This is a genomic window from Rhizobium sophoriradicis, assembly GCF_025200795.1.
In the GTDB taxonomy this organism is placed as follows: domain Bacteria; phylum Pseudomonadota; class Alphaproteobacteria; order Rhizobiales; family Rhizobiaceae; genus Rhizobium; species Rhizobium sophoriradicis.
In genome coordinates, this window is sequence record NZ_CP104152.1 from 845,016 (window position 1) to 899,261 (window position 54,246).

General features: G+C 61.1%; 61 protein-coding genes (1 of these 61 cut by a window edge). 40 read left to right on the forward strand and 21 right to left on the reverse strand.

The genetic code is table 11. The features are described from left to right. The first annotated feature begins 124 nt into the window (after positions 1-124). Positions 125-1,132 (forward strand): asparaginase, encoded by a 1,008-nt coding sequence (locus tag N2597_RS04135; protein WP_096764013.1) that lies wholly within the window; start codon positions 125-127, stop codon positions 1,130-1,132. Here the strand turns inward: N2597_RS04135 and N2597_RS04140 are convergent, their stop codons facing one another. Next, positions 1,133-1,888: a DeoR/GlpR family DNA-binding transcription regulator gene (locus N2597_RS04140; protein ID WP_096770858.1), complete on the reverse strand. Its 756-nt coding sequence runs from the start codon at positions 1,886-1,888 to the stop codon at positions 1,133-1,135. A gap of 128 nt (positions 1,889-2,016) precedes the next feature. On the opposite strand from N2597_RS04140, the gene N2597_RS04145 reads away from it, so the two are divergent. Both N2597_RS04145 and N2597_RS04150 read left to right on the forward strand, forming a co-directional pair. Then, positions 2,017-2,373 carry a DUF4406 domain-containing protein gene (locus N2597_RS04145; RefSeq protein WP_096764040.1) on the forward strand — a complete coding sequence of 119 codons (357 nt, stop codon included), beginning with the start codon at positions 2,017-2,019 and terminating at the stop codon, positions 2,371-2,373. A gap of 290 nt (positions 2,374-2,663) precedes the next feature. After that, positions 2,664-3,284, forward strand: a complete 621-nt coding sequence (locus N2597_RS04150; RefSeq protein ID WP_009996648.1) for a glutathione S-transferase family protein — start codon at positions 2,664-2,666, stop codon at positions 3,282-3,284. Positions 3,285-3,495: 211 nt separating this feature from the next. Here N2597_RS04150 and N2597_RS04155 read toward each other — a convergent pair whose 3' ends face one another. The 4 genes from N2597_RS04155 to N2597_RS04170 all read right to left on the reverse strand — a co-directional run bounded on the left by N2597_RS04155 (position 3,496) and on the right by N2597_RS04170 (position 5,922). Further along, positions 3,496-4,050, reverse strand: a complete 555-nt coding sequence (locus N2597_RS04155) for a DUF2087 domain-containing protein (RefSeq protein ID WP_106797256.1) — start codon at positions 4,048-4,050, stop codon at positions 3,496-3,498. Positions 4,051-4,276: 226 nt separating this feature from the next. After that, complete coding sequence (locus N2597_RS04160) at positions 4,277-5,116, reverse strand: SDR family NAD(P)-dependent oxidoreductase (protein ID WP_009994138.1); 840 nt, start codon at positions 5,114-5,116, stop codon at positions 4,277-4,279. 203 nt (positions 5,117-5,319) lie between these two features. After that, positions 5,320-5,685, reverse strand: a complete 366-nt coding sequence (locus N2597_RS04165) for an MmcQ/YjbR family DNA-binding protein (protein WP_096764017.1) — start codon at positions 5,683-5,685, stop codon at positions 5,320-5,322. A 39-nt stretch (positions 5,686-5,724) separates the two neighbouring features. Beyond that, positions 5,725-5,922 (reverse strand): hypothetical protein, encoded by a 198-nt coding sequence (locus tag N2597_RS04170; RefSeq protein ID WP_096764018.1) that lies wholly within the window; start codon positions 5,920-5,922, stop codon positions 5,725-5,727. 112 nt (positions 5,923-6,034) lie between these two features. Here N2597_RS04170 and N2597_RS04175 point away from each other — a divergent pair, with 112 nt between their 5' ends. Continuing rightward, positions 6,035-6,931 (forward strand): LysR substrate-binding domain-containing protein, encoded by an 897-nt coding sequence (locus N2597_RS04175; protein ID WP_096764019.1) that lies wholly within the window; start codon positions 6,035-6,037, stop codon positions 6,929-6,931. A gap of 19 nt (positions 6,932-6,950) precedes the next feature. Here the strand turns inward: N2597_RS04175 and N2597_RS04180 are convergent, their stop codons facing one another. Beyond that, positions 6,951-7,502: an NUDIX hydrolase gene (locus tag N2597_RS04180; RefSeq protein ID WP_077994747.1), complete on the reverse strand. Its 552-nt coding sequence runs from the start codon at positions 7,500-7,502 to the stop codon at positions 6,951-6,953. 96 nt (positions 7,503-7,598) lie between these two features. Between N2597_RS04180 and N2597_RS04185 the strand changes: the two genes are divergently transcribed. Together N2597_RS04185 and N2597_RS04190 are read left to right on the forward strand one after the other, a co-directional pair. Next, positions 7,599-8,243, forward strand: a complete 645-nt coding sequence (locus N2597_RS04185) for a DUF47 domain-containing protein (RefSeq protein ID WP_077994748.1) — start codon at positions 7,599-7,601, stop codon at positions 8,241-8,243. After that, the gene (locus N2597_RS04190) at positions 8,243-9,247 is read left to right on the forward strand and encodes an inorganic phosphate transporter (protein WP_096764022.1); all 1,005 of its coding nucleotides are present in this window, start codon (positions 8,243-8,245) and stop codon (positions 9,245-9,247) included. Before N2597_RS04185 ends, N2597_RS04190 begins: the two co-directional genes overlap by 1 nt. Before the next feature lie 80 nt (positions 9,248-9,327). Here N2597_RS04190 and N2597_RS04195 read toward each other — a convergent pair whose 3' ends face one another. Then, complete coding sequence (locus tag N2597_RS04195) at positions 9,328-9,993, reverse strand: glutathione S-transferase family protein (protein ID WP_183598960.1); 666 nt, start codon at positions 9,991-9,993, stop codon at positions 9,328-9,330. A 202-nt stretch (positions 9,994-10,195) separates the two neighbouring features. On the opposite strand from N2597_RS04195, the gene N2597_RS04200 reads away from it, so the two are divergent. Both N2597_RS04200 and N2597_RS04205 read left to right on the forward strand, forming a co-directional pair. Then, entirely contained in the window at positions 10,196-10,435 is a 240-nt protein-coding gene (locus N2597_RS04200; protein WP_106797254.1) for a hypothetical protein, read from the forward strand. Between the two features lie 19 nt (positions 10,436-10,454). Further along, a complete protein-coding gene (locus tag N2597_RS04205) occupies positions 10,455-10,919 on the forward strand; it encodes a YbhB/YbcL family Raf kinase inhibitor-like protein (protein ID WP_039618572.1) in 465 nt (154 codons plus the stop codon). A gap of 73 nt (positions 10,920-10,992) precedes the next feature. Here the strand turns inward: N2597_RS04205 and N2597_RS04210 are convergent, their stop codons facing one another. After that, the gene (locus tag N2597_RS04210; protein WP_183598962.1) at positions 10,993-12,360 is read right to left on the reverse strand and encodes a TIGR03808 family TAT-translocated repetitive protein; all 1,368 of its coding nucleotides are present in this window, start codon (positions 12,358-12,360) and stop codon (positions 10,993-10,995) included. Positions 12,361-12,591: 231 nt separating this feature from the next. Here N2597_RS04210 and N2597_RS04215 point away from each other — a divergent pair, with 231 nt between their 5' ends. Further along, on the forward strand, positions 12,592-14,889 hold the full coding sequence (locus tag N2597_RS04215) for a sensor domain-containing protein (RefSeq protein ID WP_106797251.1): 2,298 nt from the start codon (positions 12,592-12,594) through the stop codon (positions 14,887-14,889). A gap of 33 nt (positions 14,890-14,922) precedes the next feature. On the opposite strand, the gene N2597_RS04220 is transcribed toward N2597_RS04215, so the two are convergent. Beyond that, a complete protein-coding gene (locus N2597_RS04220; protein WP_183598964.1) occupies positions 14,923-15,645 on the reverse strand; it encodes a helix-turn-helix transcriptional regulator in 723 nt (240 codons plus the stop codon). Further along, positions 15,642-15,929 carry a hypothetical protein gene (locus N2597_RS04225; RefSeq protein ID WP_183598966.1) on the reverse strand — a complete coding sequence of 96 codons (288 nt, stop codon included), beginning with the start codon at positions 15,927-15,929 and terminating at the stop codon, positions 15,642-15,644. The genes N2597_RS04220 and N2597_RS04225 overlap by 4 nt, the downstream gene beginning before the upstream one ends. 183 nt (positions 15,930-16,112) lie before the next feature. Here N2597_RS04225 and N2597_RS04230 point away from each other — a divergent pair, with 183 nt between their 5' ends. Beyond that, on the forward strand, positions 16,113-17,903 hold the full coding sequence (locus tag N2597_RS04230; RefSeq protein WP_183598968.1) for a methyl-accepting chemotaxis protein: 1,791 nt from the start codon (positions 16,113-16,115) through the stop codon (positions 17,901-17,903). 18 nt (positions 17,904-17,921) lie between these two features. Here N2597_RS04230 and N2597_RS04235 read toward each other — a convergent pair whose 3' ends face one another. Then, positions 17,922-18,887, reverse strand: coding sequence for a glycerophosphodiester phosphodiesterase family protein (locus N2597_RS04235; RefSeq protein ID WP_183598970.1), 966 nt, complete (start codon positions 18,885-18,887; stop codon positions 17,922-17,924). A gap of 116 nt (positions 18,888-19,003) precedes the next feature. On the opposite strand from N2597_RS04235, the gene N2597_RS04240 reads away from it, so the two are divergent. The 10 genes from N2597_RS04240 to N2597_RS04285 all read left to right on the forward strand — a co-directional run bounded on the left by N2597_RS04240 (position 19,004) and on the right by N2597_RS04285 (position 27,156). Continuing rightward, entirely contained in the window at positions 19,004-19,807 is an 804-nt protein-coding gene (locus N2597_RS04240; RefSeq protein WP_183598972.1) for an alpha/beta fold hydrolase, read from the forward strand. A 49-nt stretch (positions 19,808-19,856) separates the two neighbouring features. Beyond that, positions 19,857-20,867: a ligase-associated DNA damage response exonuclease gene (locus N2597_RS04245; protein ID WP_183598974.1), complete on the forward strand. Its 1,011-nt coding sequence runs from the start codon at positions 19,857-19,859 to the stop codon at positions 20,865-20,867. 201 nt (positions 20,868-21,068) lie between these two features. Further along, positions 21,069-22,694: a cisplatin damage response ATP-dependent DNA ligase gene (locus N2597_RS04250; RefSeq protein ID WP_183598976.1), complete on the forward strand. Its 1,626-nt coding sequence runs from the start codon at positions 21,069-21,071 to the stop codon at positions 22,692-22,694. Between the two features lie 122 nt (positions 22,695-22,816). Further along, complete coding sequence (locus tag N2597_RS04255) at positions 22,817-23,740, forward strand: alpha/beta hydrolase family protein (RefSeq protein WP_106797245.1); 924 nt, start codon at positions 22,817-22,819, stop codon at positions 23,738-23,740. Positions 23,741-23,887: 147 nt separating this feature from the next. Continuing rightward, entirely contained in the window at positions 23,888-24,694 is an 807-nt protein-coding gene (locus N2597_RS04260; RefSeq protein WP_077994756.1) for a L,D-transpeptidase, read from the forward strand. 137 nt (positions 24,695-24,831) lie between these two features. Beyond that, positions 24,832-25,566 carry a L,D-transpeptidase family protein gene (locus N2597_RS04265; RefSeq protein ID WP_009996687.1) on the forward strand — a complete coding sequence of 245 codons (735 nt, stop codon included), beginning with the start codon at positions 24,832-24,834 and terminating at the stop codon, positions 25,564-25,566. Between the two features lie 238 nt (positions 25,567-25,804). Further along, positions 25,805-26,014, forward strand: coding sequence for a cold-shock protein (locus N2597_RS04270; RefSeq protein ID WP_004676036.1), 210 nt, complete (start codon positions 25,805-25,807; stop codon positions 26,012-26,014). 236 nt (positions 26,015-26,250) lie between these two features. Further along, the gene (locus tag N2597_RS04275) at positions 26,251-26,535 is read left to right on the forward strand and encodes a cold-shock protein (RefSeq protein WP_183598985.1); all 285 of its coding nucleotides are present in this window, start codon (positions 26,251-26,253) and stop codon (positions 26,533-26,535) included. Between the two features lie 53 nt (positions 26,536-26,588). Continuing rightward, positions 26,589-26,825 carry a 30S ribosomal protein S21 gene (gene rpsU, locus N2597_RS04280; protein WP_009996690.1) on the forward strand — a complete coding sequence of 79 codons (237 nt, stop codon included), beginning with the start codon at positions 26,589-26,591 and terminating at the stop codon, positions 26,823-26,825. A gap of 97 nt (positions 26,826-26,922) precedes the next feature. After that, the gene (locus tag N2597_RS04285; RefSeq protein WP_009996691.1) at positions 26,923-27,156 is read left to right on the forward strand and encodes a hypothetical protein; all 234 of its coding nucleotides are present in this window, start codon (positions 26,923-26,925) and stop codon (positions 27,154-27,156) included. A gap of 26 nt (positions 27,157-27,182) precedes the next feature. Here N2597_RS04285 and N2597_RS04290 read toward each other — a convergent pair whose 3' ends face one another. Next, complete coding sequence (locus N2597_RS04290; RefSeq protein WP_077994757.1) at positions 27,183-27,671, reverse strand: MarR family winged helix-turn-helix transcriptional regulator; 489 nt, start codon at positions 27,669-27,671, stop codon at positions 27,183-27,185. 236 nt (positions 27,672-27,907) lie between these two features. Between N2597_RS04290 and N2597_RS04295 the strand changes: the two genes are divergently transcribed. Next, complete coding sequence (locus tag N2597_RS04295) at positions 27,908-28,330, forward strand: organic hydroperoxide resistance protein (protein ID WP_009996695.1); 423 nt, start codon at positions 27,908-27,910, stop codon at positions 28,328-28,330. Between the two features lie 275 nt (positions 28,331-28,605). Here the strand turns inward: N2597_RS04295 and N2597_RS04300 are convergent, their stop codons facing one another. Continuing rightward, a complete protein-coding gene (locus tag N2597_RS04300; RefSeq protein WP_077994853.1) occupies positions 28,606-29,118 on the reverse strand; it encodes a MarR family winged helix-turn-helix transcriptional regulator in 513 nt (170 codons plus the stop codon). A gap of 89 nt (positions 29,119-29,207) precedes the next feature. Between N2597_RS04300 and N2597_RS04305 the strand changes: the two genes are divergently transcribed. From N2597_RS04305 to N2597_RS04320, 4 genes are all read left to right on the forward strand, one after another. Continuing rightward, on the forward strand, positions 29,208-29,936 hold the full coding sequence (locus N2597_RS04305; RefSeq protein WP_183598979.1) for a DUF899 domain-containing protein: 729 nt from the start codon (positions 29,208-29,210) through the stop codon (positions 29,934-29,936). A 91-nt stretch (positions 29,937-30,027) separates the two neighbouring features. Further along, positions 30,028-30,495 (forward strand): DUF1579 domain-containing protein, encoded by a 468-nt coding sequence (locus N2597_RS04310; protein WP_009985829.1) that lies wholly within the window; start codon positions 30,028-30,030, stop codon positions 30,493-30,495. Between the two features lie 50 nt (positions 30,496-30,545). Then, positions 30,546-31,325 (forward strand): VOC family protein, encoded by a 780-nt coding sequence (locus N2597_RS04315; RefSeq protein ID WP_077994759.1) that lies wholly within the window; start codon positions 30,546-30,548, stop codon positions 31,323-31,325. Positions 31,326-31,530: 205 nt separating this feature from the next. Beyond that, complete coding sequence (locus N2597_RS04320) at positions 31,531-32,805, forward strand: IS4 family transposase (RefSeq protein WP_341356226.1); 1,275 nt, start codon at positions 31,531-31,533, stop codon at positions 32,803-32,805. 142 nt (positions 32,806-32,947) lie between these two features. Here the strand turns inward: N2597_RS04320 and N2597_RS04325 are convergent, their stop codons facing one another. Beyond that, entirely contained in the window at positions 32,948-34,474 is a 1,527-nt protein-coding gene (locus N2597_RS04325) for an ABC-F family ATP-binding cassette domain-containing protein (RefSeq protein ID WP_183599779.1), read from the reverse strand. A gap of 481 nt (positions 34,475-34,955) precedes the next feature. Between N2597_RS04325 and N2597_RS04330 the strand changes: the two genes are divergently transcribed. From N2597_RS04330 to N2597_RS04370, 9 genes are all read left to right on the forward strand, one after another. Beyond that, positions 34,956-36,101 carry a site-specific integrase gene (locus tag N2597_RS04330; protein ID WP_183599781.1) on the forward strand — a complete coding sequence of 382 codons (1,146 nt, stop codon included), beginning with the start codon at positions 34,956-34,958 and terminating at the stop codon, positions 36,099-36,101. Between the two features lie 327 nt (positions 36,102-36,428). Next, entirely contained in the window at positions 36,429-36,620 is a 192-nt protein-coding gene (locus N2597_RS04335) for a helix-turn-helix transcriptional regulator (protein ID WP_183599783.1), read from the forward strand. 118 nt (positions 36,621-36,738) lie between these two features. Further along, a complete protein-coding gene (locus N2597_RS04340; RefSeq protein WP_183599785.1) occupies positions 36,739-37,182 on the forward strand; it encodes a hypothetical protein in 444 nt (147 codons plus the stop codon). Further along, the gene (locus N2597_RS04345) at positions 37,179-39,614 is read left to right on the forward strand and encodes a phage/plasmid primase, P4 family (protein ID WP_183599787.1); all 2,436 of its coding nucleotides are present in this window, start codon (positions 37,179-37,181) and stop codon (positions 39,612-39,614) included. The genes N2597_RS04340 and N2597_RS04345 overlap by 4 nt, the downstream gene beginning before the upstream one ends. A 656-nt stretch (positions 39,615-40,270) precedes the next feature. Further along, positions 40,271-40,606, forward strand: a complete 336-nt coding sequence (locus tag N2597_RS04350) for a hypothetical protein (RefSeq protein WP_183599789.1) — start codon at positions 40,271-40,273, stop codon at positions 40,604-40,606. Next, on the forward strand, positions 40,603-42,057 hold the full coding sequence (locus tag N2597_RS04355; protein WP_183599791.1) for a terminase large subunit domain-containing protein: 1,455 nt from the start codon (positions 40,603-40,605) through the stop codon (positions 42,055-42,057). The genes N2597_RS04350 and N2597_RS04355 overlap by 4 nt, the downstream gene beginning before the upstream one ends. Positions 42,058-42,168: 111 nt before the next feature. Next, positions 42,169-42,633, forward strand: a complete 465-nt coding sequence (locus N2597_RS04360) for a hypothetical protein (RefSeq protein WP_183599792.1) — start codon at positions 42,169-42,171, stop codon at positions 42,631-42,633. Next, on the forward strand, positions 42,630-43,154 hold the full coding sequence (locus N2597_RS04365) for a hypothetical protein (protein WP_225881486.1): 525 nt from the start codon (positions 42,630-42,632) through the stop codon (positions 43,152-43,154). Before N2597_RS04360 ends, N2597_RS04365 begins: the two co-directional genes overlap by 4 nt. A gap of 193 nt (positions 43,155-43,347) precedes the next feature. Then, positions 43,348-43,593 (forward strand): hypothetical protein, encoded by a 246-nt coding sequence (locus tag N2597_RS04370; protein ID WP_183599794.1) that lies wholly within the window; start codon positions 43,348-43,350, stop codon positions 43,591-43,593. Between the two features lies 1 nt (position 43,594). Here the strand turns inward: N2597_RS04370 and N2597_RS04375 are convergent, their stop codons facing one another. Further along, entirely contained in the window at positions 43,595-43,861 is a 267-nt protein-coding gene (locus tag N2597_RS04375) for a spike base protein, RCAP_Rcc01079 family (RefSeq protein WP_183599796.1), read from the reverse strand. Positions 43,862-44,196: 335 nt separating this feature from the next. On the opposite strand from N2597_RS04375, the gene N2597_RS04380 reads away from it, so the two are divergent. The 3 genes from N2597_RS04380 (at position 44,197) to N2597_RS04390 (ending at position 45,791) form a co-directional block, all read left to right on the forward strand. After that, complete coding sequence (locus tag N2597_RS04380; RefSeq protein ID WP_183599798.1) at positions 44,197-44,367, forward strand: hypothetical protein; 171 nt, start codon at positions 44,197-44,199, stop codon at positions 44,365-44,367. 6 nt (positions 44,368-44,373) lie between these two features. Then, positions 44,374-44,913, forward strand: coding sequence for a GNAT family N-acetyltransferase (locus tag N2597_RS04385; protein ID WP_183599800.1), 540 nt, complete (start codon positions 44,374-44,376; stop codon positions 44,911-44,913). A 611-nt stretch (positions 44,914-45,524) separates the two neighbouring features. Continuing rightward, positions 45,525-45,791 (forward strand): hypothetical protein, encoded by a 267-nt coding sequence (locus tag N2597_RS04390; RefSeq protein ID WP_164519009.1) that lies wholly within the window; start codon positions 45,525-45,527, stop codon positions 45,789-45,791. A gap of 699 nt (positions 45,792-46,490) precedes the next feature. On the opposite strand, the gene N2597_RS04395 is transcribed toward N2597_RS04390, so the two are convergent. Then, entirely contained in the window at positions 46,491-48,086 is a 1,596-nt protein-coding gene (locus N2597_RS04395) for an ABC-F family ATP-binding cassette domain-containing protein (RefSeq protein ID WP_183599802.1), read from the reverse strand. 387 nt (positions 48,087-48,473) lie between these two features. After that, entirely contained in the window at positions 48,474-50,027 is a 1,554-nt protein-coding gene (locus N2597_RS04400; protein ID WP_077994763.1) for a helicase HerA-like C-terminal domain-containing protein, read from the reverse strand. A 209-nt stretch (positions 50,028-50,236) separates the two neighbouring features. On the opposite strand from N2597_RS04400, the gene N2597_RS04405 reads away from it, so the two are divergent. Next, on the forward strand, positions 50,237-50,629 hold the full coding sequence (locus N2597_RS04405; protein ID WP_004679798.1) for a hypothetical protein: 393 nt from the start codon (positions 50,237-50,239) through the stop codon (positions 50,627-50,629). Between the two features lie 44 nt (positions 50,630-50,673). Here N2597_RS04405 and N2597_RS04410 read toward each other — a convergent pair whose 3' ends face one another. Together N2597_RS04410 and N2597_RS04415 are read right to left on the reverse strand one after the other, a co-directional pair. Continuing rightward, positions 50,674-50,988, reverse strand: a complete 315-nt coding sequence (locus tag N2597_RS04410) for a type II toxin-antitoxin system RelE/ParE family toxin (protein WP_009993189.1) — start codon at positions 50,986-50,988, stop codon at positions 50,674-50,676. 2 nt (positions 50,989-50,990) lie between these two features. Then, complete coding sequence (locus N2597_RS04415; RefSeq protein WP_009993190.1) at positions 50,991-51,257, reverse strand: type II toxin-antitoxin system ParD family antitoxin; 267 nt, start codon at positions 51,255-51,257, stop codon at positions 50,991-50,993. A gap of 159 nt (positions 51,258-51,416) precedes the next feature. Between N2597_RS04415 and N2597_RS04420 the strand changes: the two genes are divergently transcribed. After that, positions 51,417-51,659, forward strand: a complete 243-nt coding sequence (locus N2597_RS04420) for a hypothetical protein (RefSeq protein WP_096765024.1) — start codon at positions 51,417-51,419, stop codon at positions 51,657-51,659. A 132-nt stretch (positions 51,660-51,791) separates the two neighbouring features. Further along, complete coding sequence (locus N2597_RS04425; RefSeq protein WP_096770883.1) at positions 51,792-52,109, forward strand: hypothetical protein; 318 nt, start codon at positions 51,792-51,794, stop codon at positions 52,107-52,109. A 12-nt stretch (positions 52,110-52,121) separates the two neighbouring features. Here N2597_RS04425 and zwf read toward each other — a convergent pair whose 3' ends face one another. Both zwf and N2597_RS04435 read right to left on the reverse strand, forming a co-directional pair. Beyond that, the gene (gene zwf, locus N2597_RS04430; RefSeq protein ID WP_183599804.1) at positions 52,122-53,639 is read right to left on the reverse strand and encodes a glucose-6-phosphate dehydrogenase; all 1,518 of its coding nucleotides are present in this window, start codon (positions 53,637-53,639) and stop codon (positions 52,122-52,124) included. A gap of 168 nt (positions 53,640-53,807) precedes the next feature. Then, a protein-coding gene (locus N2597_RS04435) for a LysR substrate-binding domain-containing protein (protein WP_183599846.1) crosses the window boundary here: on the reverse strand, positions 53,808-54,246 show its final stretch. It continues 440 nt past the right edge of the window; the window shows 439 of its 879 coding nt (coding positions 441-879); its start codon lies beyond the right edge, outside the window — the gene reads right to left on this strand; the stop codon is at positions 53,808-53,810.

Here is a 54,246-nt window from a genome sequence, read left to right on the forward strand (position 1 = left end):
GGTGGATGCGGTATGGATGCTCGGCTCAAGGCCGAGCATGACGGAGGGGTTGGCTAAACCCGTTGGCTTTCGCGCCCTGACGCGTTATGCCTGCCGCATCCCGCCAGCACCAGGATGAGAGCCCATGACCAATCCAGTCGTCGTCGAAGTCACCCGTGGCCTGCTCGTCGAAAGCCGCCATCGCGGCGCCGTGGCGGTTGTCGATGGCGATGGCAGCCTGGTCTTTTCACTCGGCGATATCGAAGCCGCCGTCTTCCCGCGTTCGGCCTGCAAGGCGATGCAGGCGTTGCCGCTCGTCGAAAGCGGTGCGGCCGACGCCTATGGTTTCGGCGACAAGGAACTGGCGCTCGCCTGCGCCTCCCATAATGGCGAGGACGAGCATGTGGCGCTTGCCGCTTCCATGCTGGCGCGCGCCGGCCGCAATGCCGACGCGCTGGAATGCGGCGCCCATTGGTCGATGAACCAGAAGGTCCTGATCCACCAGGCCCGCACGCTTGAGGCGCCGACCGCGCTGCACAACAATTGCTCCGGCAAACATGCCGGTTTCATCTGTACCTGCTGCCACCGGGGTATCGATCCGAAAGCCTATGTCGGCTATCAGCACCCGCTGCAGGTCGAGATCCGCGCAGCGATGGAAAGCCTGACCGGCGCCGTGCTTGGCGCCGAAAGCTGCGGCACCGACGGTTGCTCTATCCCGACCTATGCCGTGCCTTTGCGCAGCCTTGCTCACGGCTTTGCCAAAATGGCGACCGGCATCGGCCTGCAGCCTTTGCGCGCCAAGGCATCCCGCCGCCTGATCGCGGCCTGCATGGCCGAGCCCTTCTATGTCGCCGGCTCCGGCCGCGCCTGCACGAAACTGATGCAGATCGCTCCCGGCCGCATCTTCGTCAAAACCGGCGCCGAGGGCGTCTTCTGCGCCGCGATCCCGGAGAAGGGCATCGCCATCGCGCTGAAATGCGAGGACGGCGCCACCCGTGCTGCCGAAGCCATGGTGGCGGCGACACTCGCCCGCTTCTTCGAGACGGAAGAGACGGTGCATGCCGCCCTCACGGCCTTCGCGGCAACCTCGATGCGCAACTGGAACGGCATCCATGTCGGCGATATCAGCGTTACCGCGGCTTTGGCTGAGTGACTATGCCACGGTGATCGTGCCGTTGAGATCGCGATAGGGCTGCAGCCGTTCGGCCGTCATCTCCATGGGCACGATCAGCCCGGCCACCTCGGAAATGCCGAGCACCGGGCAGGGCGAGACGAGGTCGAATTTCTCCTCGGTCAGCAGCACATGCGTTTCGGCCGCGCAGCGGGCGATGTGCCGCTTGATCGCCGCTTCCTCGAAATCGCCGGTTGAAAGCCCGTGCACGGGATGGGCCGCGGTGACGCCGAGGAAGAACAGATCGGGGCGCAGCTGCGAGATCGCCGCCATCGCCGCTGCCCCCGTCGCCACCATCGAATGTTTGTAGAGCCGGCCGCCGGCAAGGATCACCTCCGCCGTCGGATGGTGCTCCAGCTCGGCGGCGATCGTCGGGCTGTGGGTCGCAACCGTCAGCGCCATGTCGCGCGGCAGATGCCGGGCGATCTCCGCCGTCGTCGTGCCGCCGTCGAGAAAGATCATCTGCCCCGGCTTGACCATCGCCGCCGCCGCCGCCCCGAGCCGCGCCTTGATCTCGGACGAGACACTGCGGCGCGCGGTGAAATCCGGCAGGTCAGGCGAAAGCGGCATCGCCCCACCATGCACGCGTTTCAGCAGCCCCTCCGCCGCCATTTCCCTCAAGTCGCGCCGGATCGTGTCCTCCGAAAGCGAAAAATCCTCGGCGACGCGCTTGGCGATCACCTGGCCGTCACGGCGCAATATGTCGAGGATCAGGGCTTTACGTTGCGTGGTCAGCATCGTCTCTCCGCACGAAATTGAACGAGATAGCGTGATCTTGCACGAAATGACTCGACATTCAAGAATTATCGTGCATTTTCGGGAAGTCCCGTGCATGAGGCCGGGAGTGCTCAGCGATGGAGTGGAAGATGCTGATTTTGATTGCCGGACCCTACCGGTCTGGAACCGGCGACGACCCGGAAAAGATGGCCGCCAACCTGAGGCGGCTGGAGGAACCCTCGCACAAGCTGTTTGCCGCAGGCCATGTGCCGATGATCGGTGAATGGGTGGCGCTGCCGGTCTGGCATGCCGCCGGCGGCAAATCGGTCGGCGACGCGCTCTACGAGGAAATCTTCCACCCGGTCGCCGGCCGGCTGCTGCAGCTCTGCGAAGGCGTGCTGCGCCTGCCGGGCGATTCCAAGGGCGCCGACAACGACGTGCGCATCGCGAGGGAACGCGGCATCCCGGTCTGGCACAGGCTGGAGGATGTGCCGGGCTGCGGCTGAGGGGCGAGAGTTCGTGACTGTGGACTGCCCCTCACCCTAACCCTTGCCGGGGTCGAGCCACTGGTCTCGACCCGTCCTTCGGACCCCCGCGGAAACGGGGAGAGGGGACGTGCCCTGCGAGGGGTTTGTGGGGGGTGAGAGGGTGCGGCATGTTCCCTTCTCCCCGTCAGAACGGGGAGAAGGTGCCGGCAGGCGGATGAGGGGCGGCTCGACGCAAAGCAAAACGCCATCCCCGGTTCCGGCGCACTCATCCCTGCGCTATACCACTTCCCGAAAGGGAGACGAGAACCATGCTGACATTGTATTACGCCTCGGGAACCTGCGCGCTTGCAAGCCTGATCGCCCTGGAAGAATCCGGCCTTGCCTTCGAAACGAAGAAGCTCAGCTTCGCCAATGGCGAGCAGCGTTCGCCGGATTATCTGAAGATCAACCCCAAAGGACGCGTGCCGGCGCTGGTGACCGAGCGCGGCGTGCTGACCGAAACGCCGGCGATCCTCGGCTTCATCGCTGAAAGCGCGCCGGCCGCCAAACTGGCGCCGCTCGGCGATGTCTTCGAGATGGCGCGGCTGCAGTCCTTCAACAGCTATCTCTGCTCGACCGTGCATGTGAACCATGCCCATCGCCGACGCGGGCCCCGCTGGGCCGACGATCCCTCAGCAATCGAGGCGATGAAGGCAAAGGTACCCGGGAATATGGCCGATTGCTTCACCCTGATCGAAGAGACGATGTTCAACGGCCCCTGGGTGATGGGCGAGACTTATTCGCTCGCCGATCCCTATCTCTTCGTCATGACCGAATGGCTGCCGGGTGACGGCGTCGACCCCGCCCGCTTCGCAAAAATCACCGACCACCACGCCCGCATGCTGCAGCGCCCTGCCGTTCAGCGCGCGCTCGTCTACGATCGCGGCTGACGGATGCCTAGCACTATATGCGCTTCGGCAATCGCCCTTCGCTTGGCCAGTGGCAGGCTGGCAGCGGCGCAGAATGAGGCGCCCGATGCATGTCACGCAAAACTGCAGCTGGTGACGGGCAAAAAACTAGACTTAAAGCGCGGCGAATCTAAAGATCGAGACGCGCTTTAGACGACGGTGAGCTCCCGAAAAGGCGCCTCAGCAATGGCGATCAATCTGCCTGGCGTGAGGAATGCTGACGCAGGATCGTCGCCGCCTGTATCGGCATCGGCCGCTCGACCCGCCTGTAGATGCTGCCGTCGCGCGTCCGGCTCATCAGGCCGAGTTCGCAGAGCTCCCGGCGCAGCAAAGCGTGATCTCCAAACAGGTGCCTGTCGCGGAGAAGAGCGTTGACCTCCCTTTCTGACATTTCCCTTGCGGAGGGAATGCGCGACCAAAGAAGCCAAAGCGCCGTGACCTGGTCCATGCGCCGCGAGGGCCAGCGCATGAGCCGAAGCTCCTCGTCAAAACTGCGTTGAACGCGCTCGATATGCTTGCGATCGATCGCCGCATCGGCAACACGTGCCGGTGTGGGTGGTTCTTTCTCGCTCCCGGAGCCGGTTTTTGCACGCAGGCTCTGGAAGTTGCCGTGACCGGCGGCCCTCGCCATCATGTTCAAGAACTGGAGGTGAGAGGGAAGCCCCTCATGTGCGGCGAGCTGCAGGCGCAGCGACTTGGCAAATGCCGACGTGTCGCCCACCGTGAGCGGAATGGGTTTTCTGGACATGACCTATCCTTTGGTCGTGCCGTTCCGGGATGGATTATCGGTGATCGCCCTTCCGACATGGCACGGGATCGGTGTCCATATCTTCGTCATTGTCAGGTTTAGCGTGTTCCGGAGAACGGCGATGCCTGGGTGAACTGCTGACCCGATGCAGCGATATCATTGCGATCCCGATATTTCAACGGCTTTCAGCTTCGGCAGCTCCGCCTGATGGCCAGCCGAAGCAAACTCAGTCCCGGGCAAAGTCTCCGGCGGAGAGGGGAACCGGCCGGTAGCCGTCGACGTCGGCGATGCCATATTCCCGCGCCAACGCGGCCGCAACCGAGACCGTCCCGGATTTCAACATCAGCGCCGGGTCTCGCCACAATCCTGCTATGACATGGCCGATGAACTGAGGCGATTCCGAATTGCTCATGTCGAAATATTCGGCATTCTCAAGAACGGCTTCGGTACGGACCAGCCCCGGATAGAGAGCGATCGCCGCGACATTGTGAGAACGCAGCTCATGCGCGAAATCCGCGGCCATTTTGTCGGCGGCAGCCTTGGCGATGCCGTAGATCGCATTGCCCTCGTAGAGCTGGGCTGCCCAGAAGGAGATGTTGACGATCATGCCACGTCGCGCCGAGATCATCAGCGGAGCCACCGTCCGCGACATCATGAAAGCGCCTCTCAGCGCAGTGCCGATCATCGCCTCCCATCGCCAGGCCGGCTGCTGCCAGAACGGCTGGGGCCAGGTGAAATCCCCGTCTTCGACCATGTTCTCGTAACCCGGCCAGGCATTGTTCACCAGAATATCGAGCCTGCCGCCCGCCCGTATAGCGTCAGCCACACGCTCGGTGTCGGCGTCTTTGCCATGATCGCATCGGTGGACGACGATGCGTCCCGGCAGTTTTGCCGCTTCGAGCTCGAGCCCCTCGAGTGAGCCCGCCGCTCCGGCTTGCTGTGCCTCTGCCTCGAAACGCGTCCTGGCGGTCACATGCACCGTGAAGCCTTCGGCAAGCAAAGCAAGGGCGATGCCGCGGCCAATGCCGCGACTTGCGCCGGTGACTAAGGCGACGTCGGCGTTCATGCTGGGCCTCCTGGATGGACTGTCGATCGATGCGGAGATGCGTATATTGACAGAGAGGATTACCCTGCGCGATCGCTTTTTTCGAGTCGCCGTTGCCTGAAGCAAGGCGCGATCTTTCAGATTCGCGCTGCCTGCATTTTTTGCTTAAAAAGATCAGCGCCCCCACGCCCGCGGTTGCGGCGCCCGCCATTCGGCGCGCTCGCCTATGACTGCGGCGGACGCCCGAAGCGATCGGCCAACTTCTTCGGCGCCCGGAACAGCCAGGCGCCGATCAGCCGCAGCCGCAATTCCTCGTCGCCGATCAGGGCGGCGCGCAGCGGCAGATACGGCCAACCGACATAATGATCGGTCTGGAAGTAGATCTCCGGTGCCATTTCCAGGAGGTGATCCTTGTCGTCGAGCGAAATCGAAATGACGATCGTCTCGGGGCTTTTCACCGCCACAAAACTTTTGCCGGCAACTTTCAGCGCCGGATTGCCATAGGAGGTGCTCTCCTCGACCTCGGGCAGGCCGGCTTCCGCCGCCAGCCGCTTCAAGCGCTCGAAGATAAGGTCAACTTCGTCCGCCATTGTCCCGCCCTTTTTCCTCGGGCGGAGCCTAGCATATTTTCACGCGCATTTCGCCAGCACGGTCTCCTCCGGGTGAAAGCGGATCTCCGCGCCGAGCGGCAAATCGGCGATTTCGCGCAGCGACATGCGTTGGATCTCTGGATGGCGCAGCGGATCCTCCTGCCAGGTCGGGGTATTGGCAGGCCGCGTTCCGCTGATAGCAGCAATAGGCTTCAAGAAAAACTTCAGCAAAGACACGGCAGGCCTCGCTTTCTCCAGCGCTGCTGGGTCATGATCGTATGCTGTAATCTCGGCTTACTTGGGCGGATTTTCAATTGAGTTTACCGCGGCGCTGCTATAGAAAAACTATATGAAGAACCTCAACGCGGTCCATCTCAACGGCCTCAGGGCGCTGGAGGCTGTCGGCCGTCTCGGCTCGCTGCAGGCGGCCGCCGAAGAGCTTGGCGTCTCGGTGGGCGCCGTCAGCCAGCAGGTGATCAAGGCCGAAGCGCAACTGGGGCAAGTGATCTTCGAGCGCACGGCCCGCGGCATGGTCGTCACCGAAGCCGGCCGGCCGGTGCTTTCAGCACTCGACGAGGGTTTCGCCCGACTTTCGGCGGCGGTGTCGATCGCCAGCCGCAAGGACGATACGATCCTGACCATCTCGGTCGCCCCGGTCTTTGCCGCCCGCTGGCTCGTCTGCCGGCTCGACCGCTTCGCCGAGCGCCATCCCGACATTAAGCTGCGGCTGGATGCGACGACCAATCTCGTCAAACCCGCTCTCGGCGATGTCGATATCGGCATCCGCGTCGGTACTGGCAGATGGCCTGACGTGAAGGCCGAGCTGCTGCTGCAACAGGAGGTCTTTCCGGTCTGCTCGCCCGAGATGGCGGCGACATTGAAAGAGCCCGCCGATATCCTGACATTGCCTGCCATCATCGATGGCCGCGCCATGTTCAGCTGGGAAGTCTGGATGCGGGAAGCGGGACTGTCGGGCGCGACGCTTGCGACGCGCCATGTCTTCAACGACGCCTCGCTCTGCCTCGATGCGGCGATCGCCGGCCAGGGCGTCATGCTTGCCTGGCAGACCCTCGCCCACTTTGCGCTTGCCGAAGGTCGGCTGGCGGCCCCGTTCGGCATCCGCGCAAAGACCGGCTTCGGCCATTATTTCATCACCGCCGAGGGTGCGCGTGAGCCCAAGAAGGTCAGGGATTTCAAGGCCTGGATCCGTCAGGAAATGGCCGGCACGCTGACGCTGTTCCGATAGCCTGTAATCGGCCTTTGCCTCATCCTTCCGGGTTTAATTTGTTACGGGCGGCCTTCTTGCGACCGCGAACCTTGAAGTCCACGAGCAGCGATTTGAGTTCGATCTCGCGAACACGTCTTGCCGCCTCATCGGGGCTGACCCATGCCAGAACCCGCTGGCCGTGCTCCTTGAAGCCGTCGCTGATCTCGGTGACCTCAACCTGGAACACGTCGACGATGCAGGGGACGACGTCGCCATCGTCCAATTCTTTTAGATAGGTATAGTGGCCGACCGGTTTCTTCCTCACCGCTCCGCTCACGCCGGCCTCCTCCCAGGCTTCGATTGCCGCCGCTTCGAAAGGCTTTTTGCCTTTCATCGGCCATCCCTTCGGAATAACCCAGCGCGCGCTTTCGCGCGATGTAATCACCAGAATCTCAATCCCGGCACCACCTTTGGCGTGGCGGAAGCAGAGCGCGCCGTACTGTTGGCGAAAGGCGCCGGAGAACAACTTGGCCGGGACGGCGGCAAGCTGCCGTAGCAATGGCTGAGACTTGTCCGGTCGGGGCTTGCTGCGTTTTTTTGCGGACTTCATGGCGATGAGTGTGCCGAATTTGCCTGTTGCTTCACCAGTCCGGGCGTGTTTATGACAGATTTATGACAATCAGCCGCACGAGGAAGGTCCGCTGGCATGATGAGCATTTTTCGCAGGCTGATGCCACGGGAAGATAAGTTCTTCGAAATGTTTTCCACCCACTCGAGAACCGTCGTTGCTGCGGCGCACGCCTTGGACGAACTTTTGAAAGGCAATGACGTCGAGAAAAACTGCAAACGCATCGTTGTCTTGGAAAGCGAAGCCGACGACGTCACCCGCGAGGTTCTCCTCGCCGTCCGTCGAAGCTTCATCACACCTTTTGACCGTGGCGACATCAAGGACCTGATCCAGTCGATGGATGATGCAATCGACATGATGCATAAGACGGTCAAGACTATCCGCCTGTTCGAGCAGTCGAGCTTCGATCCGCTCATGCAGCAGATGGGCGGCGAAATCGTCAAGGCTGCGAAGTTGATCGCCGAAGCGATACCGCTTCTCAACAGGGTGGGCGCCAATGCGCAGCGTCTTTCCGCCATTGCGGAAGAGGTTACGCGGGTGGAAGGCCGTTCCGACGAACTCTATGACCAAGGACTGAAGGAGCTGTTCTTGCATCATGGCGCCGCCGGCAATGCGATGGCCTACCTGATCGGCAGCGAAATCTACGCGGAGCTGGAGAAAGTCGTCGACCGCTTCGAGGATGTCGCCAATGAGATCAGCGGCATCCTCATCGAGAACGTCTGATGGATGCGTCTCTCGCTTTCCCGCTGCTCGCCGGCCTGGTTCTTGTCGCCCTTTTCTTCGACTTTCTCAACGGCCTCCACGATGCCGCCAATTCCATCGCCACCATCGTGTCGACCCGCGTGCTTAGACCACAATATGCAGTCGCCTGGGCGGCATTCTTCAACTTCATCGCCTTCCTGTTTTTCGGCTTGCATGTGGCCGAGACGCTGGGGACCGGCATCATCGACCCAGCGATCGTATCGCCGCAAGTGATCTTCTCCGCGCTGATGGGGGCGATCATCTGGAACATCCTCACCTGGATCTTCGGAATTCCGTCCAGCTCGTCGCATGCGCTTATCGGCGGACTGGTGGGCGCCGGTTTGGCCAAGGTGGGCTTCAGCGCGATTGTCTGGAGCGGGCTTCTCAAGACGGTCGGCGCGATTTTCCTTTCCCCGGCCATCGGCTTCTTCCTGGCGCTGCTGCTGGTGCTCACCGTCTCGTGGTCGTTCATTCGGCAGACGCCCTTTGCGGTCGACCGGACCTTTCGCGTGATGCAGTTCGTTTCAGCATCGCTCTATTCGCTCGGCCACGGCGGAAACGATGCGCAGAAGACGATGGGCATCATCGCAGTGCTCCTGTTCAGCCAGGGATATCTCGGCTCGACCTTCTACGTGCCGTTCTGGGTTGTCATTTCCTGCCAAGCGGCGATGGCGCTCGGAACGCTCTTTGGCGGTTGGCGGATCGTTCATACCATGGGGTCGAAGATCACGCGGCTCAATCCGATGCAGGGGTTCTGCGCCGAGACGGGCGGAGCATTGACGCTGTTCGGGGCGACTTGGCTCGGCATTCCCGTCTCGACCACGCACACCATCACCGGCGCAATCATCGGAGTGGGCGCTGCACGCCGTGTTTCAGCCGTGCGCTGGGGGTTGGCTGGCAACATCGTGATCGCCTGGATCGTCACGATGCCGGCGGCTGCAGCGGTGTCTGCAGCCTTCTACGGTCTGGCATCGCTGCTGCAATAGAAGGTGGTGATGTCAGCCCGTGCCGGCCTGAATTCCGGATCGTGCCCGAGCGCACGGTACGCTGAATTCTACCGTCGCCCTCAGACCTCGACCGGTTCCTTGCTGCGGGCCGCCTGCATTGCCTTGTAGGCGGGGCGGGACTGGCAGCGCTCGATCCACGCCTTGATGTTCGGATGCGCATCGAAAAGCTCCGCCTCGCTCTGGGCATAACGCAGCACCTCGGCGAGGTTGAGGTCAGCGACAGTGAAGCGGTCGCCGACGATCCATTGCCGGCCTGAAAGCTGGCCTTCGAGCGCCGCGAGCGGCCGGCGCAGGCCATAACATGCGGCCGCGATGGTTTCCTTGCCCTCGGCGCTGTTTTCGAGGCCGTTATCATAGGTCAGCACGATCCTGACCGAATGCGGCTCGACCTGGGAGGCCGCCCAGACCGTCCACATCGTCAGCAATCCGTCTTCCTCGACGGTTTGTCCGGAAAGCGGCCCGCCGTGTTTGCGAGCGAGGTAGAGAGTGATCGCCAGTGATTCGTGCATGACGAGGTCGCCGTCGCGAATGCTGGGGATCTGCGCCATTGGGTTGACGGCGGTGAAATCGGCCGAGTGCGTGTTGAGCGGCGTTTCCGCGGCGAGCGGATCGGCGAGCCGCCTGGCCTGCAGCACCGGCACCGAGCGGAACTCGAGCCCGAGCTCTTCCGCCACCCAGTAAACGCGCGAGGCGCGCGATCGATAGACCCCATAGATTGTCAGCATGACCATATCCCCTCAATGTGTCGGGAGAAATCGTAATCACTGGACCTGCCGCGGAAAAGCCTCCGCCACTGATGGGACGATGAAAGCTTTTGATACGCTCAGGGCTGGCGGAACAATGCGTAGGCCAGCGGGTTCGAGCCTCAGAGGCTGGCGCCGTCAAGGCGTCGAAAGCAGGAGTGCGTTCTCAGCAAGGAGGAATGTCATGACGGGGAAGAAGACGCATGAACAGCAGCTTCGCGTCATCGAAAAACGCGAGAAGACGGCAAATGCCGGTGAGGATTTCGATGCCGCAGCAGATCTGCAGCGCAATCCACAGGCGAGGCAGGCGTATCGGAAGGGAGGCGATCTGAAGCCGGATCCGGATACCGGAAACGACGATCGCGCGATCATGCGCGGCCGCAACCAGGAAAGCGAGCATAAGAAGGGAAGAGGCCGTCCCTGAGGAGACAAAGGAGAATGTCATGACTTTGACATTGATCAGCAAAGCCTTCGCGCAGGATCAGCCAATCCCTAAGAAATATGCGCGCGCGGGCGAGAATCTCTTTCCGCCGCTTGCCTGGAGCGGCGCCCCCGACGAGACCAGGAGCTTTGCTCTGGTGGTCGAGGATCCGGATGCCCCTCGTGGCACCTTCCGCCACTGCGGTATCGCCAATATCCCGGCGCAGTGGACTGAGCTCGCCGAAAGCGTCGACACCGCACCCGAACAGGCGCCGCGCTTCTACAAGAACGATTTCGGCAATGCCCGCTACGACGGCCCGCAACCGCCGGCCGGCGATCGCCCGCATCATTATATCTTCCGCCTCGCCGCCCTCGACGTGCCGAAGCTTCTGACACCCGATGCCGCCGGCATCAGCGCCATGTGGGCGGAGGCAAAGAAACATGCCTTGGCGGAGGCGACCATCACCGGCACCTATCAGACGCAGTGACGACGATATGAATTCAAGTGCGTGAGGTCTTACCGCCGGCAGAGGCGCCGGCGGTTGAAAGCCGCCCCGTCCGTCAGGACATGCGGTTTCGCTCGACGGTGAGCTGCGCATAGGGCGAGCCGCCGTTCGCCAGCTCGCCGGAGACTTTTTTCTCCCACTCGAAGCCGAGAACCGCGCCGTCGGTGATTTCCTGGAAGACGTTGTCGGTGATGACGGCGGTGCCGGCGCCATCGGCGACCGAGACGGCGCAGCCGACCGGGGCCTTGCGCACGACATTGCCGCTGACGACGACATTGCGCAGATAAGCGCCGCAGCCGATCTGCAGTCCCCAGCGCGGCGCGCCCTCGATCACATTGGCCGACACCAGCGTATCGGCCTCCGCTGCAATGCCGATGCCGAAGCCGACCTCGTGCTGGTAGGGGCCCTTTAGCGTCAGGTTGCGCACGACGTTGCCGGTGACGCTCGCGAGCCTGCCGCCTTCGTCGAAATTGGCGATCGAGATGCCATTGGCCGCCCCGTCGATCAGATTGGCGGAGACCACAGCACCCTCGAAGGCGAATTCGACATAGATCGCCGTCTCGCCGGAGCGCCGGCACTGGTTGCTGCTGATCTGGATGTTCGAGGCCGAATTGGCGCGGATCGCCGTAAAGGCGCAGTCGGAAATATGGTTGTTCACCACCATCACCCCGTCGGCGCGGAAGATGTTGATGCCGTTGCCGTTCTGGCCGGTGCCGCCGTCATTGGCGCGGATGTTGGAAATCCGGTTGCCGGAAATGACCGTGCTGTCTTCCGCCTTCTTCCAGCGATGCACGAGAATGCCGCCATTGCCGCAATCGGCGATCGTATTTCCGGTGACCGAAAGATTGGCGGAATCCACCGCGTAGAGCCCGGCTTGGGCCGCACCTGAGATGCGGCTGCGCTCGATCCGTCCGCCGCAGCGCTCCAGCTGCAGGCCGTGCTTGCGGCTGCCGCCGATTTCGCAATTGTCAATCAGCACCTCGTCGACGCCGGTAAATTGCACGAGCCCGCCGGCATAATCCCCGAGCCAGCGGTTGCCGCCGTCGATGACGAGATTGGAAAGCTCGATGCGCCGCACATTCTCGGCCGCGAAGAGGTGGCCTTCGCCTGTGTAGACGATCCGTGAGGCGCCGGGCACGCCCGTGATGCGGGTATTGTCGGGCAACGTGAGATTGGAGATCCGGTAGGTGCCGGGCGGCAGGAAGACCGGCACGTTCTCGGCCGCCGCCTGTTTGATCATCTGCTCCAGGTTGCGGGCCTTGCGGTCGCCGCTTTCGGGAATGGCGCGATATTCCACCGCATCGATCGCACCGCGCAAATCGGGCTGGGCAGCAGCCGTCAGCGGCGAGGCAAACGCGCGCGACGTCCCGCCCGCAACCGCCGAGGCGGCGAGAAAGAGAAGCATGTCGCGGCGTGAAGGCATTCCGGGCGCTCCTGTCATGGCCCGCCTCTAGCAGGAAACGTGCCATCCCGCCTGTCTTCTTTTGGCACACACCTTTCCCCGGCGCGCGAAATTACGGTTGCCGCCGAGGTTGAGGGCAGGATCTCGCCGCTTATTTTGGCGTGTTGTTCACTCTTTCACTTAAGCAAGCCGAAGGACTTCAGGACTACTTTGAAGGGAAATGACGACTGCGGGGCCGGGGAGAATGGGGTAATGCACGAACCAAGTGCCAGGCGATGGGAATCGGCCGAGGCCCTGACGGCCGAAACGCGGCGCTTCGTTGCCGCGACCGAGGCAATGATGGCGTCGACCGCCCACCACCTGTCCGAAGGCGTCGAGAACCTGCGCCTGAGAGCGATCATCCACGAACTGCCGGATTTCCTCTACGTCAAGGATCGTGACAGCCGCTTCGTCTTCGCCAATGCCGTCACCGCCAGCAACCTTGGCTTCGGGAGTGCCGATGAGATCACCGGCAAGCGCGATTTCGACCTGTTCGATTTCGAGGTGGCGCGCCGTCATTTCGATATCGAGCAGCAGATCATGGCGACCGGCCAGGCCCGGATCGACATGGAGGAAACGGTCGTTCTTCCCGGCAGCCCCAGGCCGGTCTGCCGGCTGACGTCGAAGATTCCGCTGCGCAACGATCGCGGCGAAATCATCGGGTTGATCGGTGTTTCCCGCGATATCACCGAACGCAAGCTCCAGGAAGATCTCCATCGCGGCCAGGCGAAACTGCTCGAAATGATCGCCCGCAACGAGCCGTTGCCGATGATCCTCGAAGCGCTGGTGCTGATGATCGAGGCGCAGCTGACCGGCATCGACGGATCGGTGCTGCTGCTCGACAGCGAGGGCACCAGGCTCTATCACGGGGCAGCTCCCAATCTGCCCGGCGGCTACAGCCGCCTGATCGACGGCGTCACCATCGGCCCCAAGGTCGGCTCCTGCGGCACGGCCGCCTGGCGCGGCCAGACCGTGATCGTCGAAGACGTGATGAGCGATCCGCTCTGGGAGGATTTCCGCGCGCTGATTGCCCCCTTCGGCTTCCGCTCCTGCTGGTCGACGCCGATCGCCACCTCTGAGAATAATGTGCTCGGCACCTTCGCCCTCTATTCCAGGGAAGTCCGCCGTCCCAGCGAGCATGAGATGAAGCTGGTGGCGCTCGCCACGCACATCGCCGGCATCGCCATCGAGCGCAAGCGCGTCGATGACCGCATCCATTTCATGGCTCATCATGATGATTTGACCGGCCTGCCGAACCGCGCCTTCCTGAAGGAAAGGCTGGCCAGCATCCTCGATCAGGCCCGGCGCAACAATCGCAAGGTCACCGTCGCCTATATCGATCTCGACAATTTCAAGGACGTCAATGACGGCCGCGGCCACGCCGCCGGCGACGAAGTGCTGAAGGAGATCGCCACCCGCATGGCCAACAGCGTCCGCGCCTCGGATATGGTGGTGCGGCTCGGCGGCGACGAATTCCTCGTGGTGCTCGTCCACCAGTCGAGCCACGACGCCGGCATCGCGCGGCGCCTGCGCGAATTGCAGAAGGCGATCAACCGGCCGATGCGCGGCGAGAGCGGTGACATCGCCATCACCTCGAGTATCGGCGTTGCCGCCTTCCCCGTCGACGGCGCAACCGCCGAAGAGCTCCTCGCCAATGCCGATCGCGCCATGTACCGGGCCAAGCAGCTCGGCCGCAATACGCTGCAGCATCACGATGGCGCCGGCACACCGGTCGGCATGCCGCTCGGCGAGCAGGAGGAGCTCCACCAGGCGATAACAGGCGATCAGCTGTTCCTCGAATATCAGCCGCAGGTCGATGTCGCCACCGGCCGCATCACCGGCATCGAGGCGCTGGTCCGCTGGAACCATCCGGCCAAGGGCAGGGTGCCGCCGGTCAATTTCATCCCGCTCGCCGAAGAGACCGGCCTCATCGTTCCCCTCGGGCTCTGGGTGCTGAACGAGGCCTGCCGCCAGGCGCGCGCCTGGCAGGATTTGGGCCTGACGCCGCTGACGATCGCCGTCAACGTCTCGGCCAAGCAATTCGCCGATCCGGATTTCGCAAGCCATGTCGCCGAGGCGCTGGAGCGCCACGGCCTGCAATCCCATTGGCTGGAGCTCGAGGTCACCGAAAGCGTGGTGATGCAGGATGCCGAACGCGCGCTTGCGATGATGGCATCGCTGCGGGCGCTCGGTGTGCGCCTGTCGATCGACGATTTCGGCTCCGGCTATTCCAGCCTTGCGGCGCTGAAGACCTTCCCCTTCGACCGGCTGAAGATGGATCGTTCGCTGGTCGAGGCGCTGCCGGGCGACAAGACCGCCGTCGCCATCGCCTCGGCGGTGATTTCGCTGGCGCAGACGCTGAAGCTTTCGGTGCTTGCCGAAGGCGTCGAAACCGATGCCCAGATGGATTTCCTGCGGCAGGCGCATTGCGAGGAGGCGCAGGGTTATCGCTTTTCCAAGCCCGTCTCTCCGGAAGAGATCCCGGCATTGCTGCGGGCGCGGGACCTCTGAACGTCATTTCATAAGCCTGCTGATCGCCGCGATCTAAACCCGAATGATATTGAGACGCAGAGCGCTGACGACCGCCTGTGTTCTCGTCGTGCATCCGAGCTTCTTGATCACGCTGCCGATATGATTGTTGACCGCATTTTCCGACAGATGGAGAAGCTTTGCGATTTCGCTGCTCTTCCTGCCTCCAGCCGTCAGCCTCAGGCACTCCAGCTCACTCGACGTAAAGGCAATCGGCTTGTGTTTCTCGTTCAATGTCAGCTGTGAGAGCCGATCATAGATGAGTGTGGCGATAAACAGGATCTTCGCCATTTCGATCATGCTGAAATTCCGGGATCCCGAAATCGACATCGCACCGCGTCCACCGGCAGCATCGTGAAGGGGAAAATAGGCTCCCTTTTCCATGCCGTACCGCCTGAACAAATCGATGACCGTGGACTTCTTGCCCCCTCCGCGATCGGTGTTGATCGCCTCGACATCATAGTTGAAGGGACTGGTCGATCTCAGCATCCGGCGGATGACAGGGCTGTCGACCATCAGGCTATGGGCGTCATAATAATCGACCATCTCCGCCGGCCAGTTGGTAATGATCTTCGTCGCGCCGATTTCAACGAACTCGACCGTGGGCAGCGTCATGATCAGGAATGCAGTCATTCCCAGATCCTGAGTGAGACCCTTCATATATTTGAAGACTTCGTAATGCGTCTTGAAGCCTGCGGCGACTTCTTCAATTCGATTGAACTCATCCTCGAGCTTCATGTCTTTTTCCGATCAACAATCGTATCCAGCGCTTCGCGGCTGACGTGTCCAGCAACTGATTCTGCACGCTCGAAGGACGATGAAATATGCACTTGCAGCGGGAAAACAGAAAGGCCGTTCACCGCCGGAAATACGGAGATAAGGGGCGGATGATTGCTTAACAAAGAGTAAACCGTTCTTAGAATTTTCAGGGCGGCGCAGGTGGAAAAAACGCTGTCTTCACGCTCGAAGTCCCCGCCGGAACTTGCTGTGTCGAAGCCGACCTTTCGAAGAGCTTTGTTCAAATAACTGATTTTATTTGTAATTCTTCTGCTTTTGGGTTCAGCAGCGGGGGCTGCTGTCGGGCAAAGGTGGGGTTAATGCAAACTTAAAGAATTTACCGGATTCTATTCCCAGATCGCTCATCAAACGCAAGTCCGGTGGGGTCGCGGCAGTCATTCGCTTAAGAGCTGAGTTAGGGGGACAGCATGAAGACACTAGGATTCGGCTTCGGTTCGGATGCCAAGGCCGTACTGGCGGCGATGAGCAGGTCACAAGCCATCATCGAGTTCGACCTCACCGGCAAGATTCTGACGGCCAACGCCAATTTCTGCGCCGCGCTCGGCTACGAATTGTCAGAGATTGTCGGCCAGCACCACCGGATGTTCGTCGAGCCGGCAGAAGCCTCGTCGGCCGACTATCGCGAGTTTTGGGCAAAGCTCAGCCGAGGCGCGTTTGATCAGCGGCAATACAAGCGCATCGGCAAGGGCGGCAGGGAAATCTGGATTGAAGCTTCCTACAATCCCGTCTTCAGTGGCGGAAAGCCGTATAAAGTGGTGAAGTTCGCGACCGATATCACCAAGCAGAAACTGCAGAGCGCCGAAGATGCCGGCAAGATAAACGCGCTGTCGCGCGCCCAGGCTGTTATCGAATTCACGCCGAAAGGAGAGATTCTGACAGCGAACGAGAATTTCCTGTCGGCGCTCGGTTATCAGCTTGCCGAGATCCAGGGCCGCCACCATTCCATGTTCTGCGAGAGCGCCTACGCAAACAGCGAGGATTATCGCCGGTTCTGGGAGCGCCTGGCAGCGGGTGAATTCGTGGCGGATGAGTTCCTGCGCATCGGCAAGGGCGGCAAAAGGATCTACATCCAGGCCACCTACAATCCGATCCTCGACATGAACGGTAAGGTGTTCAAGGTCGTCAAATTCGCGACTGACGTTACTGCCCGCGTCAACAATGTCGATCAGCTTGCGGCATCTTTGATGGGCCTGGCCGGCGGCGATTTGACCCAGGAGGTCGCAACACCATTCATTCCGACACTGGAAAGGCTCCGCACCGATTTCAACGCCGCGGCCACCAAGCTGCGCACAGCGATGCAGGTCGTGGCTCAAAACGCGACGGGCATCGCTGCCAGCGCCCAGCAGGTTCGTTCAGCCTCCGACGATTTGTCGAAGCGTACGGAACAGCAGGCGGCTTCCGTCGAGGAAACCGCAGCCGCCCTTGAAGAGATCACCACAACAGTCTCCGATTCGAGCAACCGTGCCCAGGAAGCCGGCCAGCTGGTTCGAAGGACCCGCGAGAACGCCGAGCGTTCCGGCGCGGTGGTCCGCAGCGCCGTCGATGCGATGGGCAAGATCGAGACATCGTCCGCAGAGATCGGCAACATCATCGGCGTCATCGACGAAATCGCCTTCCAGACCAATCTCCTGGCACTGAACGCGGGCGTCGAGGCGGCCCGCGCGGGCGATGCCGGCAAGGGTTTTGCGGTGGTCGCGCAAGAGGTTCGCGAGCTTGCTCAGAGATCGGCCAAGGCGGCAAAGGAGATCAAGGAGCTGATCGGGGCCTCCAACGAGCACGTGAAGCGCGGAGTGACGCTGGTCGGCGAAACCGGCAAGGCTCTCGAAGAGATCGTCGCCCAGGTTCAGCAGGTCAACAGCAATGTTCTTGCGATCGTCGAGAGTTCAAAGGAGCAGGCGACGGGGTTGAAGGAAATCAACACCGCGGTAAACACCATGGACCAGGGCACGCAGCAGAATGCCGCTATGGTCGAGGAATCGACGGCTGCCGCACATAGCCTCGCCAAGGAAGCCGACGCGCTTTTCCAGCTGCTGGGCCAGTTCAATATCGGCGGCCAAACCTCGCGCCAGCAGCGCCCCGCCGTGGCAACTGCCGCTTCCAGGCCCGTAGCATCGGCACCGCGGGCAATGGCTGCAAAAGTGGGCGCAGCCTTCCATGGCAACGCGGCAGTCGCCGGCGGCGACTGGGAGGAGTTCTGAGGCGGGTGGCGCTCCGCCTCATTCCAGGAGCCGTCCGATCGTCTCGATCTCATTCGTCCAAATGCCTGCCGCATAGTTTTGCGGCAGTCGCGCCAACTGCGCGGGGTCGTCGATACCGGTGGAAAACTCACCGCCTCGATAAGGGCCGAGCACGAAAACTTCGGTGCCGGCATCCTGCATCCGGTTGAGGAAGCGGTCGGGCCAGCCCCAGAGCCAGGGCGCGATATTGATCGGCACCAGCATCATCCGCTGCTTGCAGGCATCCGGCAGCAGGCCGGTCCAGCCATAGCCGATATAGCCGGTGAGGCAGCCCTTCAGGCTCTGGCGCGAGGCGGTCTTGATATCGGGCAAGCGCCGGCGGATGACGTCGATCGGTTCGCCGCCGCCATAGACGATGATCTCGGCCCGTCGCTCGGTGGAAAGTCCGTTGAGCACGACGGCGAGCTTTTCGCCCTCGGACGGATCGCGGCTCTTGACGTTGATGAGGAAACGCCGATCCGGAAAGGTCGACAGCACTTGCGCCAGCGTCGGCATCATGCCGCGGCCGCGGAACGGAAAGGTCTTGCCGCCATCGGCGGTGTAGCCATAGCCGATGTCGAGCTTCCGCATCTCCTCCATCGAATGCTCGCGAGTGACACCGTGGCCGTCGGTGCGGCAGTCGAGCGTCCAGTCGTGAAAGACGGCGAATTGCCCGTCCGTCGTCGGGTGCACGTCAATCTCGACGATATCGGCGCCGGCCGCAAAGCCCGCCTGCATCGAGGGGATGGTATTTTCGAGATAATCATGTTTCGGCGGCAGCATGCGGCTCGCCGTGCAGGTGTCATTCTTCAAATCGGTCTCGTCGAAGCGTTGGGCGATGCCGCGATGGGCGAGCAGCACCGGCTTACCCGAACGGTGCTCCGCCAAAAGGCTGGTATTGTTGAGGTAGATGCCGGCCGCGGCGAGCGCGATTGCGCCGGCGCAATAGAAAAGCTTCCTGCCCATGTTGCTCTCCCTGATTGCATCGAAGAAGGAGACAGCTAAAAAGCGATTCTGGTTGTTCTTGGGCTGTTTTCCGGCTTTTCTATGCGCGGTTATCTCAGGAGAGGACTGGCATCGCGATGGAACAGCAGGACGACGAACTCATCCGTTTCGAAGCAGAGGGCGCCGCACCCTTGCCGCCGGCTGCTGTCGAAGGTCATGTCGGGCGCGAAGGCGCCCGCATCTGGTATGCGAGCTACGGCGCCGGGCCTGCCGTCATCCTGCTGCATGGCGGCCTCGGCCATAGCGGCAACTGGGGCTATCAGCTCCCGGCACTGCTCGAAAGCGGCCGCCGCGTCGTTCTGATCGACAGCCGCGGCCACGGCCGCAGCACGCGCGATGCCCGTCCCTATACCTATGAGCTGATGACCGCCGACGTGCTTGCGGTCATGGACGAACTCTCTCTGGAACAGGCGGCATTCGTCGGCTGGAGCGACGGCGCCTGCATCGCCCTGATCCTCGCCGCGGCGGCGCCGTCGCGTGTCGAGGGCGTCTTCTTCTTCGCCTGCAACATGGATCCGAGCGGCACACGGGAATTCGTTCCGACCCCGGTCATCGACCGATGCTTCAGCCGCCACGCCAAGGATTATGCGGCCTTGTCCGCCACGCCGGACAATTTCAATGGCTTCGTCGAGGCGGTGAGCCTGATGATGCGCACGGAGCCGAATTATCAGGCCGAAGACCTCGGCCGCATCGGCGTGCCGGTTGCGATCGTGCTCGGCGAACACGACGAGTTCATCAAGCCCGAGCATGCCGAATATCTCGCCCGCAGCATTCCAGACGCTCAGATGATCTATCTCAGGGGCGTCAGCCACTTTGCGCCGCTGCAGCGGCCGGCCGAGTTCAATGCCGCAGTGCTGTCCTTCCTCGACGGGCTTCCTTGATGAATCGCTCCCTCTGGCCTCGCGCCCGTTTGCCGCTATCTCTTGCTGCATGAGAGCTGATGCGCTGCTTTATCCCGCCCCGGAAGGGCTCTATTGCCCGGAAGGCGGATTCTATGTCGATCCGGTGCGGCCGGTGGAGCGGGCGCTGGTCACCCACGGCCATTCCGATCACGCCCGGCCGGGTCATGTCAACGTGCTCGCCACCCGCCAGACGCTCGACATCATGCGTCTGCGCTACGGCGAGGGCTTCTGTGCTAGCGAGCAGGCAGTCGGTTTTAATGAGGAGCTGCTGGTCAACGGCGTCAAGGTGAGCTTTCATCCCGCCGGCCATGTACTCGGCTCCGCCCAGATTGCCATCGAGAGGAACGGCACCCGCATCGTCGTTTCCGGCGATTACAAGCGACGCCCCGACCCGACCTGTGCGGCCTACGAGCCGGTTGCCTGCGATGTTTTCATCACCGAGGCGACCTTCGGCCTGCCGGTCTTCCACCATCCCGATCCGATGGACGAAACCGGCAAGCTGCTGGCCTCGCTCAGGCAATTTCCGGAGCGCACCCATCTCGTCGGCGCCTATGCGCTGGGCAAGGCCCAGCGCGTCATCCGCCTGCTGCGCGACGCCGGTTATGCCGAGCCGATCTATATTCACGGCGCCATGGAAAAACTCTGCGACTATTATGTCGGCGAGGGCATCGATCTCGGCGAGCTGCTGCCGGCGACCATCGAAAGCCGCGACAGATCCGCCTTCAAGGGCGCCGTCGTCATCGGCCCGTCCTCGGCCTTCGCCGATCGATGGGCGCGCCGCTTCAACGAACCGCTGCCGGCCTTCGCCTCCGGCTGGATGCTGGTGCGCCAGCGCGCCAAACAGCTCGGCGTCGAATTGCCGCTCGTCATCTCCGACCATTGCGACTGGCCGGAGCTGACAGAAACGATCCGTGAGCTGCACCCGGCCGAGGTCTGGGTGACCCACGGCCGCGAGGAGGCGCTGGTGCGCTGGTGCCAATTGCAGGGCATCAAGGCGAAACCGCTGCATCTCGTGGGCTATGAAGACGAGGCGGATTGAGATGAGCTGCGTGGTGGATCAAAACCCCTCCCCAGCCCCTCCCCACAAGGGGGAGGGGCTAGATCTGCCGCGCCATCCCACTGCAAAATCACCCCCGGGAACGCTGAAGTCGAAAAAGGGCAGGGCAGCACCACGAGTTAGTCCCTCCCCCTTGTGGGGAGGGGTTGGGGAGGGGTCTTCTTCCCAAGCCCGGAGGCCCGCATGAAAGCCTTCGCCGACCTCCTCGACCGCCTGGTGCTGACCCCCAGCCGTAACGGCAAACTCAAGCTGCTAACCGACTATTTCCGCGATACGCCCGATCCAGACCGCGGCTATGGCCTGGCCGCCATTGCCGGCACGCTCGAGGTGCGCAACGTCAAGCCGGCCATGCTGCGCGAGCTGGTGCTGGAGCGCATGGACGAGGTGCTGTTCCGCTATTCCTATGATTATGTCGGCGATCTCGCCGAAACCATCTCGCTGGTCTGGGACAATGAGCGGGATATCGACCGCTCCGCCCTTTCCCAGCCGCGCCTCGGCGAGGTCGTCACCCGCATGAACGGGCTCGGCCGCACCGAAGTGCGCGGCTATGTCCGCGACCTGCTCGACCGGCTGGATTCCTCGGGCCGCTTCGCCTTCATCAAGCTGACGACCGGCGCCATGCGCATCGGCGTCTCCGCCCGTCTTGCCAAGCAGGCGCTCGCCGACCTCGGCGGCAAGGACGTTACCGAGATCGAAACCCTCTGGCACGGCCTGCAGCCGCCTTACGAGACATTGTTCGCGTGGCTGGCGGGCGGCGGCGAGAAACCGGCGCTGGCCACACCGGCGATCTTCCATTCCGTCATGCTCGCCAATGCGGTGGAGGAGGGCGATCTTGCCGCTCTCGACCCCGCCGACTATGCCGCCGAATGGAAATGGGACGGCATCCGCGTCCAGCTTTCCCGCTCCGGCGACCGGCGCAAGATCTATTCCCGCTCCGGCGACGACATTTCGGGCGCCTTTCCCGACATTCTCGAGGCGATCGATTTTTCCGGCGTTGTCGACGGCGAGCTCTTGGTCGGCGGCACCGCCCGCTCCAACAGCCCGACCCGCACATTCTCCGACCTGCAGCAGCGGCTGAACCGCAAGACGGTGACGGCGAGAATGCTCGACGACTACCCCGCCTTCATCCGCGCCTATGACCTGCTGTTTGACGGCGAGGAGGACATTCGCGGCCGCACCTATGTCGATCGCCGCGATCGCCTGGCTGAGATCATCGATCGCGCGCCCCATGATCGTTTCGATCTGTCGCCGCTCGTGCCTTTCACATCCTGGGAAGAGCTCGACGCTTTGCGCGCCGCGCCGCCCGATCCCGTTATCGAGGGGGTGATGATCAAGCGCCGCGACAGCATCTACCAGGCCGGTCGCATTAAGGGTCCCTGGTTCAAGTGGAAGCGCAATCCCTATAACGTCGATGCGGTGCTGATGTATGCCCAGCGCGGCCACGGCAAACGCTCGAGCTACTATTCCGACTTCACCTTCGGCGTCTGGGCCGACGACGAGGACGGCGAGCAACTGGTGCCTGTGGGAAAGGCCTATTTCGGCTTCACCGATGCCGAACTCGAGCTGCTCGACAAGTTCGTGCGCAACAATACGACGGAGCGGTTCGGCCCGGTGCGGGCCGTGCGGGCCGACCGGGATTTCGGCTTCGTCGTCGAGGTCGCCTTCGAGGGCATCAACCGCTCGACCCGGCACAAATCAGGCGTCGCCATGCGCTTCCCCCGCATCGCCCGCCTTCGTCCTGACAAGCCGCCCTACGAGGCCGACCGGCTGCGCACGCTGATCGCCATGATCGACGCCAAACCCGGCTGAGTCGGGCCGCCGCCTGCGCAACAATGACGCAGGGCGATATTTTCAACAGGATGTGTATTGGCGGCAGCGCGTTTTCCGGTGCACATCTTGTCGGCCGGGGAAATGATTTTGGGTGCTGCGTCATGAGCTCGCATGAACGAAATTCCTTTTTCCGCCAACGCCGTGCCGTGCTGGCGGGTCTCGCCGGAGCGCTGGTGTTGCCGCGCATGGCGGCCGCCTTCGATGTCCCGGAAGAACCACGCCTTGCCAGGCACGACTATGCCGAGGTTCGCCGCCGTTTTCGCACGAAGCTGCTGCAGAAGGGGCCGGCGCCCGACAAATACGAACCGCTGGCCGCGCCTGCCGACGCTGAGAAGATCTTCTACCGTTCCGGCTATGGCGGCGAGCTGGAGCTGGCGGCCTGGGTTTCGAAATACAAGCGCGAGCGCACGGCCAAGCCTGCAGTGCTTTTCCTGCATGGCGGCAACGCCATGGGCATCGGCCACTGGCAGCTGATGAAGCCCTATATGGATGCCGGCTATGTCGTGATGATGCCGTCGCTGCGCGGCGAAAACGGCCAGAGGGGCAATTTCTCAGGATTTTACGACGAGGTCGACGACGTTCTCGCCGCTGCCGAGCGTCTGGCGCATCTGCCGGGCGTCGATCCCCAGCGCCTGTTTGTCGCCGGCCACAGCATCGGCGGCACGCTGACCATGCTGACGGCGATGAGCACCCACAAATTCCGTGCCGCCGCGCCGATTTCGGGCAATCCGAACGCCTTCCGCTTCTTCAGCCGCTATCCCCAGGACATCCGCTTCGACGACAGCAACAGGCATGAATTCGAGGTGCGTTCGGCGCTCTGCTACGCCCACAGCTTCAAATGTCCCGTCCGGGTCCTCCATGGCACGGAGGAGGCGCATTTCAACGACCGCGCCGACCTGCTCGCCCGCCGCGCCCGCGCCGCCGGCACCCACATCGAAACCGAAACCGTCGCCGGCAACCACACCTCGGCATTGCCGGCCGAGATCGCCCAGAGCATCCGCTTCTTCCACGGCGTGGCGGCCTGATTTTTCGGCGCGCCCAGGAACCCGCAGCCAGAGGGCGGGTTCAAGTCTTCCTGATTTTTCCTCCCCGACACCAGCCTCGCGCCAGCCGCGGATGCCATCGTCGCGGCAGATATCGCTGTCTCGCCGATCGTTGATAAGGGTGGTTCGATGAATTTTCTGCGCCGGGTCTTCCCGATTGCCGGGCTCGTGATAGTCGCTGCCTCGCTCAGTGGCTGCAACATCCTCATTCCCGATGTCGCCGCCGATTCGCCCGCCCGCTTCGTCCAGGAAACCTCGCCGGTCTTCTATCAGCCGCCCGGCGTCGATCCCGGCCGCGTGCGGCCGATCCCCGATCAGCCGGTGCCGCAGACGCGCGAACTCTACAAGACCCAGTTCCACCAGACCTACGGCCTGCCGGTCACCAATCCAGTGCATGCGGCGATGTATGGCGAGCTGCGCGACGAGGATTTCACGCTGCCGTCAATTCCGGTCAGCCGCGTGCAGCCGCAATTCCTGCGCCAGGAGGTCGATTATCAGACGACCGAACGCCCGGGCACGGTCGTCGTCGACACCAAGGCGCGTTTCCTCTATTTCGTCGAGGGCAATGGCAAGGCGATGCGTTATGGCGTCGGCCTCGGCCGCGACGGTTACGCCTGGTCGGGCCGCGGCGTCATCCAGTGGAAGCAGAAGTGGCCGCGCTGGACGCCGCCGGTCGAAATGGTCTCCCGCCAGCCCGAGGTTCGCGCCTTTTCGGTCGAAAACGGCGGCATGAATCCCGGACTGCAGAACCCGCTCGGCGCCCGCGCCATGTATATTTTCAAAGACGGCCAGGATACGCTCTATCGCATCCACGGCACGCCCGACTGGCAGTCGATCGGCAAGGCCACCTCGTCGGGCTGCGTGCGCATGCTGAACCAGGATGTCGTCGATCTCTACGACCGCCTGCCTGCCAAGGCCGAGATCGTTGTGATGTAGCGCTGCAACAGCGCTCTTCATATCGTCGGCTCCATCAGGAACACGTCTGCGTGAAGCTATGGTTTATTTGGCGCAAGCCGATAGATTTCATGATGTCGTAATGGATTCCCGCATCAACAGGAAATCAGTCCCGCGTCATGAGTTCCGATAGACATCTTTCCCGCCGCAGCTTTCTCTCCCTTTCGGCACTGACCGCCGCCTCCGCGCTCACCGGCTGCGCCTCTTCCGCCAACACCGTAAGATCGGGCGACACGTCGATCATCTACCGCTCGCCGATGCGCCTGTTCCAGTCGCCGGGAGCCTCGAGCGTGCCGAGCGGGCCTGAGCTTGCCGTCATGTACGGCCCAGTCGAGGACGGCGGCTTCCTCATTCCCGCCGTTCCCTACGAAGAGATCGATCCCCGCTACTATCGCCAGCGCGTTCTCGATCCAACCGGTCAGCCGCCCGGCACCATCGTCGTCGACACGCCGTCGCGTTTCCTCTATCTCGTCCAAGCCGATGGCATGGCGATGCGTTACGGCGTCGGCATCGGCCGCGAAGGTTTTGCCTGGCAGGGGTCGGGCGTCATCCAGTGGCGACAGAAATGGCCGCGCTGGAAGCCGCCGAACGAGATGGTCGCCCGCCAGCCGGAACTGGTCAAATATTCGATCGAGAACGGCGGCATGGAGCCCGGGCTGAAGAACCCGCTCGGCGCCCGTGCGCTTTATATCTTCTCGAACGGCGAGGACACGCTCTACCGCCTGCACGGGAACCCCGACTGGCGCTCGATCGGCAAGGCCGTCTCCTCGGGCTGCGTCAGGCTGTTGAACCAGGATATTATCGATCTCTATGATCGCGTTCCGACGAAGGCGCCGATCGTCGTCTGGCAGTGATTCCGACGGGGCGGTCGCCAGCCGGCCGCCTCTGCCTGCTATTCCGGGCGTCGTTGCTCTGCCCGGAAAAGTTTTATTTTCAAAATAGCATTGCTTAATTCGGTAAAAAGCCTACATGGTGCCTATCGAATATTGCTTGTGCTGCGCGATCGCGCTTCGTCAGATCTCCTCTCAGCATCGATATTGCTCGTGGGACAACGTTCCCCGGCTTCACTCCAACGGTTGAAAGGAAATCGTTATGAATTCAGGCGTGGTCAAGTGGTTCAACGGCACCAAGGGTTTTGGCTTCATCCAGCCCGATGATGGTTCCACGGACGTTTTCGTTCACATTTCGGCAGTCGAACGCGCTGGCATGCGCGAGCTCACCGAAGGTCAGAAGGTCCGTTACGACCTCGTTCGCGACAAGCGCTCGGGCAAGAACGCGGCCGACAACCTTCAGGCCGCATGATTTGTCATTCGCCTGCAGCGGCCGCGTCTTTCAGACGAGCTACAGCTGCTGTAGCATTTTGACTGGCAAGAATGTGCCAGCGAGCTGACCACGGATGTACTGGCAGCGCGCTGATCAACTTGCCGGCGGAAGGGCAGAGTGACGGGAAGAGGTCGGGTCCGCCCGGCCTTTTTGTTTTCACTGTGGCCTTCGATTGGCCAATCGAACAAACAGCCGAAGGGTTGAAGGTGCGCCGAATGGGCAGACCAAACTACAAAATCGGCGACATGATCGTGTTGAAATCCGGCCTTACCCGCACCGCGGAAGCCGAAAAGCGGTGCCGGATCGCCGGCGTCCTTCCCAACGATCATGGACATGTGCAATATCGCGTCCAATTCGACGCGGAGAATTTTGAACGCCGCATCACCGAGGCCGACATTGACACCGGGAAATCGTTGTCCCGGGCCGCCCCAGAGGTGGTGGCCAAAGCCGGCGGCGCCGAACCCTGGTTGAAGCTTTCGAGCCTCAGGATCGGGAAGTAAAGCCGCTTTCACTATGGACCGTGCGGCCTTGCCGCCGAAGAAAGGATATCACTTTGCAGGTACTCGTCAGGGATAACAACGTCGATCAGGCACTGCGCGTGCTGAAGAAAAAGATGCAGCGGGAAGGCCTGTTCCGGGAAATGAAAGCTCGCAGCGCCTTCGAGAAGCCCTCCGAGAAACGCGCCCGTGAAAAGGCCGAGGCCATTCGCCGCCAGCGCAAGCTTGCCCGCAAGAAGATGCAGCGTGAAGGCCTGCTGCCGGCACCGAAAAAGGTTCTTCGCGCCCGCTAACCCGGCCGCGGGATCGCGGCCAACGTGAACAACGGCCCGGCCGCGGGATCGCGGCCCGGCCGTGGCTCAAAATCGCCAGCACCTGAGAAAGGGGCATATGACCGCCACCAAGGAAGAATTCTTCAATCCCGCCAAGCTGTCGCCCCGCGACAAGGCGGAAGCGACCGATCAGACGGCGCGCGCCATCATCGCGGCCGAAGCCTCGGCCCGCGACAAGAAGACGGAAAAGCTGAAGGCGTTGCGCCTGCAGCAGGCGGCCGAAGCCGGAGCGGAAGCGGCGCCGGCAAAGAAGCGCCGGTCACCGGCCAAATCCGCTCAGCGGCGGCCGTAATTCGGCGAAAGGCCCGACAGGAGGCTTCAGCCGCCGGCGGCGCCGGCCCGGCCGAGATTGCCGCGCAGCCGATGCAGCATGTCGCGCATCTGCCCCAGCTCCTCCAGCGTGCAGCCGGCAGCTTGCCCGATCGCCGTCATGATCGTATCGACCTCTCCCTTCATCGCCTGGCCCTTCGGCGTCAGTGACACGATCACCTGCCGCTCGTCGCGCAGGTCGCGGATGCGCTTGATCAGCCCGCCCTGTTCCAGTCGCTTCAACAGCGGCGACAGCGTGCCGGAATCGAGATCCAGCTGCTCGCCGATGGTCTTCACCGGCAGCTCGCTGCGCTCCCACAGCACCAGCATCACCAGATATTGCGGATAGGTGAGGCCGACCCTGTCGAGGATCGGCTTGTAGGCACGGGTGAAGGCATGCGCCGTCGCGTAGACCGCGAAGCACAGCTGCTTTTCCAGCCGCTTCTCCTCTTCCGGTATCTCCATCGTCTTTGCCGTTTGCGCTTTCATCTCCACCACCCCCGAGCATGATGCCGAAAAGTGTGAGCGGTTTTCTCATGACATCACGCTCTCACTTTAACGTAGAGCAGGATTCAGATTTTGGGCCGGACCAGCCTAAAATCGTCCTGCCCTAAGGCTGCGATTGTCTTCCTTTCGACGCCGAAATGCAATTTGCAAAATTCACTTGCGTACAAGTTAATTGTGCGATATTAAAAATCCAACCCCGATCGAAGGACCAACCAAAGGAGATTGTCATGCCTATTCTCTATACGACCCAAGCCTCTGCCACCGGCGGCCGCGCCGGCCGCGCCGTTTCCGATAACGGCGTCCTGGACGTGACGCTGACCGTTCCCAAGGAACTCGGCGGCGACGGCGCGACCGGCACCAATCCCGAGCAGCTTTTCGCCGCCGGATATTCCGCCTGCTTCCTCGGTGCCCTGAAATTTGTCGCGGGCCAGCAGAAGGTCAAGATTTCCGAGGAAACGACGGTTTCCGCCAAGGTCGGCATCGGCCCGCGCGAAGACGGCACCGGCTTCGGCATCGAAGTGGCCCTGACCGTCAATATTCCCGGCCTCGACCGCGAAACAGCCGAAAAGCTCGCCGCCGCAGCCCATATCGTCTGCCCCTACAGCCACGCCATGCGCACCTCGACCGAGGTTCCGGTCACGGTTGCCTGATCCAGGCACGTTCAGCAAAACTGACGGGATGTCCTTCGGCTTCGGTCGGGGCCGCTGCTTGTCTTGATGCTGACGTGAACGCAGCGATCATCGCATGGGTCCTCGGGTCAAGCCCGAGGACGACGGAGCAAGGGGAGGCCTCTCGCCTCCAGCCAATACCTACCCCCAACCTCCGTCGTGCTCGGGCTCGACCCGAGCACCCACGCGCGCCGACTCCGGTTGCATGGCGTGAACGACGCGATTTCTCGTGGATCGAAGGCGAGGTTCGGCTCGCTCTACCCGGCCGTTGTCCGTTCGTTTTTGCGGGACTGGCGAGCGGCCGGCTTCGGCGCCTCACCACTCCCTGACACCGCCAGCAACTCCTGCCGCAGCCGCGCGGAGCCGCCGTCCGGCAATCTGCCGTCAAGCATCGCATGCGTCTCTTTCCAGATCGGCAGCGCGTTTGCCAGCGCCGCCTTGCCTTCGCCGGTGAGCGCAAGCAGCCGGCCGCGCCTGTCCCTCGGATTTTCCATCACCATCACCCAGCCCTTGCGCTGCAGCGGCTTCAAGGCCGCCGTCAGCGTCGTCTGGTCCATGGCGAGCAGGGCTGCGACCGGCCCCATTGGCGGCGGCTCCGGCCGGTTCAGCGACATCATCAGCGAAAACTGCCCGTTGGTCAGCCCGGTGGGCCGCAGCGCGTCGTCGAACAGCCGGGCGAGCGCGCGCGCCGCTCGCTGTGCATGCAGGCAGAGGCAGGTGTCGCGCACCAGAAGCGTTGTAGAGAAAGGAATTTCAACCGAATTTGACATGGCCATTTTATATTGATATCAATCTATTTAGTCAAGGAGAAGGAGATGTTGCCGGCTTCACCGGCAAGCGCCGGAGGAGGGCGCATCCGATGCAGAACGAAGTTGTTTCCCGCGAGCAATGGCTCGCGGCCCGTCGCGCCCTGCTCTTGAAGGAAAAGGAGGCGACGAGGCTGCGTGACAGCGTCAACGCCGCCCGCCAGGCGCTGCCCTGGGTGAGGGTCGACAAGGACTATGCCTTCGATACGCCAGAGGGAAAGAGGTCGCTCGCCGATCTCTTCGACGGTCGCAGCCAGCTACTGATCTATCATTTCATGCTTGGTCCGGACTGGGAGGCCGGCTGCCCCGGCTGCTCCTTCCTCGCCGATCATGTCGACGGCGCCCTGCCGCATCTCAACCATCACGACGTCACCTGGGTCGCCGTCTCGCGCGCGCCGCTTGAAAAGATCGCCGCCTACAAAAGGCGGATGGGCTGGAAATTTCCCTGGGTCTCATCCTTCGGCAGCGATTTCAATTTCGATTATCACGTTTCTTTCAGCCCGGAGGACCTTGCCAAAGACAAGGTCTTCTACAATTTCACTGCTATCGAGCCGGCTGAGGCCCATGACGAACTGCCGGGCCTCAGCGCCTTCTACCGCAACGACAAGGGCGAGGTCTTCCATACCTATTCGAGTTATGCCCGCGGGCCGGAGGAACTGATCGGCACCCTGATGATCCTCGACCGCGCGCCGAAGGGCCGCAACGAGCAGGGCACGATGAATTTCGTGCGCCGCCATGACGAATATGAGGATGCTCAAACGGCGCCATCCTGCTGTCACTGAGCAGGCACATGATGCCGAAATCCGTGGGGCGGTTTCCGGACGACGCCATGCTCTAAGAACAGGCGTTGCCATCACCTGAAGGGAGAAGAGGATGATGAAGACGGCTGAAGTGCTGAAGGAACATTCCTTCCTGGAAAGACTGGTCGGCGAGTGGAGCGTCACCGCACCCGAGATGGGCGGCGGCGACGACTGGACGGAGACCGTCCGCTCGCTGCACGGCATCTGGTTCGTCGCCGAAGGGCACGGCCGCATGCCCGACGGCAAGCAGGCCACTACGATCCTGACGCTCGGCTACAACGCCGACAAAGGCAAGTATGTCGGCAGCTGGATCGGCTCGATGATGGACTACATGTGGGTCTATGAAGGCGAGGTCGATGCCTCCGGCAACGTGCTCGACCTCTATACGACAGGACCCGACTTCAATGGCGAGGGCCTGGCCGATTACCGCGAGCAGATCACCTTCATCAACGCCGATCACCGCACCTTCACCTCCAGCGCCAGGCAGGCCGACGGCTCCTGGAAGCAGTTCATGGAAGTCCATTACACCCGCAAGATCTGAAAATCACGGCGCCGCAAGCATCGCAGAGGCGTCAGAAAAGGGAGAGTTCTATGTCCAAGACGCATGGAAAGTTCATCTGGTGCGAGCTGATGACCCCCGACACGTCAGCCGCCGCGAAATTCTACAGTTCCGTCGTCGGCTGGACCACCTCCGAGATGAAGGTCGAGGGCATGCCGACCTATACGATCTTCGAGGCGAACGGCATCGGCGTTGCCGGCCTGATGGAGTTTCCGGCCGAACTCGAAGGCACGGGTATTCCGCCGAATTGGACGGGTTATGTCGGCGTCGACGATGTCGATCAGTCGGCAAAGGATTTCGCCGCCAATGGCGGCGCGGTGCGCCGTCCGCCGGAAGACATCCCGAGCGTCGGCCGCTTCGCCGTCGTCGCCGATCCGCATGGCGCGGTGCTCTGCATCATGACGCCGGCGCCGATGGACAAATCCCCGCCGGAACTGGCCTTCGACGCGCCCGGCAATATCGGCTGGCGCGAACTCTATGCCGGAAATGGCGAAGAGGCACTGGCCTTCTATTCCAAGCAGTTCGGCTGGACCAAGGACAGCGAAATGGACATGGGCCCGATGGGCGTCTACTACATCTTCGCCCATAACGGCCGGCAGACCGGCGGCATGATGACCAAGCCCGACAACATGCCGATGACCTTCTGGTGCTACTATTTCATCGTGCCCGCCCTCGATGCCGCGATCGAACGCGTCACCTCGGGCGGCGGCAAGGTCGTCAACGGACCGATGGAGGTCCCGGGCGGCAGCTGGATCATCCAGGCCACCGACCCGCAGGGCGCCTTCTTCTGCCTGGTGGCGCCGAAGCGGTAGGTTTGGGCTGCGTTTGGGGTCGTGCCCCCGGCCCCCTCATCCGCCTGCCGGCACCTTCTCCCCGGCGGGGCTATGGCATTCACACATTTAGAATTGCCTATGGAATGGCGTTCTGATTCTCTTGCTGCAAGCAGGAGAATTGAGCGATGGATGATTTGAGCCTGGGGCGGTTTGGCGACCGTCGCCTGGAAAAAGGGGGGCGTTCTTGCTGGAGCGCCTTATTGCGACGGCCGGCCAGGGAATGCGGGTGCGCAAGCTCGGCGGCAATCGGGCCGGAGAGATCCGCTTGACCCGGTTCTTGCGCAATGGAGCGGTCGATCCGCAGGCGATGATCGATGAAGCGGCCTTGCGCACGGCCGGCCGCTGCGCGGATCGGCACATCCTGGCCATTCAGGATACGACGGTGGTCCGTTCCAGCGGCGGTGGCGGTCTTTATCTGCATGCGATGATCGGGGTCGACGCCGACGATGGCGCGATCGTCGGGGCGATCCATGGACAGTTTCTAAGCCGCGACCAGGGCAAGCGCGGCACCCAGCGGGCGCGTGCGATCGAGGAGAAGGAGAGCTATCGCTGGCTGGAGGGCGCCGACCGGGCGGCAAAGGTTTGCGAAGCCGCGCGCCACATCACCGTCATTGCCGACCGCGAAAGCGATATCTATGAGGCCTTCACCCGAAGGCCTGCCAATGTCGACCTTGTCGTGCGCGCCGCCAAAGACCGCAGCCTCGGCAAGGACCAGCCGTCGCTGTTTGCCATGGCCGATGCCTTGCCGGTTGCTGCAAACCTTGCCTTCACCCTGCCGGCCAAGCCGGGCCGCAAGCAGCGCGACACGCAGCTGGCGATCCGCTTCAGCGCGGTGACATTGCTGCCCCCGAAGAACGGCATCTACAAGAAGACCCCGGGTGGGGTGCGCCTTTATCTGCTGGATGTGCGCGAGAGCACGCCGCCACCGGGCGAGACGCCGATCCATTGGCGGCTGCTGACGACCTACGCGGTGTCGGATGCCGACCAGGCGGCGGCGGTCATCGCCCTTTATCGCCGCCGCTGGACGATCGAGCAATTGTTCCGCACCCTGAAGACCCAGGGCTTCGACATCGAAGGCCTGCGCATCGAGGACGCGGGGGCGCTGAGCAATCTGGTGACGGCCGCCTTCGTCGCCGCCGTCATCGTGCAACAACTGGTTCATGCTCGCGACGGCGCCCCACCCGGCAGCACCTTGCGCCCCATCGAAGACGCCTTCGAGCCGAGCGACCGGCCGCTGCTGGAAGCCTTCTGCGCCAAGCTTCAGGGCAACACCGCCAAACAGAAGAACCCGCATCCCAAAGGGTCGCTGGCCTATGCCGCCTGGGTCTGCGCCCGCCTCGGCGGATGGACCGGCTACTACGGCAAGCCTGGGCCAATCGTCATGCTCGACGGATGGCAGCAGTTCCAGGCCGCCAAACGCGGCGTAGACCTCCTCTTATCAGCTTTCGACAATGTGTGAATCTAATAGCCCCGCTGGGGAGAAGGGGTGTCGCGGCTTTTCCTCTCCGCCTACGAGCCACCCTGCGACCTAACAGCGAGTCTCTTCTCCCCAGCGGGGAGAAGGTGCCGGCAGGCGGATGAGGGGGCGGCACGGTACACGCTCAACCGCCACTCGCCACCGAAGCAAAAAACCCTTCCGGGCTCTCCACTTCCACCAGCCGCTTCTTCTCGATCAGCCAGAAGCGGTTGCCCACCGCCCGCACGAAACTGCGGTCGTGCGATACCAGCAGGCAGCTCGCCTCATGCGCCATCAGCTCGCTTTCGAGCGCTTCCTGTCCCTCGATGTCGAGGTGATTGGTGGGCTCGTCGAGCAGATAGAAGTTCGGTTCCGTCAACCGCAGCACCAACATGCCGAGCCGTGCCTTTTGGCCGCCGGAGAGCTGGCCGATCGGTTTTGTCTGCATGTCGATCGTCATGCCGGCCCCGGCCAGCAGGGCGCGCGCCCTGTGGTCGCCGACATCGAAACGGCGGATGATCGTGCCGATCGGCGTATCGCCGTCGGCAAGATCGGCGAGCGCCTGGTCGCCATAGCCGAGAACGAGCGACGGCGTCGCCTTGATCCCGCTTGGCGCCGTCTCCGGCCTTTCGATCGCCTGTCTCAGCATCGAGACCAGCCGCGACTTGCCGGCGCCGTTGAGGCCGAGGAGCACGATGCGGTCCTCCTGGCAGATGAATTGCCGGCCGGTCCTGAAGAGCAGCGTTCCATCCGGCGTCGTCACCGCTGCATCCTCCAGCGTCACCAGCACCTTGGCATGCGTGCCGCGGTTGGCAAGCCGGATGGCGCCGGCCGAGCGCTCCAGGTGCGCCGGTTTTGCCGCATCCTCCAGCTTCTCCGCCCGCTGTTTCAGCTGCTTCGTCTTGACGACGAGCAGGTCGCTGCCGGAATTGATGCCGATATTGTTGAGCTTGGCGGCCTGCTTGCGCAGCTGTTCCGCCGTCTTCATATCGCGCTCGTAGCGCCGCGCTTCGGCGGCATCGGCCTCGTCGAGGGCGGCGCGCGCCCTGGAATAGGGAAGCGCAAAGACCGGCGATTGCTCCGGCCGCAGGAACAGCGTCCGGTTGGTCGTCGCATCGAGAAAGGCGCGGTCATGGCTGGACAGGATCACCGGCACGTCGCGCGGCAGAGCATTCAGCCAGCCCTCCAGCTGCGCGATCTTTTCGAGATCGAGATGGTTGGTCGGCTCGTCGAGCAGCAGCACGTCGGGTTCGCTCACCCAGGCGCGGGCCAGCATCGCAAGCCGCTGCCAGCCGCCGCTCAACTGCTTCAGTGGCCGGCCGCGCATGGCCTCCGGCACCTCCAGCGATTCCAGCACGATGTCGACGCGCCAGCTCTCGCTTTCGGCCTGATCGGCCGGCAGAGCCTGCAGCACCGCATCCTGGAATGGCGTGTCGAAGAGGGCGGCCGGCACATTCTGCGACACATGGCCGACGGTCAGCCCGCGCGCTCTGGTGATTTCGCCCTCGCTCGGTTCGAGCGCGCCGGTAAGGCAGGCGAGCAGCGTCGATTTCCCCCGCCCATTGGCGGCGACGAGACCGATGCGGTCGCCGGCATTGACGACGAGGTTGAGCTTGGAAAATAGCGGATTGCCCAGCGTCACGCCGAGATTGCGGATATTGATAAGGGTCATGATCGTTCTCTGGTCTTGACCGGGAGCGCGGCATCCGGGGCATCAGCCATCACGGAATTGCGCCTTTCACCGGGACGTTACAGAAATGCGCGCGCAGCTTGGAGACGGCGCCGCATTGGCCACGAAGGGCAGACCAGGAAGAGATGTCGGGAACGGTCTCTGGTCAGCCCTGCAAACGCATTTGCAGGGCGTATGTTCCTGTCAATCGGTGTCCAAACTGTTCATCCATGTTCTTGAATTTCCTATAAAAATGGTTATAAGTGCCCATTGTTGTTCACCGGAATGCACTGGTGATTTTAGGCACTATTGGGCACTGTGAGGCACTAGGATGGCTTGTAAAATTGACTCACCCGCAAAGCGGTCGAGAGAACCAGTATCAAAAAAACCGATTTGGCACAAAGTCGCCCCCGGTATCTTTTTGGGATACCGCAAGTCGCCTGAAGCGCGAAAGTGGCTCGTACGCTACGGAGTCCCGTACAAGATGCAGGTCTTCGCAGATGCGGACGATGCGAACGTCATCGCATCCGGTGCTGTGACCATGAGCTTCAAGCAGGCTTCTGTCCAAGCGGTAAAGCTTGCCGAAGCGGCGCACGTTCCCGGCGCGAAAGCTGCACTCCCTGTGACTGTCCGGCGTGTGGTGGAAGAGTACATCGCCGTTCGAAACACTCGCGATGCGAAGATCAAAGGTCGCGACGTTCGTTCCGATGCTGATACCCGATTGTCGCGAAACGTCCTTTCCGATGTCGAGCTATCCGACACGCTCTTGCGAGACGTCACGGCTGATGTGCTGCGGGAATGGGCGGACGGCGTAACGCTGAAGCCGTCAAACCGGAAACGGCTTTTCGGTGACTTAAAGGCCGCCCTCCGTGCGGGATGGGAGCAGCATCGCAAGATTTTGCCGAATGATTGGCGAGACGAAGTGTCGATCGGCCTGAAGGTCGAAGACGAAGGCGAAAACAGCCGCGAAATTCAGGTTCTTTCCGAAGACCAGCTTTCAGCCGTGATGCGCGCTGCGAGAGAATTGGATGTTGAGGGCGGGTGGGGCGGTGATCTGCATAGGATGTTATCCGCCCTGGCTGTCACCGGTATGCGATGGTCACAGGTTGCGCGTATGGTCGGCGCGGACGCTAAAGTTCAACAGCGTATCGGTCGCGACGGTGCAGCGGTTACCGATTGCGTGTTGATGATTCCAGCAAGCCGGAAGGGCGGTCGGGGCGCTGCAAAGGTCGGGAAGAAGATCAAGCGGATCGTCGCGGCGAACGATTTTGACGTAATCCGTCCCAATGCATCGATCCCGGCAGACGCTGCGCTGCTGTCGCGCGTTCAGAATGTCGAAGTTGCTCCGTTGGTGTGGCGGCAAGGTGAACGCGTTGCTTGGTCGTCAGCGTCCGAAATAGCGCGCCCATGGAAAGACATTGTGAAGCGCGCCGGGTTGCCGGTGTCTTTCGTTCCGTATGCGTTCAGACACACATCGATCGTGCGACAGCTTCGGGCGGGTCTTCCGGTCGCTATCGTCGCGTCACTTCACGATACCAGCCCAGCAATGATCGCAAAGCATTACGCTGCGTTTATCGTCGACGCTTCTGACGATATGATCGCCGCCGTGACGGTCGATATCGCCGCTTAATCACCGCCAACACTTCAAAGCTCGTCCGGTCTGTCCGTGGCGGGCTTTTTGTTTGAATTGTTTTGATGCTTGGGCGAGCGACTATAAGTCGTGCTGATAGGTGATATCTGGGCGCATCTAAGCGTCTGGAAGAGTAACCGTTTGCAATCATTACGTGTTGACAAGTGACAACAGCAAACGGCGAAGCAGGTTATAAACGGTTGACAAGCGGCAACGGCACCCGTTTATAAGTCGTTTCGTAACATATTGAAAAATAACATCTATTGACTAGTTCAAAGTGCCTACCTATCTTCAATTCATGTTCAACCAGAACGATAGGTGCTCAAAATGGGTAAGGCAATTTCAATCGCAGAGTTCTGCCGCCGCACGGGCGTATCACGTGGCACTTGGTACAATCTGAAAGCACGTGGCGAAGCGCCCCGGCACTACATGATCGGCGCGCGGGTTCTGATCCCCGAAGACTCAGTCAAGGTTTGGGAAGAAAGCCACATCGCTGTTTATGAACAGCGTTCGCTTTGATGCATCCGCAATACTCGCGGTGGCCGGAGAACCACCGTCAGGTACGTAAGAAACAGCCGCTTCGATTTCGGAGAGTCGAAGCGGCTGTTAAAATCAGCGAAATCAGGAATACATTCAAATGCGAAATAATATCTCCGACGCGGACATTCAAGTTCCGCGCCCACATTATCATCCCGGCCCCTTCGAAACGCCACTTGATCTGGCTTCCGCTGTGATGGCGATATGCGAAAATAACGGTATTGAAGTCGTGGCGCTTGTAAGGGGGGTTCGGACACCCCAAGAAGCTTCGATAGCCTTCCTGACCGACGATGTGTCCGCCGCCGCGTTGGAAGACCTTCGCGACGCCGATCCGACGTGGACGATTATTACCTGCCCATACGACATGGCGGACTTGATGCCTGCGCTTGTTTCAGCCGTGCGAAACAACCGACATGCGGCTGTGGTAGTCACAGACAAAGACCGTCTTAATCATTGGCTTAAGATCGCGGGCAAAAACTTAGTGCACGTCGTGACCGATGATCCGTTGATGTTCTTCGGTGACGTATCGGGCGGTGCCGAATGAGCGATCTTCAAACTTTCCTTCGTGATTATCTCGCAAGGTCTCAGATTCACCTAGTCTCTATCCGTCCAGACGCCCCGGAGGAGCGCCCGACTGGGCGTTTCTTTGGAACAGACTGGCAAGGGGCAGCTGATTGGGCAGCGGCACAAAATACCATGCGCAACGTCTACTATTCCGCGCCTGTCGTCATTCCGGGCCTGAACAAAAAGCCCAAGAAAACAGACATTGCGGGCGTGCGTTTCGCACATGTCGATATTGACCCGCCGAAGGATAACCCGGCGTGGGACAAAGCTGCCGCGCTGGCCGATCTGGTCACGCGCGGCGCGCCGTCTGTGGTTATTTCCACAGGTGGTGGACTTCAAGCGCTGTGGTGGCTGAACGAACAGACGGACGTTGCGACCATCGAACAGATCAACCGGGGGATTGCCGACCGGTTCAAGGCTGATCGGTGCTGGTCGGCCGATCACGCACTTCGTTTGCCTGGACTCATGAATTGGCCTGACGCCAAGAAACAGGCCCTTGGGCGAGTCCCGGTGATGGCTTCGCTTGCCCAACCCTTCAACAACGCGGTTTACACGCCGGCGGCGCTCCTGACCGCCTTTCCGGCGTCATCCGTGGCTGAAAGTCACATCGAAGAATTGCCGGATGGTCCGTGCGAAGGCTGCACCGCCCCGGAAAACGACGACGATCTAATTCGTCTGATGCTTTCCAGCCGTGGCGGCATTCAACAGATGTTCGGCAACAAGGCAACGTTCGCCGATCTGTGGCACGGCGACGAAGAAGCGTTGAAGAAGTTTTTCCCGGCCGGCGCGTCTGAAGCTGACTTGGCGTTGCTTGCGCACCTTGCTTTTTTCACGGGTCGATGGGCAAAGCGCATGGAACGACTGTTCGGAATGTCAGCGCTCGGAAAGCGCGACAAGTGGCTAACCCGGCCCGATTATCGAGCAATCACGATCGGCAAGGCGTTGAAGGGTTCGAGCGCATTTTACAACGTGGTCAAATCCGCGCCCGCCATGTCAGCGGGTCCGGGGCTTCCCGGCGTCGGCCACCTTCCCAGTTTGCCGGGAATGACCGGAATCGTTCTTGACGCGGACGAAGTCGGGGCATCGGAAGACCAGATTTCGCAGTTTTTCGTTCGGACCCACTCGAATGAAATCAGATACTGCCCCCAAACGGGCGAGTGGTTGCGGTTCGACGGGTCCGTGTGGCGTCGCGACTATACGGTTCGTGATGATATCCGTAAGACCTGTGCCGACCTAGTTGAACGCCTTCCTGAAATAATCAGCGTAGCGCAGCGCAACAAGATTAGGTCCCTGCCGACGATCCGCAACACGCAGGCATTGGCCGAAGCGAATCCGCAAATGCATGTCCAACTGACCGAGTTCGATCGCGATCCTTGGTCATTGAATACACCGTCAGGAGTGATCGACCTTCGAACCGGAATCGTCCGGAGCGCCACGCCCGAAGATCGCTTCACGCAAATGACCGCCGTCGCGCCGTCCGATGAAGAGGATTGCCCGACGTGGCTCCGGTTTCTTCACACGACCACGGGCGGCGACAACGCGATGATTTCGTATCTGAAGCGCGTCGTCGGCTACAGCCTGACGGGCGTATCAGCGGAACACGCGGTGTTCGTTCTTCACGGTCACGGGGGTAACGGCAAGGGCGTGTTCATGTCGACGATTGGCAGCTTGCTTGCGAGTTATGCCACGACCGCCGCGACCGAAACATTCGTCAACACGCGGAACTCACAGCACCTGACCTTTATCGCATCGTTGAAAGGCAAGCGACTGGTTTCCGTTCCCGAAATGCCCGATCAGGTGACATGGAATCTGGGTCGCATTAAGCAGATTTCGGCGGGCGATCCCATTCAGGCGAATTCAATGCGAGGCGATCCATTCGAGTTCACGCCGACTTGCAAATTGCTGTTCGCATGCAATGAGCCCCCAAGCTTGACCAGCGCCGGGAACGATGTTCGACGTCGCTTCAACTTCCTGCCATTCACGACGACGGTGACCCCGGACCAGCGAGACAAGCACCTAGTCGAAAAACTTCGCGTCGAGTGGCCGGGCGTCCTTCGTTGGGCTTTGAACGGCTGCGTCGAGTGGCAAACGGTCGGCCTCCAAGCTCCTGACGTGGTGTTGCGCGCGACCGCCGAATATATCGATTCTGAAGACGTCGTCGGTCAATGGTTGGCGGACGTTTCGACGACGGACGCGACGGCGGTTGCTTCAAACTCCGAGATATTCGGATCGTGGACCTTTTGGGCAAGTTCCAACGGTCATGAGGTGGGCAACATGCGAAGGCTTGGTAAGCAACTGCGCAAACGCGGAATGATGGAGTCCAGGTCAGGCGCAACGCGTGGGTGGAAGGGGCGTTCATTTAAGCCCCTAGCGCTACCCGGCGATACCGGACGATCATTCGCAGCGGCATGAGGCGATAAAAACCCCGGTTGATTGGCCGGGGTTTTTCTTTAGTGACGTTTGATCGCTGCCGTGACGTTTGTTGGGGCTAAACGTCATTCGTCAAGTAGCTGAAAGATAACAAAAAATGACGTTTATGACGTTTGTGACGTTTTTTCCGACATATAGAACGTAATAGAATCCATGCTTCAGCATTCGTTACATAGTACATATTTTTCCTATACGGACTGAACCAGGAAACACGTCACAAACGTCACAAACGTCACAAACGTCATTGGCTGTGATCATTCACCATCGATCCAGCAGCGTCCGCAATCCTGTGATCATGCTGCGATCGTCGAGAACGGTACGATCGGTGCGTTTTGAACGGTCGGAAAGCAAACCCGGACGTGAGCCGTTCAGCCAACTTTTTCTTCGCGCGGCCGGCGTGGCTATCCACCAAATCCCCCGCGAACGCCCATCAAAGGCGTAAACTGGACATGGGTGAACAGCCTTAAGCATCTGTAAAGTATATGCAATCACCGGTTCGGCACGTATTCTAGTGCCCAAGAGTGCCGAAACAAGGTGAAAGAATGCGAGATTTACCCGGCGTTAGCGCCCCACTTACTGCCCATCATGACGATGGGTCCACCTCTGTTGCACCTCGCGTGCCCCCGGTATCGGGTAAGGTGAAGCTCCAAACGCTTTCCGATCTAGATCAGCGAACCAGCGCTTACCGCGCCGCCGTGAAGTTGCGGGATGAAATGGTTGATGACGCCGGGGGCATCGACACTCTGTCCGCCGTCAAGATCAAGCTGATCGAGTCGGTTGCCACGATGACAGCCGTGATTGATCACTACCATTCTTTGATCTTGGCCGGTGATCCTCAAGCCGTGCCGATCGGGGAACTTGCGACACTGACAAACACGCGGAACAGAACGGCGGCAATGGTCGGACTCGGCAAGTCGGTCAAGACCCTCGACCTGAAGACCTACATGGCAGAAACGTACGGTGACGCACGATGAACGCCTATGTGAACGTCATGCGCGCCATGACCGATGCTCGCCTGATCGGTGCGGCGTTGGGCGACATGAACAATTGGCGCAACTGGAATACCATCTGGAAAGCGGCGCTTGGCCTTGGGCAGACGCTCCTGCCTCATGAACACGCATTCTTTCGTTCCGTAGCGGGTCAGCGCGCCGTTCCTGTCGCTCCGGTGCGTCGTCTACATATCGTTTCCGGTCGCCGTAGCGGGAAGAGCCGCCAAGTCGCTGCATTGGGCGTCTCGCTTGCTTTGTACGCCGATCGTTCGAAACTCGCGCCGGGCGAGACGGGTTATGTCATGATCCTCGCGCCGACAAAAGAACAAGCAACCACGATCTTCGACTACGCCTTAGCTTTCCTTCAGGCTTCACCGCTGCTGAAGGAAGAGATTGAAAGCGTCACTGCGAATGAAATCAAACTGAAGGGCAACACGGCAATCATCGTTCAAGCTGCCGATCCACGCACCGTGCGCGGTAAGTCGCTTCTAGCCGCCCTTGTCGATGAATCGTGCTTCCTACGCGATACGAACGATACTGAACTTTATCGCGCCATCACGCCCGCCACATTGACCACACAGGGCCTGTGGATTGCGATCAGTTCGGCGGGTCGCAAGTCCGGCCTCATGTTCGATCGTTGGCGCGACCACTTCGGCAAGGACTCCGCGACCGATCTCGTTATTCAAGCGCGCACCACCGACCTAAACTTGACGATCGACAAAGGGGAGATTGACGCGGCGATCGCCGACGATCCGGAAGCGGGACGGTCGGAATATGACTCCGCTTGGCGTTCCGATCTTTCGACGCTCTTCGCCGACGAAGTCGTAGAAAATGCGATTGTTCACAGTCGACCGGAATTCCTGCCGTATGATCCGACCGTTCCTCGCTATTCCGCCTTCGTGGACATGAGTGGCGGACGGCATGATGCTTCTGTTCTTTGCATCGGGCACGGAGCGGGTAATAAGTTCATTGCTGATGCAGTTTACTGGCGACCGGCTCCGCATGACCCGCAAGCCGTCGCGGCTGAATTCGTTTCACTGTGCCAGGAATACAAAGTTCGGGAAATCACCGGCGACAATTTCGCCGGATCGTGGGTGTCCGGCACCTTCACAAAGCTTGGGATGACCTACAACCGGGCGATGTTGAACCGCTCGCAACTGTATCTGGAAGCGTTGCCGGTCTTCATGCAGGGCCGTGTTGAAATGGCGGAAGGTAAGACAGCCCCCACCGTCCGGGAACTGAAGAACCTTGAACGCCGGCTGGCATCGTCAGGGCGCGAATCCGTGGATCATCCGCGCAATGGAACGGACGATGCAGCGAACGCACTCGCCGGGTGCCTCTGGTTGGTGACAAAGCCGCAAAGGTCGCAACTGATGTTGGCCGCGCCGCAACTGATCCCGCTGGTCGATTACCACAATCCGGCGACTGATTGGTGACTGTTGCCGCATGTCAACTATAGACGCAGTAAAGCCGCCGATGGCCCATCTATTCAATGGGTCCACCCGGCCGCTATAGTCCTGTCAGCGAAACAATTGAGAGTACGTTACATGGCGAAAGCCGAAACGAAAAGCCCCGATCCGCGAACCGAGCTTGAAGAGCTTCGCAAGTTCGTCAAAGAACGGGAAGCTGCCATCCTTCCCAAGGTTGCAGAACTTGAAGCCGCCGAACGCGTCAAGTCCGAACAAGCTGAAGCCGATAAGCTTGCAGTCCTCCGCGAAGAAGCATCGGAAGCCGCTGAATATCTGGTCAAGCTCGCGGCGCGCATTGATTCTGCGATGAAGGCGCTTGCCGATCTTCTTCAAGAGCGTGCCGATGCCGGTGCTGAATTTTCCCGTCAGTATGACCGACGCGTGGCGTGGGTGGGGCACACCTTCAGCCACGCGGGTCTTGTAGATTCCGCCCTTCATCATGCTGGCGTTGGTCGCTTTGCTCATATTCAATCGCGCGGTGCGCTCTCGCTCGAATTTGTCGATCGGCAGCGGCTTAACGGTCTTGTGAAGGCGGGCGCATGAAGCCGGAACGCAAGATCATCACACATCTGCGGATCAACGAGGTTTCGGCGGTCGATCACCCGGCACAAACCGGTGCAGTTGTCACAATCATGAAATCGGCTGATGGTGATCGCACCAAGCCGATAACGAGGCTGAAGAACATCGAACTGGCAGAAGTTTCCCTTGTCGAGCGTGGCGCTAATCAATTCGCCAACGTTGCAATCTGGAAATCTGCCGCTCCGGTCATTGCACCTCCCGCGACCTATACACCGACCCCGGAAGGAGAGGCGCTGTTGACCAAAATGCTCGCTGCGATCCGTGGCGAAGCCATCACCAAATCCCACAATGAGGAACCCCACAACATGAGTAATGAAACCCGTTATGACCGGTTGGTTAAGAGCTATTCGGACCGCCATGGTGTCAGCATCGCCAAAGCTGCACAAAAGCTGATGGAAGACGACCGCGAAGCTGTGGCCGAAGCCTATGAAAAGGACGAAGCCGAAGCGGTTGCACGTCGCTTCGCGGAAGCATCCCGTCAGTAACCGGTAGTACGCACTGGTCGAGGACCAAGGGCGTTTCCTTTGCCGTCCTTCGATGTCGACCAGCGTTTCAGCAAGCTGTGAAAGGTCCGCACGGCTTGCTCTTTCTTTTGATAGCGCGTTCGTTCCTTGGCGCGCTATCAGGCGGCGGGTTTCCCGAACAGTTCCCGCCGCCATCAACTAGCGAAAGTCAAACATGCCTAAGAAACAGCGGGCAGAAGATCAGATCACTACCGCGCAAAAGCGCAAGCTCATCGACCTGTGGGATCGGGGTTACGAGATTGATTCCCTTGTCGAGCGGTTTGGCATCAGCGTTGACAGTGTGACGCTGATCGTCGGTGAAGCGAGTGCGCAAAGACGCAGGGCGGCGCAAGCCCGGCAATCCATATCTGAATCGTACAGAGCTTTTCTCCGCGCCGAAATCGAACGTCAGATCGGCTAGGCTACAAAAGCCCTTTGATGCCTGTGGACGTCGTCCCGGTCAGATTGATCCGGGTGATCTTCGCCATGTACTGAATGCCTGGAACGCAACCCGGAATGATGTCGGTCGAACCATCCGCAAAGACCGCCGAGACGTTCCCCGTGACCGTGACCATGAAGGCGCGGATCGGTTTGGTGAGCGATACGGTATCGGACGGCGTGACCGAGACGATACCTTGCGGAACCTGTGCTTCCTTTTGGTTCTTGAGCTGTTCGGCAAGAATTCCCATAGTGTTTCGACCTCAAGTTTCGTTGACTTGAGGCGATTTTACCGACGATCACAGTCATTGAATACGGCATTCGGCCACCCGCCTATTGTCTGAATTCAACTGTCGGGATATGTGCGACATGGACACGACGACCACTAGCGGGACTTGCCGTCACCATCAAAGTCTAATTGACCCGACCGTCAGTTTGCGCTAATCCATTATTCAACAAATTGTTGACTGAGCAAACGCCAGGAACAATTCACGCCTTCGACCAGTTTGGCTGACTGTAAACCAACTGTTGAAGGTTAGCGTGGCACTATGCTGCAGAACGTCGAAGTGACGTTAGGGAGACTAAGATGGTCGCACTGTTGAAAAACGACGGTGAATTTACGCCGGTTCCAGTCGTGCGTGATACGGGTATGTTGAAGCAGCTGGTCGATTCGATGGAAATTAAGCCGCAAGCGCCGAAAGGCCTCGTGTCTGCGCTTCGTGCTGCTCGCGATCAGTATGTGGTTACCTCAAGGTAACACTTAATGGAGCAGATGAAGGTTCGTTTTGAGCCTCTCGCTGGACATCCGCGAGAGGCTTTTTCATGTAAATATCGCCCGATCCAAGGGTTTTTCCGCAAATGGGCGGCAGAGAATCACAATTCGTACACCCAGCGGGTTTTTGTCGCATGTGCTGATGAAAACAACGTGCCGCTCGGTTTTTATTCCCTTACTCTGATGACATTCGAGGCTGGGATGAACGAAGAGGTTGACGCACGATATAAGGATCGGCGCGTTCCGACTATCTACATGGGTGCAATCGCAAGAGACAAAAATGTTAGCTCAAGCGGTTTAGGATTTTTGCTTATGCAAGACGCTCTTAAGCGTTGTCTTGCGGTTCGCGAAAATGTCGGGGTCTATGCGCTTTCTCTACATGCAGCGAACGGAAAAGTCGCCGACATTTATGAAGGTTACGGCTTTCAACGTTTTGCCAACGGGTCGGCTCATCAGGACGGCGAGGGCACTGAAATGCCGGCAATGTTCTTGGCGCTAGACGCTGCTGCCGCTGCTTTTGCAGAAGAGTAGCTCCCATAGCCGGTTCGATCTGTCCCTAGAGCGCCACTGAAGCCGATCGTTTCAAATTACCTTGAAGGTAACGCTAATTGGCCGTTTCCACGCCTCTCCCATTTTTTGAAATGGTCAGGGGAAATTTTGACTCGACTGTACAAAGTACCCACTGGTGTTTTTAGGCACCAATATTAGGCACTGGCACCTAAGCTACTGATTTAAAACAACAAATAATGTCGTGAAAACGCATTTGCAGGGCGTCGACGGGACCACGCTGGCGATTAAACCGGAAATAATACTGCATGGCGTGATCCTCCTTTCTCGAAAGGGTTGCAGAATGGAAATACCATTGCCAACAAAATGAGGCAAGGGAGGCCGCGTCCGAGGAGTGCAGGAAGCAATATTGTGGCATGCTTCGAGGCTACGCCCCGTGGGCTTCGCACCTCAGCATGGGGGAGGTTGGAGGGGGCCGCGCTCTCACAGCCTGTTTGGGAATGAAAGGTGCCGGTGGTGGAGGGCGCTGCTGCTCTCCCCACCGCGTTATGCCGATGTTTTGCAGAAACATCTCGTCCTGGCTGACGACGATGAGCGCCCCGTCATTCGACCGCTGATATCGAGTCGATGTCGAGATGGTCGGTCGACTCGTCGAGAATCAGGAGCGCCATCGTTATCAGAAGCATCGCAATGGCTCACCATATCTGCACCAGCATTGCGCCCTTCAGAAGTCATTGGCGGCAAAGGTTACTTATTGCTACAACCTTTTGCTGCAGGTCCGCGAGGTCTTTGGCAGCCAGTTCAGTGCCCAATTGTTTGTACGTCGTGGCGTCAGCCATCTTCTCGGTCATGCAGGAGCAATAGGTTTGGATTTGCTGCTGGGTAATAGCTTGGTTGAGTGAGGCCTGCTTCTGAACGCACGCAAATTGGGCGTCAGCTATGAATGATTGTCGAGCTTCGCCACCAATTGCTTCGTCGCGAGAGAACACAAACTCTCCGTAGGTAAAAGGCCGACGAAAATTGTGACAAAGAGCGCCGCGAAGGTGATTGCCCCCGAATGGCACTTGCGTTCGGCTTAGCTTGTCCCCTTTTGAAAAGATTTCGTATGGCTGCAATCACAACAAATAGTAGTGGTGCGGCGAGAGCCTGTCCACCTAAAGCGCTAATCGTTTCCGCACTCCGAGTGTGGGCGTAGTTTGCGAGTACAAAGCCTCGACCGTTCGCGACCTGAAGTAACAAAATGACAGCGCTAACGCCATGCCAATATTGGCGCTTCTCCAAAGGCTCCACTTTTGGGCTGCGCGATGCCCGATCGCCTCTTCCATAGTCATGACCCTTCCCCCCCAAGCCGCCGCGGTGGCTATCAATAGGTTGAATGCGTTATGTATTGCAAGTATGGCATCGCTCTCGAATAGGCGACATGAAGCCTTTTCCGGCGAAACGGGCTAGTGGAGCAATCGAGATTGAGGATGCAGGAAGCAATGCTGCGGCGTGCTTCGAGGCTACGCCCTCTCGGGCCTCGGTTGGGGGAGGCCGCGCTCTTATAGGCGGGCAGGGAATGGGAGGTGCCGGTGGTGGAGGGCGCTGCTGCTCTCCTGAAATCAGCCGCCCGCATCGCCGCCGCACAATTCAAGCCGCCGCGTTATGCCGATGTTTTCGAGAAACGTTGCGTCATGGCTGACGACGAGCAGCGCCCCGTCATAGGCGCTGAGACCCGCCTCGACCGCTGCTATCGAGTCGATGTCCAGGTGGTTGGTCGGCTCGTCGAGGATCAGCAGCGGCGGCGGCGCGGCGCCGAGCGTGCAGGCAAGGCCGGCGCGCAGCAATTGGCCGCCGCTGAGGGTCGAAACCCTCTGCAATGCAGCATCGGCCCGGAACATGAAGCGGGCAAGCGCGGCCCGGCAGGTGTTTTCATCGGCTTGCGGATTGATTCGGCGGAAATTGTCACGAATCGAAGCCGACGGATCGAGCAGGCTGACCTTCTGGTCGAGCATCGCGAAACCGGTCATCACCGCGACCGTGCCGGCCCAGGCTTCCAGCTCGCCGGTGATCAGCGCGAGCAGCGTCGTCTTGCCCGAGCCGTTCGGCCCGGTGATGGCGATGCGTTCCGGCCCCGTCACGTCGAAGGAGAGATTGTCGATGACGGGATCGTCCGGCCGGTAACCTGCCGTCACGCCGTCGATCTTCAGCACGATCTTGCTGGCCGCCAGCCCGGTCGTCGGCAAGCTCACCGACAGAGGCTGCAGGATCTCGATCTTCTCGCGCGCCGCCCTTGCCTCTTCAAAGGCCTGGGTGCGCCGTCGTTCGGCAAGGCGCGTATTGTCGCCGCCGGTGGTTTCGCTCCGCTCCTTCATGCCGCCGAGCATGATGCGCGGAATGCCGCCCTTGGCTGCCATCTTCCGCCCGGCGCTGTCCCTGCGTGCCTGACGCTCGACATTCGCCTGCGCCTTCCTGGCAACCTCCGCCATGCGCCCTTCGGCTTCGGCAAGATCATGTCGCGCGGCGGCAAGCTCGAGGGCCTTGCGCTCTCGGTAATGGCTCCAGTTGCCGCCGTAGCGCGTCGCGCCGAGCGAGGTCAGTTCGACGATTTGGTCGACGCTTTCGAGCAATTCCCGGTCATGGCTGACGATGACCGCGCCGGCCCGCCAGCTTGAAATCAGCGCGATCACCGCTGCGCGGCCTTCGCGGTCGAGATTGTTTGTGGGTTCGTCGAGCAGCAGGAAATCCGGCTCGCTGAAGATGAGCGCGGCAAGCGCGGCGCGTGTGCGCTGCCCGCCGGAAAGTGCGGCAAGCGGCGTCTGCGGCTCCGCGTCGAGCCCCGTCCGGTTGAGCGCGGCTGCGATCCGCGCCGGAAGCGTCCAGTCCGCCGAGGTCAGCTCGTCGGCCGTTGCCTCGCCGGCTTCGGCACGACGAAGAAGCTCGAGCGCCCCTGTCACGCCGAAGAGATTGGCGATGGTTTCATCGGCTGCGACCTGAACGCTTTGACGCAGCACCCCGAGGCTGCCGTTGACCGATATCGACCCGGAATTCGGCTGGACATCGCCGGAGACGAGTTTCAGCAGCGTCGTCTTGCCGACGCCGTTGCGTCCGACAAGACCGCTGCGGTCCCTGCCGAAACTGAGATCGAGATCGGAAAAAAGCGACCGCCCGTCAGGCGTGGCCCACGAAATTTGGGAGAGAGTGATGGATGCAGGCATGGATATGGACTTCCCCGTTGGCAAGGCGAACTGGCGTTGCGATCGGGTTGAAATCCATTGCGGCACACATCCTGTTGAAATGATCGATGGCGGGTAATTTAGGGAATGAAGGCTTTCGGTTCAAGGCGACGCAGCCAATTGGGCAGCAGAGAGCGATCTTGCTTCTTCTTCTCCCCGGGTCGAGACCTGTGGCTCGACCCCAGGTCGGTAATCCGAAGGGTCGGATGAGGGGCCCGCACGGCACACCAGTCATTGCCCTTCGCTTGCGCTCAGCGCATTCGCGGCTCTGCCGCTTACCCCTCATCTGCTTCCCGGCATCAGTACCTGGGTTGAGCCGCGGGTCTCAACCCGTCCGTTGGTCCCCCGCTGGGGAGAAGGGACTCAGACCTACCGCTTCAAGCTCCCCAGGATCCCGCGCACCAGAGCCCGGCCGACCTGGGTTGCCACCGTGCGGGCGACGCTCTTCATCGCCGCTTCCACCACCGTTTCGCGCTGGTAACCGGAGGACCTGCCGCGGGCTTGGCCGCGGCCTCGGCTGTCGTCGCCGCCGAAGCCCGGCAGGCTCCAGCCGGAGGTGGTGCCGGGCTGATCGGCCGCTTCCTCCTGCGCCCGCTTGGCGGCCTCGGCTTCCGCCGCCTTCCTGGCGCGCGCCGTCAGCATCTCGAAGGCGGATTCGCGGTCGAGATCCTCGTCATAGATGCCGAGAACCGGGCTCTTGTCCATCACCTGCTGGCGCTCGCCGTCGATCAGCGGGCCGACGCGGCCGGAGGGCGGTCGGATCAGGGTGCGCTCGACAATCGACGGTGCGCCCTTGGCTTCCAGCGTCGAGACCAGCGCTTCGCCGGTGCCGAGATTGGTGATGACGGTGGCGCAATCGAAGGCCGGGTTCGGGCGGAAGGTCTCGGCCGCCGTCTTCACCGCCTTCTGCTCACGCGGCGAATAGGCGCGCAACGCGTGCTGGACGCGGTTGCCGAGCTGGGCGAGCACCGTTTCCGGCACGTCGAGCGGGTTCTGCGTCACGAAATAGACGCCGACACCCTTGGAGCGGATCAGCCGCACCACCTGCTCGACGCGTTCGACCAAGACCTTCGGCGCGTCGTTGAAGAGCAGATGCGCTTCGTCGAAGAAGAAGACGAGTTTCGGTTTATCGGGGTCGCCGACCTCCGGCAGTTCCTCGAACAGCTCCGAAAGCAGCCAGAGCAGGAAGGTGGCGTAAAGGCGCGGGTTCATCATCAGCTTGTCGGCGGCCAGCACGGAGATCTGGCCATAGCCGCTATTGCTGGTGCGCATGATGTCGGTGATCTTCAGCGCCGGTTCGCCGAAGAAATGCTCCGCACCCTGCTGTTCGAGAACGAGCAGCGCCCGCTGGATCGAGCCGACGGAGGCCTTGGAGATCAGCCCGTACTGCCTGGAAAGCTCGCTGGCATTCTCGCCCATATAATTGAGCAGCGAGGTGAAATCCTTGAGATCGAGCAGCGGCAGCCCGGCCTGATCGGCGAGCTTGAAGGCTATGTTGATGACGCCTTCCTGCGGTTCGGAGGCATCCATCAGCCGGGCGAGCAGCAGCGGCCCCATCTCGGCGACGGTGGTGCGCACGCGATGGCCTTTTTCGCCGAACAGATCCCAGAAAATCACCGGAAACTGATCGAATTCATAATCGGCAAAGCCGATCTGCTCGGCCCGTTTGGTGAGGAAATCCTTGGGCTCGCCCCTGGCGGCGATACCGGAAAGATCGCCCTTGATGTCGGCTGCAAAGACCGGCACGCCGGCCCGCGAAAAACCTTCGGCCAGCACCTGCAGCGTCACCGTCTTGCCGGTGCCGGTGGCGCCCGTCACCAAGCCGTGGCGGTTGCCGAATTTCAGGTCGAGATATTCCGGCTTGTTGATGCTGTCGTCGGGATTGCGGCTCGCGCCGATGAAAATCTTGCCGTCCTCGATCATCCGCAACTCTCCCTTCGGCGCTTCGCCATTTGTTGTGAAGGCTTGGGCTTCCACCGCCTTCATCGAACCATCGTTTCCCTGTTATAAGCAGGCGGAAGGATGCGGACAACTGTTTGCGGGGAAAGCAGAACCGCCGCTGAAAGCGCAGCTTGAGTTGCGCTCGAACTTCGAATAACGTTGACGTTAACGTCAAAAAACAGGAGGCTAGCATGAATGAAATTGTGACCCAGATCGCCGATCGCGTGGGTATTGCGCCGGACCTGGCCGAAAAGGCGCTCGGCATGATGCTCGGCTTCCTGCAGCGCGAGGCGGCCGACGGCCCGGTCGCGCGGATGATCGAAGCGATCCCCGGCGGCGCCGATCTCGTCGCCCAGTTCAACGGCGCCGGTGCCGGCGGCGGCGGCCTGCTCGGCGGGCTGATGAGCTCGCTCGGCGGCGGCGGCATCATGGGCCTCGGCCAGCAGCTGATGGGCGAAGGCCTCGGCATGGGCGAGATCACCTCGCTTGCCAAGGAAACCATTGCCATTGCCAAGCAATATGCCGGCGAAGAGGTCGTCGACGAAGTCGTCGCTTCGGTTCCGGGGCTCAGCCAGTTCGTCTGAGCGACAACCGCCAAAATAAGCCTTCGCGGCCTTGCCGCGGAGGTTCACCGTTGTCGCTCTTCCAGAATCTCGTCGGTAATATTACGTCCCCGCGCAAACACACCCAGTATGATGACGTTATCGCCACTAACCGAGAACGCTACACTGACACTGCGCCGATAGCCGATAATCCGCAAGCCGGGGATCCGGCCTTCCCGCACCGTGCCCCGTTCCGGAAACGTCGCCAGAGCTTCGATGAAGGTGATCACCGCGTCAACGAAGTCGCCAGCGATAGAAGTTCCGGCCTCAACGGCGATATTGGCATAGAGCTTGTCTAGTTCTGCTTCTGCCTTGGGATGGTAAACAATGCGATAGGGCATCCCTACTTGGCTTTCGCCGCATCATTCCGACGTTTGGTTTCAAAGCGAGAGCGCACCGTCTCGGCCGGGATGCCAAGGCTCGGCTTGTTCATCAGCTCGTCGTAGCGCGCCGGGATCTCCTCATTGAGCCAGCGCTCGCGGGCCGCCTCATGATCCTCCAACAGCCGTAGGCCTGCACGGACGACCTCGCTGGCGTTGTTGTAGCGGCCGGATTCCAGCTGCTTCCTGACAAACTCCTCGTAGTGGCTTCCGAGCGCAACGTTGGGCATGGCTTTCCTTTCGTTATCATCAGTATGGGGTAGTCGTTCCGTTGTGGCAATAGATATCAATCTTAGCCTAAGAATACGCGCGTGATAATTCCCGGTCGCCCTTGCCTTGCAACCTTTGTCGGTTAAGTAGGGATTTCCGTCGAAAAGAAGGATAGCCGCATGACTGTCTGGCGCCCACCGCAGCAGATCAGGGTGAAGGTGATCGGCCTTGCATGGAGGCAAGACCGGCTGCTCGCCGCGGAAGTGGAGGATGACGGCGGCCGCAGTGAGGAAATCCGCTATTCCGAGCTCGACGAGACGGCGGCGACGGCGCGCTGGTTCGGCCGCAACATGGTGCGCGATGCCGGCATCGATCTCTATCCGACAGGGCTGGAGAAAGTGCTGTCAAACTGGCGCGATTGAGCCGGAGAAGACGCCTGTACGCGGCCGATATTCTGCTCGCCAAACTTTGATCGCTCGTGCTCGTCCCATAGGGAACAACGAACGCAGAATCGCTGTTTCTGTCGCATCGCCGACACCAGAAGGAATAGCATCATGCGCAGGTTTATTGCAGCAACGTCGATCGCTCTCCTCAGCCTCTCCGCCCCGGTCCTCGCCCAGACGAATATGGGCATGGATGCCAGCGGCCGGATCGACGGCACGCCGCCGCTCGGCACCTCGCCCGGTGCCGAGACGCAGAACGGGCTGGTCATCCCGCTCGATTCGATCGAAACCGGCAGCATCGACGAAGGCGCCCCGAGCGGCCGCGTCGACTGGGCGCGCTGCCCGCCGCGCAAGGCCCGCGGCGCGCTGGCCACTGAAGGCGGAAATAGCGGTGCCTCCGTCAGCCCCGCATGCCGTGAAGATCGATAATAGGGAAGGGCGCTATTTGCCGTTCTTCGCCTCTCTGTGCAGGATGACGCCGAGTTCATGCCATTTTCGCCCGTCGCGCTCGATGAGTTCGTCGCCGCAGGCCGGCCCCATGCTGCCCGGCGCGTAAGCCTCGGGCGTGCTCGGGTCCTTGCTCCAGATGTCGAGGAAGGGCTGTACCGCCGCCCAGCCGGCCTCGATGCCGTCGGCGCGCTGGAACAGTGTCTGGTCGCCGATGAAGAGATCGTAGAGCAGCGATTCATAGCCTGTGGTCTTGCCGATGTCGAACTTGTCGGCGTAGCGGAAGTCGAGCGAGACTGGCGTGGTATCGACCGAAAGCCCCGGCGACTTGATCGAGATTTCCATGCTCATGCCCTCGTCGGGCTGTACCTGGATCACCAGCCGGTTCGGCGGCAGGCGGCGATTGACTTCGGTCTCGCGAAACTGCGCGAAAGGCACAGGCTGGAAGGTGATGACGATCTCGGTGTCGCGCGCCGTCAGCGCCTTGCCGGTTCTCAAATAGAAGGGCACGCCCGCCCAGCGCCAGGTATCGGCATAGAGCTTCAGCGCCACATAGGTCTCGGTCCGGCTGTCGGGTGAAACGTCTTTGGTGTCGCGATAGGCCGGAAGCTCGACGCCGTTCAGCGGCCCGGCCGTATAGGCGCCGCGCACGCCATGCGTTTTTGCTTCCTCGGGCGTATAGATGCGCAGCGCCTTCAGCACCTTGCTCTTCTCGTTGCGGATCGCTTCGGCATCGAAGCTGTTCGGCGGCTCCATGGCGATCATCGCCAGCAGCTGGAAAAGATGGTTCGGCACCATGTCGCGCAACGCGCCTGTGGCATCGTAGAATTTGCCGCGGCTGCCGACATCGACGATTTCGGCGGCGGTGATCTGCACATGGTCGATATAGCGGCTGTTCCACAAAGACTCGATGATCATATTGGCGAAACGCGCCGTCATCAGGTTCTGCACCGTCTCCTTGCCGAGGAAATGGTCGAGCCGGTAGATCTGGTTTTCGCCGATCTGGGCGAGGATCTGGGCGTTGAGCGCCCGTGCCGAGGCGAGATCGGTGCCGAACGGCTTCTCGATGGCGACACGGCGGAAGGTGCCGTCCTTCTCGTCGGTCAGGCCATGGGCGGCGAGCTTCTCGACGATCGAGCCGAAGAAGGACGGCGGCACCGCGAGATAGAAGGCGGCATTGGCATCCGGCCCCAGCCGCCTGCCGATCTCGAGGAAAATATCGTCCTTGGTGAAATCACCCGATGTGTAGCTTATGCGCCGGCGCAGGCTCTCCCAGGCTTCGTCCTTGACCGTCTGCTCTTCGCCGTTGAGGTGGTTGAGGAAGGCGTCGAGCCGGCCGCGCAGGAATTCGTCGTCGCCCGGCTCGATGCCGATGCCGAGAATATGGAGATCCTCGCCGACGAGGCGCGCGCGCGTCAGGTTGATGATCGCCGGCACCAGCAGCCGGCGCGTCAGATCGCCGGTGGCGCCGAAGATGACGAGGGTGACCGGCGGGGTAGGGGCAGCGTGCATGTATCATCTCCGAGATTTTGTGTCCGACTATAAAGCCTGCCGGTTCCGTCGCAACATAGGCGGCGAGGGGTAACAGGCATTTGACATTTCGGGGCAGCAGGGGTGCCGAGACCCCCGGTGGCTGCAAGAGGCAATGTCATGGATGGCTCTCGATCAAGCAATCAGTGCTCAGTTATGGACGAGCGAAGCATAGAACCAGTCGATGAAGACACGCACGATTGGCGTCGCATGAGCCTCGGTTCGGCAGGCCACATAGACCGCGTCGTTGGCCGGGACCGTAAGGTCGAATGGCGCGATCAGCTCGCCCCGCGCGATCATGTGCGCGGTGGTGATATTGTCGCCGAGCGCAACGCCGTGGCCGTGCATGGCCGCCTCGATCGATAGGCGCGCGTCGCTCATCATGTGCTGGCGCGCCGGCAGCGCAATGCCGGCGGCGGTCAGCCAGGTGTTCCACTCACTGCCGCGATCGGCGTGCAGCAGCATATGGTCACGCAGGTCGCGCGGGGAGCGCAGGGGACGCCTGTTCATGAGCGCCGGGCTGACGACAGGGAAGAGCTCCATCCGGCTCCACAGGCGCGACCAATAATTGGGCCAGTTGCCGCTGCCG

What these genes read in the sequence shown, in the direction of transcription:
- N2597_RS04420 (WP_096765024.1), top strand. Translation starts at nt 51,417, where the DNA reads ATGACTGTCTGGCGCCCACCGCAGCAGATCAGGGTGAAGGTGATCGGC.
- N2597_RS04390 (WP_164519009.1), top strand. Translation starts at nt 45,525, where the DNA reads ATGGTCGGTCGACTCGTCGAGAATCAGGAGCGCCATCGTTATCAGAAG.
- N2597_RS04385 (WP_183599800.1), top strand. Translation starts at nt 44,374, where the DNA reads ATGGAGCAGATGAAGGTTCGTTTTGAGCCTCTCGCTGGACATCCGCGA.
- N2597_RS04425 (WP_096770883.1), top strand. Translation starts at nt 51,792, where the DNA reads ATGCGCAGGTTTATTGCAGCAACGTCGATCGCTCTCCTCAGCCTCTCC.
- N2597_RS04360 (WP_183599792.1), top strand. Translation starts at nt 42,169, where the DNA reads ATGGCGAAAGCCGAAACGAAAAGCCCCGATCCGCGAACCGAGCTTGAA.
- N2597_RS04370 (WP_183599794.1), top strand. Translation starts at nt 43,348, where the DNA reads ATGCCTAAGAAACAGCGGGCAGAAGATCAGATCACTACCGCGCAAAAG.
- N2597_RS04205 (WP_039618572.1), top strand. Translation starts at nt 10,455, where the DNA reads ATGACTTTGACATTGATCAGCAAAGCCTTCGCGCAGGATCAGCCAATC.
- N2597_RS04230 (WP_183598968.1), top strand. Translation starts at nt 16,113, where the DNA reads ATGAAGACACTAGGATTCGGCTTCGGTTCGGATGCCAAGGCCGTACTG.
- N2597_RS04305 (WP_183598979.1), top strand. Translation starts at nt 29,208, where the DNA reads ATGCAGAACGAAGTTGTTTCCCGCGAGCAATGGCTCGCGGCCCGTCGC.
- N2597_RS04365 (WP_225881486.1), top strand. Translation starts at nt 42,630, where the DNA reads ATGAAGCCGGAACGCAAGATCATCACACATCTGCGGATCAACGAGGTT.
- N2597_RS04255 (WP_106797245.1), top strand. Translation starts at nt 22,817, where the DNA reads ATGAGCTCGCATGAACGAAATTCCTTTTTCCGCCAACGCCGTGCCGTG.
- N2597_RS04175 (WP_096764019.1), top strand. Translation starts at nt 6,035, where the DNA reads ATGAAGAACCTCAACGCGGTCCATCTCAACGGCCTCAGGGCGCTGGAG.
- N2597_RS04200 (WP_106797254.1), top strand. Translation starts at nt 10,196, where the DNA reads ATGACGGGGAAGAAGACGCATGAACAGCAGCTTCGCGTCATCGAAAAA.
- N2597_RS04355 (WP_183599791.1), top strand. Translation starts at nt 40,603, where the DNA reads ATGAACGCCTATGTGAACGTCATGCGCGCCATGACCGATGCTCGCCTG.
- N2597_RS04265 (WP_009996687.1), top strand. Translation starts at nt 24,832, where the DNA reads ATGAGTTCCGATAGACATCTTTCCCGCCGCAGCTTTCTCTCCCTTTCG.
- N2597_RS04375 (WP_183599796.1), bottom strand. Translation starts at nt 43,861, where the DNA reads ATGGGAATTCTTGCCGAACAGCTCAAGAACCAAAAGGAAGCACAGGTT.
- N2597_RS04180 (WP_077994747.1), bottom strand. Translation starts at nt 7,502, where the DNA reads ATGAAGTCCGCAAAAAAACGCAGCAAGCCCCGACCGGACAAGTCTCAG.
- N2597_RS04245 (WP_183598974.1), top strand. Translation starts at nt 19,857, where the DNA reads ATGAGAGCTGATGCGCTGCTTTATCCCGCCCCGGAAGGGCTCTATTGC.
- N2597_RS04250 (WP_183598976.1), top strand. Translation starts at nt 21,069, where the DNA reads ATGAAAGCCTTCGCCGACCTCCTCGACCGCCTGGTGCTGACCCCCAGC.
- N2597_RS04135 (WP_096764013.1), top strand. Translation starts at nt 125, where the DNA reads ATGACCAATCCAGTCGTCGTCGAAGTCACCCGTGGCCTGCTCGTCGAA.
- N2597_RS04155 (WP_106797256.1), bottom strand. Translation starts at nt 4,050, where the DNA reads ATGTCCAGAAAACCCATTCCGCTCACGGTGGGCGACACGTCGGCATTT.
- N2597_RS04300 (WP_077994853.1), bottom strand. Translation starts at nt 29,118, where the DNA reads ATGTCAAATTCGGTTGAAATTCCTTTCTCTACAACGCTTCTGGTGCGC.
- N2597_RS04210 (WP_183598962.1), bottom strand. Translation starts at nt 12,360, where the DNA reads ATGCCTTCACGCCGCGACATGCTTCTCTTTCTCGCCGCCTCGGCGGTT.
- N2597_RS04215 (WP_106797251.1), top strand. Translation starts at nt 12,592, where the DNA reads ATGCACGAACCAAGTGCCAGGCGATGGGAATCGGCCGAGGCCCTGACG.
- N2597_RS04240 (WP_183598972.1), top strand. Translation starts at nt 19,004, where the DNA reads ATGGAACAGCAGGACGACGAACTCATCCGTTTCGAAGCAGAGGGCGCC.
- N2597_RS04330 (WP_183599781.1), top strand. Translation starts at nt 34,956, where the DNA reads ATGCAGGTCTTCGCAGATGCGGACGATGCGAACGTCATCGCATCCGGT.
- N2597_RS04310 (WP_009985829.1), top strand. Translation starts at nt 30,028, where the DNA reads ATGATGAAGACGGCTGAAGTGCTGAAGGAACATTCCTTCCTGGAAAGA.
- N2597_RS04345 (WP_183599787.1), top strand. Translation starts at nt 37,179, where the DNA reads ATGAGCGATCTTCAAACTTTCCTTCGTGATTATCTCGCAAGGTCTCAG.
- N2597_RS04165 (WP_096764017.1), bottom strand. Translation starts at nt 5,685, where the DNA reads ATGGCGGACGAAGTTGACCTTATCTTCGAGCGCTTGAAGCGGCTGGCG.
- N2597_RS04160 (WP_009994138.1), bottom strand. Translation starts at nt 5,116, where the DNA reads ATGAACGCCGACGTCGCCTTAGTCACCGGCGCAAGTCGCGGCATTGGC.
- N2597_RS04190 (WP_096764022.1), top strand. Translation starts at nt 8,243, where the DNA reads ATGGATGCGTCTCTCGCTTTCCCGCTGCTCGCCGGCCTGGTTCTTGTC.
- N2597_RS04315 (WP_077994759.1), top strand. Translation starts at nt 30,546, where the DNA reads ATGTCCAAGACGCATGGAAAGTTCATCTGGTGCGAGCTGATGACCCCC.
- N2597_RS04235 (WP_183598970.1), bottom strand. Translation starts at nt 18,887, where the DNA reads ATGGGCAGGAAGCTTTTCTATTGCGCCGGCGCAATCGCGCTCGCCGCG.
- zwf (WP_183599804.1), bottom strand. Translation starts at nt 53,639, where the DNA reads ATGCACGCTGCCCCTACCCCGCCGGTCACCCTCGTCATCTTCGGCGCC.
- N2597_RS04335 (WP_183599783.1), top strand. Translation starts at nt 36,429, where the DNA reads ATGGGTAAGGCAATTTCAATCGCAGAGTTCTGCCGCCGCACGGGCGTA.
- N2597_RS04340 (WP_183599785.1), top strand. Translation starts at nt 36,739, where the DNA reads ATGCGAAATAATATCTCCGACGCGGACATTCAAGTTCCGCGCCCACAT.
- N2597_RS04415 (WP_009993190.1), bottom strand. Translation starts at nt 51,257, where the DNA reads ATGCCCAACGTTGCGCTCGGAAGCCACTACGAGGAGTTTGTCAGGAAG.
- N2597_RS04260 (WP_077994756.1), top strand. Translation starts at nt 23,888, where the DNA reads ATGAATTTTCTGCGCCGGGTCTTCCCGATTGCCGGGCTCGTGATAGTC.
- N2597_RS04185 (WP_077994748.1), top strand. Translation starts at nt 7,599, where the DNA reads ATGATGAGCATTTTTCGCAGGCTGATGCCACGGGAAGATAAGTTCTTC.
- N2597_RS04150 (WP_009996648.1), top strand. Translation starts at nt 2,664, where the DNA reads ATGCTGACATTGTATTACGCCTCGGGAACCTGCGCGCTTGCAAGCCTG.
- N2597_RS04140 (WP_096770858.1), bottom strand. Translation starts at nt 1,888, where the DNA reads ATGCTGACCACGCAACGTAAAGCCCTGATCCTCGACATATTGCGCCGT.
- N2597_RS04395 (WP_183599802.1), bottom strand. Translation starts at nt 48,086, where the DNA reads ATGCCTGCATCCATCACTCTCTCCCAAATTTCGTGGGCCACGCCTGAC.
- N2597_RS04275 (WP_183598985.1), top strand. Translation starts at nt 26,251, where the DNA reads ATGGGCAGACCAAACTACAAAATCGGCGACATGATCGTGTTGAAATCC.
- N2597_RS04380 (WP_183599798.1), top strand. Translation starts at nt 44,197, where the DNA reads ATGGTCGCACTGTTGAAAAACGACGGTGAATTTACGCCGGTTCCAGTC.
- N2597_RS04410 (WP_009993189.1), bottom strand. Translation starts at nt 50,988, where the DNA reads ATGCCCTATCGCATTGTTTACCATCCCAAGGCAGAAGCAGAACTAGAC.
- N2597_RS04145 (WP_096764040.1), top strand. Translation starts at nt 2,017, where the DNA reads ATGCTGATTTTGATTGCCGGACCCTACCGGTCTGGAACCGGCGACGAC.
- N2597_RS04270 (WP_004676036.1), top strand. Translation starts at nt 25,805, where the DNA reads ATGAATTCAGGCGTGGTCAAGTGGTTCAACGGCACCAAGGGTTTTGGC.
- N2597_RS04285 (WP_009996691.1), top strand. Translation starts at nt 26,923, where the DNA reads ATGACCGCCACCAAGGAAGAATTCTTCAATCCCGCCAAGCTGTCGCCC.
- N2597_RS04295 (WP_009996695.1), top strand. Translation starts at nt 27,908, where the DNA reads ATGCCTATTCTCTATACGACCCAAGCCTCTGCCACCGGCGGCCGCGCC.
- N2597_RS04195 (WP_183598960.1), bottom strand. Translation starts at nt 9,993, where the DNA reads ATGCTGACAATCTATGGGGTCTATCGATCGCGCGCCTCGCGCGTTTAC.
- N2597_RS04400 (WP_077994763.1), bottom strand. Translation starts at nt 50,027, where the DNA reads ATGATCGAGGACGGCAAGATTTTCATCGGCGCGAGCCGCAATCCCGAC.
- N2597_RS04220 (WP_183598964.1), bottom strand. Translation starts at nt 15,645, where the DNA reads ATGAAGCTCGAGGATGAGTTCAATCGAATTGAAGAAGTCGCCGCAGGC.
- N2597_RS04325 (WP_183599779.1), bottom strand. Translation starts at nt 34,474, where the DNA reads ATGACCCTTATCAATATCCGCAATCTCGGCGTGACGCTGGGCAATCCG.
- N2597_RS04405 (WP_004679798.1), top strand. Translation starts at nt 50,237, where the DNA reads ATGAATGAAATTGTGACCCAGATCGCCGATCGCGTGGGTATTGCGCCG.